A 54,380-nucleotide genomic window follows, 5' to 3' on the forward strand; every position below is an offset into this window, starting at 1 on the left:
ATGCTGATGAGCAAATTTCACGGATAGGCAATAGCAGATGAACAATTCGATGAAGGGCATGCGCGGGCTGGTCATGGGCGTGGCGAACGACCGCTCGATCGCCTGGGGCATCGCCCGGGCCATGCACGAGGCGGGCGCCGAGCTGGCGTTCTCCTACCAGGGCGAGGCCTTTGGCAAGCGGGTGCAGCCGCTGGCGGCGTCGCTGGGCTCGGACATGCTGCTCGACATCGACGTGACCGACGAGGCCTCGCTCGATGCGGCGTTCGGAAAGCTGGGCGAGACCTGGCCGACCATCGACTTCCTCGTTCATGCCATCGCCTATTCGGACAAGTCCGAACTGACCGGCCGGTTCCTCAACACCAGCCGGCACAATTTCAAGCATTCGATGGACATCTCCTGTTATTCCTTCATCGAGGTTGCCCGCCGGGCGCATCCGCTGATGAAGGAGAAGGGCGGCACGATGCTGACGCTCACCTACCAGGGCTCGAACCGCGTGGCGCCGAATTACAACGTGATGGGCGTCGCCAAGGCGGCGCTGGAGGCGACCACGCGGTACCTCGCCAACGACCTCGGGCCGGAAGGCATCCGGGTCAACGCCATCTCGCCCGGGCCGATGAAGACACTGGCGGGCGCGGCCATCGGCGGCGCGCGGCGCACCTTCCGGCATACCGAGGAGAACGCCCCGCTCAGGGCCAATGCCACGCTCGAGGCGATCGGCGGCACGGCGGTCTACCTCGCCTCGCCCGCGGGCGCCTGCACCACGGGCGAGATCATCCGCGTCGATGGCGGTTATCACGTGCTGGGCATGCCGCAGGCCGAGAACCTCTGAAACCGGGGCCGCGCCGGCCCGATTCCGCCACGCCTTTGCCCTGCTTTGGCCAAACCGGCCTGCTAGGCGGCGATCATGGATTACATTCGGAAAGCCCAGGACCGGCATCGTGAGGAACCCGCCGTCAAGCGCTCTGACTGGGCGCGGCGCTGGGCGCGGACGGTGCTGGCCCTTCTGATCTTCACCTCCCTCTACGGGATTTGGCAGGATCGCGCCCTGGCCCCGCCGGTGCATGACGGCATGCACAGGATGGCAGGCCATATCATGTACGCGGTGGAGCATTCCGACGACCTGCGCGGCTTCGTGAAACAGACCTTCAGCAGCCCCTCGGGTAGCAGTGTCCAGCAGGAGTTCGATCCGATCACCCGCTGGCTGCTGAAATGGACAAGCTGACCGGGCACGCCTGACATCTGCCGACAGCGGCCTTGACGCCCTCCGGGCGCGACCCCACGTCATACGGGCGATGCCGACACAGAAGCGATCCCACCCCAACGTCCCGGGAATCGACCAGAGCGACCGCCTGGTTCCGGTCAACCTGCGCCAGAGCGGCCAGACGCCCGTTCAGATGCTCATCTCGACACGGGTCCGCAAATCCCCCTTCTGGCACCTGTCGATCGAGGCGGGCGCGTGGCGCGCCACCGTCTACAACCGCATGTATCACCCGCGCGGCTATATCCGCCCCGAGGATGGCGGCGCGATGGCCGAATACCGGGCGCTGGTGCATGGCGTGACCCTCTGGAACGTGGCGGTCGAGCGCCAGATCCGGGTAAAGGGCAAGCAGGCGGAGGATTTCGTCAACTACGTCATCACCCGCGATGCCAGCCGCATCAAGGTGATGCGGGGAAAGTACTGCATCCTGTGCAACGAGAAGGGCGGCATCCTGAACGATCCGGTCGTGCTGCGGCCCGCGCGTGACGAGTTCTGGTTCTCGCTGTCCGACAGCGACCTGATGCTGTGGCTTCAGGGGGTGAACACGCCCAGGGCCTGGGATGTGGAGATCGACGAGATCGACGTGGCGCCCCTGCAGGTACAGGGCCCGCTGTCCGAGGACATGATGGCCGAGCTGATCGGCGAGGACCTCCGCAAGATTCCTTATTACGGTCTGATGGAGGCAGAGATCGCCGGCGCGCCGGTGCTGATCAGCCAGACCGGCTTTTCCGGCGAGAAGGGCTACGAGGTCTATGTCTACAATGCCCACGAGGCGGCCGAGCAGGTCTGGTACGCCCTGCGCGGCGTGGGGGCGCGCTATGGCCTGCGGGTGATCGCCCCGGGCCACCACCGCCGCATCGCCGCCGGCATCCTGAGCTGGGGGCAGGACATGGATCACGAGACCTCGCCCTTCCAGGTCAACCTGGCCTACCAGGTGCCGAAGAAGAAAAAGGCCGACTATATCGGCAAGGCCGCGCTGGAAAAACAGCGCGAGCAGATCGAGGCGGGCAGCTATCCGTTCAGCCTCAAGCTGGTCGGCATGAAGATGGGCGGCCGCCCGATCATCGATTACGCGCCGGATTTCTGGCTGATCCAGAACGGCAAGGGCACGCGCTGCGGCTATGTCACCTCGCCCTGGTGGTCGCCGGAGCTGGAGACGAATATCGCGCTGGGCTACGTGCCGTGGGCCCTGTCGAAGGTCGGCACCGAACTGAAGGTGGAGCTGCCCGAAACCTATGCCGAGCAATCCGGCGAGCCGGTGGATGCGGTTGTGTCGGAGGTGCCGTTCGTCGCCTCCGAGCACCCCAGCGCGCGGGAGCGGAAAAAGGGCAAGGGCGAGTAGGAGCGTTTTCTTGAAAGAGACCTCAGCGAAACGCACGCCTCTCTCGCAGGTGGATGTCCGAGGTGGTTCTGAAGCGGCTACCGCTTTGGCCTGTGCTCTGCCGGGGTTTTCGGTCGCTCCGGCCTGTGAGGATGCATGAGGATAACCGTCTTCGCTCAGCCGTAGAGGCTTCGGAACCGCGCGCCTTTCCACAGGTTCCAGCCGACGGCGGCCAGCCCGGTCAGGATGCGCATCTTCGCAAGCCCCAGGAACCGGGTCCGGCGCAGGCCCCAGTGCCGTTTCCAGTGCCCGAAGATCGCCTCGACCCGGGCACGGGTGACCCCGATCTCGACGTTGCGGGCCTTGTCCTGCGGGCCGAGCCGCTTGTGCTTCGCGCCGCGCTGCTGCACCCGGTCGGCCATGCCCGTCCGCGCCACCAGCGCCCGGCTGCGCGGGCTGGAATAGGCCCCGTCGGCATAGAGCGCCGCCTCGTCGCCCACCACCAGATCCTCGAGGCTGTCCACCTCCGCCCGGTTGCCGGGGCTCACCGCCACCCGCCGCACGAACCCGTCCTCGTCGGCATTGACGAAGGCCTGCCAGCCCCAGACCGCCCGCCGGCGGCCCTTCACCGTCAGCTTCACCGCCGAGCCCGCCTCCGGGTCGCGGCGGTCGTAGCCGCTCTGCGCCGCCTCCACCACGGTCGCGTCGATGATCGCGATCCGCCCCTCGGCGAGCACCACACGGGCCTCCTCCAGCATCGCCACGACCTCGGCCAGAACCGCCTCCAGCCGGTCGCCCAGACGCGCCCGGAACCGCCCCAGCGTCGAGGCCTCGGGCACGCCCTGGTCCAGCTCCAGCCGGCAGAACTTGCGGAACAGGAGGTCCCGCGCCAGCTGCGCGGAAAGCTTCACGTCGCTCAGGTCGTACCACAGCCCCAGCAGCAGCGCCCGAAAGAGCGTCTGCGCCGGATAGCCCGGCCGCCCCGTCTGCCGCCGCTCCTCGCCCCGCGGCAACAGCGCCTCGATCCGGGACCAGTCGATCACCTCCTCCACCGCGTCCAGCGCCCCAAGCGCGGGATGCTCGAACAGCTCATGGGAGGCGAAAAGGGCGGGCTGGGTGGTGAAGCTCTGTCTCATGGCCAATCATACCACTTCGACCGAAACAGAAGAATCCTCAAAGTTTCGCTGAGGTCTCTGAAAAGAAAACGGGCCGAAATCTTTTAAAGATTTCGGTAGGTTGCGCCTAGAACCACTGTCCCGGCTCCATCAGGCCGAGGTCGAGCAACTGGCGCGAATGCCACTCGAACGGGGCCGAGTTGTGCCAGCGGAAATCGTGGATGTCGAAGGTCGAGCCCGGGTTCGTCTTCAGCGCCTTGGCCGTGCGGAAGGACACCACCGCCGCCGTCAGGTTGTTGTGCCAAGGGCAGGCATAGGTGTTGTATTCCTCGTCGGAAAACGTGTGGTTCTCGCGCAGGGTCAGGCCCGGCTTGGCCCGGAACAGCGAGATTCGGTCGATCTTGCGCCGCTCGGGCGGGATATGCTCCTCGTAGCGCCAGCGGAGGCCGCCGTAGAAATCGAGCTGCCGCTCCTTCGGGTGGTTGTGGTTGTCGGGGTCGTTGCGGGCCAGCGCGTAATAGCCCGACTTGTCGAGATTGGCATCCTCCAGCGCGACCGCGTTCTCGTGCCGGTCGAGGTCGCCCGCGTAGATGTCGATCACGTAGGTCAGCATCGCCTCGCGCCGTTCCTCGCCGTGGAAGGTGGCCAGCTCGCCCACGGTGCGGGATTCGCAGAACGGGAAGAACAGGTATTCGGCGTTGAAGCAGTAATAGAGCCAGATGCCCGGCGCGGCGGCGATCACCCGGTTGACGACCTCGGTGAACCCCGCGGCCCGTTTGACGTCGTGATCGACGCGGATCACCTTTCGGGCGACATCCGCCGCCAGCGGGAAGGCCGGCGGCATCAGCACCACGACCTGCCTGAAGCCCAGGTCGAGATGATGGCGCAGCGTGCTGTCGACCTCGATCTCGTCCTCGATGAAGATCAGCGCCACCGGCCCTTTCGCCAGCAGCGCGGCACCGTTCGTCAGGAATGCGTTGAGGCTGGAATGGCGCATTTGTCTTCCCTGGCTGACCGGTCCCGAAATTCGGCCAATTCGCGACGCATTGCAAGTGACCCCGGCCTTGATGTAGGGAAACGCCCTGATCCCTTTCACAAGCTCCGGGGCGCGCGATACGATGGCCGAGGCGAAGAAACTCTACATCAAGACCTATGGATGTCAGATGAACGTCTATGACAGCGAGCGCATGGCCGAGGCCATGGGCGGCGCGGGCTATGTCGAGACGCAATCGCCTGACGATGCCGACATGATCCTGCTGAACACCTGTCACATCCGGGAAAAAGCGGCCGAGAAGGTCTATTCCGAGCTGGGCCGGTTCCGCGGGCTCAAGGAGGCGCGGCCCGACCTCAAGATCGGCGTGGCCGGCTGCGTGGCCCAGGCCGAGGGCGAGGAGATCATGCGCCGCCAGCCGATGGTCGACCTGGTGGTGGGGCCCCAGAGCTATCACCGCCTGCCCGAGCTCGAGGCCAAGGCGCGGGGCGGGGGCAAGGCGCTCGACACCGATTTCCCGGTCGAGGACAAGTTCGACGCGCTGAAGCGCCGGCCCAAGGCCAAGCGCGGCCCGACCGCCTTTTTGACCGTGCAGGAGGGCTGCGACAAGTTCTGCGCCTTCTGCGTCGTTCCTTACACCCGCGGTGCCGAGGTCAGCCGGCCTGCGGCCCGCGTGCTGGACGAGGCGCGCGACCTGGTCGAGCGCGGTGTGCGCGAGATCACCCTGCTGGGCCAGAACGTCAACGCCTATCACGGGCCGGGCCCGGATGGCGGCGACTGGTCCCTGGCGCGGCTGATCTGGGCGCTCAACGACATCGACGGGCTGGAGCGCATCCGGTTTACCACCTCGCACCCCAACGACATGAGCGACGACCTGATCGCGGCCCATGGCGAATGCGAGAAGCTGATGCCCTACCTGCACCTTCCCGTGCAATCGGGCAGCGACCGGATCCTGAAGCGGATGAACCGGAGCCACACCGCCGAGAGCTACCTGCGGTTGATCGAGCGGATCCGCGCGGCGCGGCCCGATATCCTGATGTCGGGCGATTTCATCGTCGGCTTCCCGGAGGAGACCGAGGCGGATTTCCAGGCCACGCTCGACCTGATCGAGGAAGTTCAGTACGGCTACGCTTTCTCGTTCAAGTACTCGGCCCGCCCCGGCACGCCGGCGGCGGAACGTCCCATGGTGGACGACGCCGAGGCCTCGGAGCGGCTGCAACGGCTGCAGGCGCTGATCACCCGCCAGCAGCGCGCGGTGCAGGATTCGATGGTGGGTCGCCGGGTCAAGGTGCTGTTCGAGAAACCGGGGCGCCTGCCGGGCCAGATGGTGGGCAAGTCGGACTATCTGCACGCCATCCACGTGGCCGAATCCGACGCGCAGCCGGGCGAGCTTTCGGAGGTCGAAATCATCGAAAGTGGGGCCAATTCGCTGGCCGGAAGGCCGGTTTGACAGGCCGTGCGCCGGGGCGGGGACGCCACTTAACCCGGTGATTCAAGACTGTCGGCTAAGGCCGCATTGTCAATGAATAAACCCTGAATCCGCGTTCCCGACCCCGGAACGGAACGGACTTGTTTCCCGTGTGGCAACAATGTGGCTTCATTTAGGCTTCACAACAAAGGGAAACTTGTTACACTCAAACAATAATTTCATTTCGCACGGATTCTCTGCTCATTTTTTCGTGCGATCTGGGGGGTTAACATAAGGACAGTGGCTGTGACCGAATATCTTTCGAAAACAGTTCGCGGCATCCTCGGCGGGCTTGCTGCCGCCGTCATTGGTTTGTCAGTGACGGCAAGTTTTGCCGAGGCCCAAAGCGGCCAGCGCGTGGTTGTCGGCGAACGGTACGTTCCTACGATCTGGGTCGATCCCGATGGCTGTGAACACTGGGTGATGGACGACGGCTGGGAAGGGTACATGTCCCCCCACGTGACGCGCCAGGGCATTCCCGTCTGCCGCCGCGGCAACGTGTGCGGGGTGATGAACTCGGATCAGCTTTTCGCGACCGACAGCGCCCACATCAACGCCGCAGGGCGTCAGCGGCTGGCCAGCTTCTTCCAGCAGACCCAGGCGATTTCCTACATCATCGTCGGACACACCGACAGCCGGGCCTCGGACGAGTACAACCTCGACCTGTCCCTGCGCCGTGCCAACTCGGTGGCCCGGATCGCCGCCTCGACCGGCGCGCGGATCGCGGATGTGCGCGGCTATGGCGAGCGCATGCCGAAGGCGCCGAACTCGACGGCCGCCGGCATGCAGCAGAACCGCCGCGTCGAAATCATCTGCATCCGCTAGGGGGATACCATGAATATCGTGAAAATCTGCGCCGTTCTCGGTGCCGCCGTGCTGGTGACCGGCTGTGTCGGGTCCAAGCAGAACAAGACCGTCGACCGCGGCTTCGACAGCAAGCACCTGAGCCAGCTTCAGGCCGGCATCTGGGTCGACCCGAACGGGTGTGACCACTGGATCATCGACGACGGGATCGAGGGCTACCTCTCGCAGCGTCTCGACCAGTACGGCAAGCCCGTCTGCTCGGGCACCGCGCCGCCGAACGTGGCGACCGGCGCCTTCAAGCGGGGCTCGCCCGTGGCCGACCCGATCTGATCGGGGCCGCATATGCATCGAAAAGCCGCAGGCCAGGCGCCTGCGGCTTTTTTTGTGCCAGCTTGATGACAAAGCCACCCTTTATCTTGCAGTTGCGCCGCCATCTTGGCACCATATATTCCACACGCTGGTTCAGGAGATCTGTTTGGCTACAACCGCGCTGCCCCCGATGGACGACTCTTCCGCCCTGCATGAAGAGACCGTTGAATTTCCCGATAATTTCCTCCTCATCGACCTGTGCGGCGAGCATGACCGCAACCTGGCCGAGATCGAGCGCCAACTGGGTGTCCAGATCATGCGGCGCGGGAATCAGCTCTCGGTGGTGGGAGAGGAGCCGCTGGTCAAGGAAGGCGTGGGCGTGCTGACCGCGCTCTATGCCCGGCTCGAGGCGGGGCGCCCGGTGGAAACGGCGGATATCGACCGCGAGCTGCGCATGGGCGGCGGCCGGCCCGAGCCGCAGACGGAAAGCTGCGACGGCGACCAGCTCGAGATGTTCAAGGGCGGCCCGGTCGAGATCAAGACCCGCAAGAAGCTGGTCGAGCCGCGCACGGATGCGCAGAAGGCCTATGTCCTGTCGCTCTTCAACAACGAGATGGCCTTCGGCATCGGCCCGGCGGGCACCGGCAAGACCTACCTTGCCGTGGCCGTGGGCGTTTCCATGTTCATCGAGGGTCATGTCGACCGGATCATCCTCGCGCGCCCCGCGGTCGAGGCGGGCGAGAAGCTGGGCTACCTGCCCGGCGACATGAAGGAGAAGGTCGACCCCTACATGCAGCCGCTCTACGACGCGCTGAACGATTTCTTCCCCGCCAAGCAGGCCGCCAAGCTGATCGAGGAGAAGCGGATCGAGATCGCGCCGCTGGCCTTCATGCGGGGCCGGACGCTGGCCAATGCCTTCGTGGTGCTGGACGAGGCGCAGAACGCCACCTCGATGCAGATGAAGATGTTCCTGACCCGCCTGGGCGAGGGCAGCCGCATGGTCATCACCGGTGACCGCAGCCAGGTCGACCTGCCGCGCGGCGTGACCAGCGGGTTGCACGATGCCGAGCGGCTGTTGCGGGATATCCCCAACATCTCGTTCAACTACTTCACCTCGAAGGACGTGGTGCGCCACCCGCTGGTGGCGAAGATCATCGAGGCCTATGAGAAGGACGTGTGAGGCGGGGCGCCGTTTTCTTGGAAGAAAACGGGCCGGAAAATTCGAATTTTCCGGGCCCCCGTGGTAAGCGATGCAGATCGACATTCTCTACGAGGACGACCGCTGGGAGGCGGCGGGGCTCGGCCCCTTGGCCGAGCGCGCGGCGGAGGCCACGCTGCTGCATCTCGGGCTCTCGCCGGAAGAGTGGGAGGTCTCCCTCCTCGCCTGCGACGATGCCCGGATTGCCGTGCTGAACGCGGATTTCCGTGACAAGCCCACGCCCACCAACGTGCTCTCCTGGCCGTCGGAGGAGCGCGCCCCGGACGACCCCGGCGCCGTGCCCGACCTGCCAGAACCGGGTCTCGACCCCGAGCTGGGCGATATCGCCATCGCCTACGACACCTGCGCGCGCGAGGCAGAGGCCGCGGGCAAGCCGATGGCCGATCATGTCACCCACCTGATCGTTCACGCGCTGTTACATCTTCTGGGCTATGATCATGTGCGTGACCAAGATGCCACTTTGATGGAAGCAACCGAGGTGGCGATACTTGGCAAGCTGGGTCTGCCTGACCCATATTGAAACATCTGCGGGGCGCGTGTATGCACGCCCCACCTTTTTTTGGACCTAAGGACAATGGGCGACAGCACAGACGCATCTTCTAACGCGGCGCGTTGCGCGCAGGCGGACAGCCAGGAGAGCGAAGAAGAGCAGGGCGGTTTTTTCCGCCGCATATTCGATGCGTTCAGCACAGGCGAAGAGAATGGCGAGGGCGACGGGACAAGCGCGCCGCGCCCCGGCGCGCTGGGCCTCGGCAACCTGCGGACCCTGACGGTCGAGGATGTCTCGGTGCCCAAGGCCGATATCGTGGCGGTGCCGGTCGACATCTCCAAGGACGAGCTGGTGAAGGTCTTCCGCGACAGCGGCAAGACGCGGCTGCCGGTCTATGACGGCACGCTCGATTCGCCCGTGGGCCTCGCCCACCTCAAGGATTTCGCGCTGAGCTACGGGTTCAACGGCAAGGGCGGCAAGTTTTCGCTCAAGCCGCTGGTGCGGCCGCTGCTCTACGTGCCGCCCTCGATGCCGATCGGTGTCCTGCTTCAGAACATGCAGAGCGAACGGCGCCACATGGCGCTGGTGATCGACGAGTATGGCGGGGTCGACGGGCTGGTCACGATCGAGGACCTGATCGAACAGGTCGTGGGCGAGATCGAGGACGAGCACGACACCGGCGACGACACCTACTGGATGCAGGAGAAACCGGGCACCTACCTCGCCCAGGCCAAGACCCCCCTCGACGAGTTCGAGGAGGAGATCGGCCAGTCGCTGACCGAGGCCGAGGAGGTGGACGAGGAAGAGATCGACACGCTGGGCGGGCTGGTCTTCATGCTGCTGGGCCGGGTGCCGGTGCGCGGCGAGATGGTCGAACACCCGGGCGGCACGGTCTTCGAAGTGGTCGAGGCCGACCCGCGCCGCATCAAGCGGCTGCGCGTGCGTCTGCCCGGACACGCGGACGCCTAGGGCGGATGCGCGCCCCGGAAACCGTTCGGGCGCTGGGCGCGCGTGCCCAGGTGGCCCTGGCGGTGCTGGCCGGCGCACTGGGCGCGCTGGGGCAGGCGCCGCTCAACATCTGGCCCGCCACCTTTCTCTCCCTTGCGCTGGTCTACGGGCTGGGCCGGGCCGCACCGGGCTGGCGCCGGGCAGGGCTGCTGGGCTGGGCCGCGGGCACCGGTTACTACATGCTGGCGCTGTTCTGGATCGTCGAGCCCTTCTTCATCGACGCCCCGCGCCACGGCTGGATGGCGCCTTTCGCGCTTGTCTTCCTCGCCATCGGGCTGGGCAGCTTCTGGGCCGGCGCGCTGGCGGTGACCCGGGCGCTGGGCGGGCGCGCGGCGCCCTTCATCGCCGCCTTCATGCTGATCGAGGCCGCGCGCACCTACCTTCTGACCGGCTTTCCCTGGGCGCAGATCGGCCACGGGCTGATCGATACGGGGCTGCTCTACTGGGCGTCGTGGAGCGGGTCGCTCGGCCTGACCGCACTGGTGCTGGCGGGCGCGGCCGGGCTCTGGATGCTGATGGCCGGGCGCTGGCGGACAGGCGCGCCGCTGGCCGCGCTGCCGCTGGTGCTGTGGGCCGCGGCGATCCCGCTGACGCCAGAGGCCGGCGCGAATGCCGACGCTGCCACCATCCGCCTTGTCCAGCCCAACGCCCCGCAGGACGAGAAATGGGATCCGGAAAAGGCCGTGGGCTTCTTCCGCCGGCAGCTCGACTACACGGCCGCCGCCCCGCAGGAGAAGGCGCCCGACCTGATCGTCTGGCCCGAAACGGCGATCCCCTGGGTGCTCGAGCGCGCGGGTCCCGCGCTCGACGCGATCTCCGAAGCGGCGGGCGAGGCGCCCGTGGTCCTCGGCCTGCAACGCTTCGAAGGGCGGCGCTATTTCAACTCGCTCATCCGCCTTGACCAGGGCGGCGAGGTGACGGCGCTTTACGACAAGCACCACCTCGTGCCCTTCGGGGAATACATGCCCTTCGGGAATTTCCTTGCGAATTTCGGCATTTACGGCCTCGCCTCGAACGAGGGGAACGGCTATTCCGCCGGCCCCGGCCCGCAGGTGATCGAGCTGGGCAAGCTGGGCCTCGCCCTGCCGCTGATCTGCTACGAGGGCGTTTTCCCGCAGGACGTGGGCGCCTATGACAAGCGGCCCGACCTCCTCCTCCTGATCACCAACGACGCGTGGTTCGGCAATATCCTCGGGCCCTATCAGCACCTGGCCCAGGCCCGCCTGCGCAGTGCCGAACAGGGGCTGCCGATGATCCGCGTCGCCAATACCGGCGTCTCGGCGATGATCGACGCCAACGGGCAGGTGACCGCGCACCTGCCGCTGGGCGAGGCCGGGCTGATCGACACGGCCCTGCCGCCCGCGCTGCCGCCGACGCCGTACGCGCGCACCGGCGACGCCCCGATCGTGGGGTTTGCCGCTTTTCTGCTCCTTCTCTCCCTTCTTTATCACCGGCGCCGGGGCACCGGCGTTTAGGCGTTGACGCCCCGGCGGGGCCAGCCTAAGCAGTCTTGACCCGTCACAACGGCTTCCTGGCGTGATGGGAAAATCTTAATGGAGCGTTATTCATGTCCCGTCAGAACTATACCTTCACCTCCGAGTCGGTTTCGGAGGGGCACCCCGACAAGGTGTGCGACCGTATCTCCGATGCCGTGCTCGATGCCTTCCTGGCCGAGGATCCGCTGGCCCGCGTCGCCTGCGAGACCTTCGCCACCACCAACCAGGTCGTCATCGGCGGCGAGGTGGGCCTGACGGACCAGGACAAGCTGCGCGACTACATGGGCCGGATCGAGGAAATCGCCCGCGATTGCATCCGCGATATCGGCTATGAGCAGGACAAGTTCCACTGGCAGACCTGCAACGTGCTGAACCTGTTGCACGAACAGTCGGCGCATATCGCCCAGGGCGTCACCGGCGAGGGCAACCGCGACGAGGGCGCGGGCGACCAGGGGATCATGTTCGGCTTTGCCACCAACGAGACCGACGCGCTGATGCCGGCGCCGATCCAGTTCTCGCACGCGATCCTGCGGCGGCTGGCCGAGGTGCGCAAATCGGGCAAGGAACCGGCGCTTGGCCCGGATGCCAAGTCGCAGCTTTCGGTGCGCTACGAAGGCGGCAAACCGGTGGGCGTGACCCAGGTCGTGCTGTCGACGCAGCATCTCGACGAAAGCCTGAGCAGCGACGATATCCGCGAGATCGTGGAGCCGTATATCCGCGAGGTGCTGCCGCAGGACTGGCTGTCGGACGAGACGGTGTGGCACGTGAACCCCACGGGCAAGTTCGTGATCGGCGGGCCCGATGGCGACGCCGGCCTCACCGGGCGCAAGATCATCGTCGACACCTATGGCGGCGCCGCGCCGCACGGGGGCGGGGCGTTCTCGGGCAAGGATCCGACGAAGGTCGACCGCTCGGCCGCCTATGCCGCCCGCTACCTTGCCAAGAACGTGGTGGCCGCCGGCATGGCCGAGCGCTGCACGATCCAGCTGTCCTATGCCATCGGCGTGGCCGAGCCGCTGTCGATCTACGCCGAGACCCACGGCACCGGTGAGATCCCGGAGGAGGAGATCGAGAAGGCGATCCGCGCCTCGATGAGCCTGACCCCGCGCGGCATCCGCGAGCAGCTCGAGCTCAACAAGCCGATCTATCAGCGCACCGCGGCCTATGGCCATTTCGGCCGCGACCCCGAGGCCGATGGCGGCTTCAGCTGGGAACGGACCGACCTTGTCGAGACGCTGAAGAAAGCGGTCTGACCTTTCGGAACAGGATCGAGGGGGCGGCGCCGGGCGTCGCCCTTTTCTGTGGAGGATGCATGGTTGAAGCTGGAAAATATCAAGGCGTATTGGTCAGTCTGCGGAATTTTTGCCAATTCATGTTCGGTATGTGCAATTCCCGAAGGCTGACTCTCCACGTCAGCGAGGTTTGTCATGGCGGATAAATCCCATCCCTCCGGCGCGCCGTGGCGCAATTTCTACGGGCGGCTGAAAGGCAAGTCGCTGCGGAAATCGCAGAAGGTCTATATCGACGAGGACCTGGCCGCGCTGTCGCCCGGCAAAGTCGACTGGGACGTGAACCCCGAGCGGGAAGCGATTGACCTGCAAGGGCTTTTCGGCGACCGACCAGTCTGGCTGGAAATCGGCTTCGGCGGGGGCGAGCACATGGTCCACCAGGCCGCGCGGAACCCCGGAACCGGGCTGATCGGCTGCGAGCCGTATATCAACGGCGTGGCGATGCTGCTGGGCAAGATCCGCGACGAGGGCTGCGAGAACATCCGCATCCACCCCGGCGATGTGCGCGACCTGTTCGATGTTTTGCCAGCAAAATCAGTGGATCGCGCCTTTCTCCTCTACCCCGATCCGTGGCCCAAGAAGCGCCATCACCGCCGCCGCTTCGTGACGCCCGAGCATCTGGAGCCGCTGGCGCAGGTGCTCAAACCCGGCGCGATCTTCCGGGTGGCGACGGACATTCCCGATTACGTCCGCCAGACGCTGCAACAGGTGCCGAAACACGGGTTCGAGTGGCTGGCCGAGGGGCCGGCGGACTGGCGCGAGCCGTGGGATGACTGGCTGTCCACCCGCTACGAACAGAAGGCCCTGCGCGAGGGGCGCGTGCCGCATTACCTGACGTTCCGGCGGGAAGGTTAGGGTTTCCGATCAGCGACTTGCAGGCTGCTGTTCAACACCCGCCCCGGGTCAGGCCGGGGCGCGGAATCTCAGGCCGCCAGCTTCCCGCCCAGCCTGTCCAGCATGTCGAGGCATTGCTGCAACTGGTCGATCGAGACGAACTCGTCGGGCTTGTGCGCCTGGTCGATCGAGCCCGGCCCGCAGATCACCGATGACATGCCGAACGTCTGGAAGATCCCCGCCTCGGTGCCGAACGGCACCACGTCGACCGAGTTGGCGCCGGTCAGCTCCATCACGATGTCGCGGGCCTCGTTTTCGTCAACCGGTTCAAGCCCTTCCACCTCGCCGATCACCTCGGTGACGATATCGGCATCGGGGCAGACGGCCTTCATCGCCGGCAGCAGGTGGCCCAGGCAATACTCGCGCAGGTCGTCCTTGACGAAATCGGCATCCGACAGCTGCACGGGCCGCATTTCCCACTGCACCTCGGCATGGCCGGCGATGACGTTATGCGCCACGCCGCCCTGCAGGCTACCGGTGTTGATGGTGGTCCAGGGCGGGTCGAAGCGGCTTCCGGCGGGCGCGCGGGCGCGCAGGGCGTCCTTCAGCTCCAGCAGGCGGTTCACGTAGCGCACCGCGTATTCCACCGCGTTCACCCCCCGATCCGGCGCCGAGCCGTGGCCCGCCAGGCCCGAGAAGCGGGTGGTGTATTCATAGCATCCCTTGTGGCCTTCGATGATCCGCATCGAGGTGGGCTCTCCGATCACCGCAACACCGGGCCGCAACCCCTTGGCCTTCAAGCTTTTCACCAGCGACTGCGCCCCGAAACAGCCGACCTCCTCGTCATAGGTGAAGGCGAAATGCACCGGCCGGTCCTTCACCCGCTCGGCAAAGATCGGGGCCATGGCGGTGGCGGCGGCGATGAACCCCTTCATGTCACAGGTCCCGCGCCCGTAAAGCCGGCCCTCGTGCTCGATCATCTCGAAGGGATCGGAGACCCAGTCCTGCGGGTCGGCCGGTACCACGTCGGAATGGCCCGACAGCACGATACCGCCGTCAACTTCGGGGCCTATCGTCGCAAAAAGATTGGCTTTGTGCCCGATCTCGTCGTGGAAGATATCGACCCGGGCACCGGCCTCTTCCAGGCGGTAGGCCAGAAAGGCGATCATGTCGATATTGCTGAATTCGGAAACGGTGGGAAAGGCGATAAGGTCGCCCAGAAGCGCCACCGTGTCGGAAAGCTGTGTTGTCACGCGCACCCTCGCGGCTGTTGGAAAACCTGATCGACTGTGTTGAGGCGGGGCTGCCCCGTCAAGACAAATCTGGACAGAAATGTCCGACAGGGTACAGGGACCCCGGCGGGTGGTGGAAGATCGGTCGCCGGGCATGAAGATTGCCCGATCCCCGTTTCCGGCCGCCCATGTCGCATCGCTGGCCGCGCGATGTCGATCCGGGATACGCGGGGTGGCGCCGGGCGTGTTACCAAGGGTCGACTTCCCCGAAGTTTCAAACGAAATGACGCGCCGCGCCGCGCGCAAGGAGACGACATGGCAGAATTCGACTGGCACGCGGAGCGTGCCGATCTGCAGGGCCTCGCCCAGCTTGACCGCAGCCCCGAGGGCGAGGGGATCGACCTCAAGGCGGTGCGGCAATACCGGCAGGCACAGCTGCGCCGCGAGATGGAGAACCACGGCATCGACGCGGTGATCCTGAGCGATCCGGTGAACATCCGCTACGCCACCGGCACCCGCAACATGCAGGTGTTTTCCATGCGCAACGGCCCGTCGCGCTACCTTGTGCTGACCGCCGACCGTTCGATCCTGTTCGAGTTCACCGGCTGCCTGCACCTGGCCGACGGGTTCGAGACGGTCGACGAGGTGCGCCCCGCGAAAACCGCGAGCTTCGTCGCCGCCGGCCCGAAGATTGCCGAGCGCGAGGTGGCCTGGGCCAGGGAGATGGCCGGGCTGGTCGAGGAGCTGGCCGGCAAGCGCGCCACCGTCGGGCTGGAGCGGATGAACGCGGGCGCCGCCATCGCCCTGCGCGACGCGGGCCTCCATATCGTCGACGCGCAGGCCCCGGTCGAGATGGCCCGCGCCATCAAGTCGGCCGAGGAGATGAAATGCGTCAACGCCTCGCTGCGGGCCACCGAGCGGGGCGTGGCCAACCTGCGCGCCGCCATCCGCCCGGGCCTGACCGAGGCGGAGCTGTGGTCGGTGCTGCACCAGTCCGTGATCGCGCAGAACGGCGATTACGTCGAAACCCGGCTGCTCAATGCCGGGGCGCGGACGAACCCGTGGTTCCAGGAGACGAGCGACAAGGTGATCGGGGAAAACGAGCTGATCGCGCTCGATACGGACGTGGTGGGCTGTCACGGCTATTACTCCGACTTCTCGCGCACCTTCCATGCCGGGCCGGGCAAGCCCACGCCCGAGCAGCGCGAGCTCTACCGCGTGGCGCATGAGCAGGTGTCGCACAACCTCGGCATCCTGCGACCGGGCCTGTCGTTCCGCGACTATGCCGAGGGTGCCTGGGACATTCCGGAGAAGTACCACGCTAACCGTTATTACCTGTCGGCGCATGGCTGCGGCATGACGGGGGAGTATCCGTATCTCTACCATCGCGGGGATTTTCCGGATGCGGGCTATGACGGCGAGATCAGGCCGGGCATGACGCTCTGTGTCGAGAGTTACATCGGCGAAGACGGCGGCAAGGAGGGCGTGAAGCTGGAGCAGCAGGTGCTGGTGACGGAGAGCGGGGTGGAGCTGTTGTCGCGGTTTCCGTTCGAGGAGGAATTGCTGGGGTAGGGGCCGCGTATCGCCGTGCCGGGGGGCGGCCCGGCGATGCGCGGCGTCGCGCCTTTGGTGCGACTTGATTCCGCGCGTGAACTCTAGAGAGGTCGTTCAGACTAAAAAATGCGCGGAGGGCCTGTAAGCCGGATTCTGTCCCGGGTTGCCCCGGGGATGACCATTCATCTGGGCCTGCTGTCGCCAACAGGCTCGTGCTGCCAACCCGGACCGCGGGGCCAAGGCCGGCCCGTGATGCGGTCCCTATTCGGCATTGCTCCCGGTGGGGCTTGCCGTGCCGGTCCGGTTGCCCGTCCCGCGGTGGGCTCTTACCCCACCGTTTCACCCTTACCCCGTGTGATCCGCGAACGGATTGCAGGGCGGTCTGTTTTCTGTGGCGCTTTCCCTCGGGTTGCCCCGGCCGGGCGTTACCCGGCACCGTCGCCTTGTGGAGTCCGGACTTTCCTCGCCACCTTGCGGTGGTGCGGCCATCCGGCCCTCCGCGCATCTGTGGCAGTTAGGCGCTTGACGCCTCCCGGTCAACGGGAAAGCGGCGGGCCAGGTCCGCGGCGAGCGCGGCATCGGTGGCATCCACCGGCCCGCTCGCCCAGGGGCGAAAGCGCAGGCGGAAGGCGGCGAGGGTCTCCTCCGGCGTGGCGTCGGGCGGATACCCGAAGCGGCGCGCGGCCCCGAGGAAATCGCCCCCGTCAGCAGGCTCCGGCCACACCGACAGCCCCGACAACGCCAGCCGCCGCCAGTCGAAGCGCGGGCCGGGGTCGGATTTGCGCGCGGGCGCCATGTCGGAATGGGCAATCACCCGGTGCGCCTCGATCGACCAGCGCGCCATGATCCCCCGCATCAGCTCTTCCAGCACGGTCATCTGCGGCTCGGGGAAGGGGGCATTGCCGGTATTGACCAGCTCGATCCCGATGGAGCGGGAATTGACATCCGTCACCCCGGCCCAATGCCCCGCGCCCGCGTGCCATGCCCGCTGCGCCTCTGGCACAAGCTGCCAGAGCGCACCCGTCTCGGAAACCAGGTAATGCGCCGAAACCTCGGCGCCGGGATCGCACAGCCGTTCATGCGCCGCGGCGCAGCTTTCCATGCCGGTATAGTGCAGCACGATCATGTCCGGCCGGGCGCCGCCCCGCCGGTCGCCGCAATTGGGCGAGGGGGTCGGGATGGCCGACGGGTGGTCCGGCGTCACGTCAGCCGTTCACCGCGATACGGAACGGTTCCGGGTTCCAGCCGCAGGCATAGCCGTCGCCATCGGGGTCGAGCCCCATCTTGTCGCGGTTCGGGCCGCCGCTGGCGAGGAAATCGATCTGCGCCCGGTCGGCCGAGGAATACTTGGCACAGTTCCGTTCGTACCGCGCCTGCTTGTTGAGGCCGATGCGGTTATAGACCTTGGTGCCCACCGGGTGCCGCGTGGCCAGCGCGTATTCCACGATGTTCGGCCCGGTATTGCCCGAGCGCGCGGGCAGGGCGGTGGGCTGGATCACCTGGTACTGCTCGCGGTTGCGGGCGATCAGCGCGGCATCGCTCTCGATCGAGCGGGCATCGCCCACGGCGTTGAAATCGTTCTCGGACGAGATGCCCGAGGCGGATTCCACGGTTTCCGGGGGCGGGTTGTTGGGATTGGCGCGCAGCGGTTCCTCGGCGGTGCCGGTCGTGCCGGTTGTCCCGGACGTGCCGGTACGCGTCGCGGCCAGCGCGGCCTGCGTCTCGCGGGCGAGATCGGCACTGTCCTCGGACGTGCCGGTGGCGATGCGGCCGGACGTGGCGGTGCTCTCGTCCGACACGGCCCCGGCGGGCGGGATGGCGCTGGCGCCGGTCAGGACAACCTCGCGCGCCTGCCTGTTGGCCTCATACTCGCTGTAGTCGTCGAACCCGACGCCGGCGGCACTGTCAGGTATGCTGGGCGAACAGGCGGAAACGGCCGCAAGGGCCGCGACGAGGATCGTGAAACGCATCTGCTTAAGTCCTGCCATCTATCGTTTTCGACAGTTTACCACCATTTGGCCGGTTTTGCCACATATCCCGCCGCCTGCTCGAGCGCGTAGGCCGTGTTGAGCAGATCGCCCTCTTCCCACGGCCGCCCGATCAGCTGCAGGCCCAGCGGCAGCCCCTGCCGGTCTAGCCCCGCAGGCACGGCGATGCCGGGCAGCCCGGCCAGGTTCACGGTGACGGTGAAGACGTCGTTGAGGTACATGCTGACGGGGTCGGCCTCGGCCATCTCGCCCAGCCCGAAGGCGGCCGAGGGGGTGGCCGGCGTCAGGATCGCGTCGATCCCCTCGGCGAAGACATCCTCGAAATCCTTCTTGATCAGCGTCCGCACCTTGCGGGCCTTGTTGTAGTACGCATCGTAGAACCCCGCCGACAGCACGTAGGTGCCCACCATCACCCGGCGCTGCACCTCGTGGCCGAAGCCTTCGGCGCGGGTCTTCTCGTACATCTCGGTGATGCCGTCGCCCTGGTCCAGCTTGGCGCGGTGGCCGTAGCGCACCCCGTCATACCGCGCGAGGTTCGACGACGCCTCCGCCGGCGCGATCACGTAATAGGCGGGCAGGGCGTACTTAGTATGCGGCAGGGAAATATCGCGGATCTCGGCGCCCGCATCCTTCAGCATCGCGGTGCCGTCGGCCCAGAGCTTCTCGATCTCCTCGGGCATCCCCTCCATCCGGTATTCCTTGGGAATCCCGATGACCTTGCCCTTGATGTCGCCCGTCAGCATCGCCTCGAAATCCGGCACGGCCAGGTCGGCCGAGGTCGAATCCTTCGGGTCATGCCCGCACATCGCCCCCAGCATGATCGCGGCATCCCGCACCGACTTGGTCATCGGCCCCGCCTGGTCGAGCGAGGAGGCAAACGCCACGATCCCCCAGCGCGAGCAGCGCCCGTAGGTGGGCTTGATCCCGGTGATGCCGGTAAAGGCCGCGGGCTGGCGGATCGACCCGCCGGTATCGGTGCCCGTAGCGGCCAAACACAGGTCGGCGGAGACGGCAGAAGCCGAGCCCCCCGAAGACCCGCCCGGCGTCAGCGCCGTCTCGTCATTGCCGCGCCGCCAGGGGTTCACCGCGTTGCCATAGACGGACGTCTCGTTCGACGAGCCCATGGCGAACTCGTCCATGTTGAGCTTGCCCAGCATCACCGCACCCGCATCGAACAGGTTCTGCGTGACGGTCGATTCGTATTCCGGCTTGAACCCTTTCAGGATACCGCTCGCCGCCTGGCTCGGCACACCCTTGGTGCAGAACAGATCCTTGATCCCCAACGGAATCCCGCACATCGGCGCATCGTCGCCCTTCTGCAGCCGGGCATCGGCGAGTTTCGCCTGCTCCCGCGCGATCTCCGGCGTGTTGTGCACGAAGGCATTGAGCGCGCCCGCGCCCTCGATCGCGGTCAGGCACGCCTCGGTCAGTTCGCTCGACGTCACTTCGCCCGCGCGCAGCTTGTCGCACGCCTCGGCGATGGTGAGGGTATTCAGATCGGTCATGCTTACTCCACCACCTTGGGAACCGCGAAAAAGCCTTCGCGCGCATCCGGCGCGTTCGACAGCACCTTCTTGGGCTGGTGCCCGTCGGTCACCTTGTCCTCGCGCCGCTTCAGGCGCATGGGCGTCACGCTGGTCATCGGCTCGACACCCTCGACATCCACCTCGTTCAGCTGCTCGATGAAGCCGAGGATGGTGTTGAATTCACCTGCCAGCGCCGGCAGGTCGTCCTCGTCCACGCGGATGCGGGCGAGCTTGGCCACGCGGGCGGCGGTTTCCAGATCGATCGACATTTCGGGCCTCTTCGCGGTGCTCGGGTCTGACGCCAGCGTTTATCGCCCGCGCGGGCGGCGCGCAAGCATGTGACGGCGGTAGACCTCGATCATCCAGCCCAGCAGCAGACCATTGAGCAGATGCCAGGCGAAATGGGTGCCGACGGGCCAGCTTTCGCAGAGCGGCATGTCGAGGCTGCGCAAGGTGATCGACAGGAAGAGCAGCCCCGCGCCGAGGGCGAGGCCGCGCGCGGTTTCGGGCGCCCGGCGGGCGAGAACCACCGCGTATCCGGCGATCAGCACCACCACGGGCAGATACCCGGCCGAGGCCGACAGCACCGGCACCTGCGCGAAAAGCGGCACCAGCACCGCGGCAAAGGGGAAGAACAGCCCGACCGACACCAGCGCCCACAGTTTCGAAAGCCCGAGGTAATCGCGGCTCGAGGCGTAGAGATAGACCAGGATGAAGGCCAGGATCGGCGTGGTATCCGCCAGCGCGGCCCAGCCCTGCGCATGGGTGTGGAACAGGTAGCTGCCGATCCCGATCACCGCCAGCAGCACCACCATCGCGTTGGCCAGCGGCAGCTGCGCCCCGCGCAGCCGCCACGCCATCACCGCGGCCGCGACAAGGAAGGCGAGGTTCGTCACCGCGTTCACCGGCTCGGCCCAGTAGGCGGGCCCGAGCCGTTCGCAATATCCGTCGATTGACGCAAACCAGTCCATCGGGCTTTCCTCGCGCGCAGGAGTCACTACGTTACCCGGCAAAGATAGGGAGAACATCATGCAAATCACATTCCTCGGACACGCGTCTTTCAAGATCGCCATCGGCGGGCAGGTCCTGCTGATCGACCCGTGGCTGACCGGCAACCCGATGCTGACCGAGGATCAGCATGACGCGGCGGTCGAGGGCGCGACTCATATCCTGCTGACCCACGCGCATTTCGACCACGTGGCCGACACGGTCGGCCTGTCGCGCAAGCTCGATATTCCCGTGGTCGGGCAATACGACCTGATGGGCCACTGGGAGGAGAAAGAGAAGATTGCCACGGTGGGCTTCAACAAGGGCGGCACGGTCGACCTTGGCGGGGTGAAGGTCACGATGGTGCACGCGGTCCATTCCTCGAGCTTCGGCAGCGACAAGGGCCCCAACGTGCCCGGCACCGAATGCGGCTTCATGATCGAGGGCGAGGGGCACACGATCTACGTCTCGGGCGACACCGACGTGATGGCCGACATGAAGGTCTTCCACGACCTGCACGAACCCGATATCGGCATCCTCTGCGCCGGCGGGCATTTCACCATGGACATGAAGCGCGCGGCCTACGCGGCCAAGACCTTCTTCAAGTTCAAGACGGTCATCCCCTGCCACTACAAGACCTTCCCCTTCCTCGAACAATCGGCCGAGGCGCTCACCAAGGCGCTGCCGGGCGTGAAGGTGATCGAACCCGAGGTGATGACGCCGTTCGACCTCTAGGGGAATTTCGGGGCTCTGCCCCGGACCCCGGAGTACTCAAGGAAAGATGAAGCGACACCCGCCCTTTCATCTTTCCAAAAATACTCAAATACGAACGGCTCAGCGCCGCGCGGCGAAGAAGGTTCTGAGCAACGCCTCGGCCTCGTCCGCCGCGATCCCGTCATAGACCTCCGGTACGTGGTGGCACTGCGGATGGGTAAAGATGCGCGGCCCCTGCGCCACGCCGCCCGATTTCGGGTCGGCCGCGCCATAGTAGAGCCGGGCGATCCGGGCGAAGGAGATCGCCGCCGCGCACATCGGGCAGGGTTCCAGCGTGACGTAAAGGCTGTAGCCGGGCAGGCGCTCGCTTCCGGCAAGCTGGCAGGCGGAGCGCAGCACCAGTATCTCGGCATGGGCCGTCGGGTCGTTCCTCTCGCGCGTCCGGTTGCCCGCCTGCGCCACGATCATCCCCGACGCATCGGCAATGACGGCGCCCACCGGCACCTCGCCCCGGTCGCCCGCCGCGCGCGCCTCGGCCAGCGCGGTCTCCATATGGCTCGTGAAGGTCATCCCCCTTCCATGCCCCGCGCATGACGCTTTCGCAAGCGCGGCTTTTGCGGTAAGCGCCATCCCATGAACAGCAAGACCACAGACGGCGAGCGCATCGCCAAGGTGATCGCCCGGGCGGGCGTGGCCAGCCGGCGCGAGGCCGAGCGGATGATCGAGGCCGGTCGCGTGACGGTGAACGGCAAGGTGATCGACCGCGCCGCCCTGAACGTGACCGACAAGGACAAGGTGACGGTCGACGGCAAGCCGCTCGACGCGCCCGAGCCGCCGCGGCTCTGGCTCTACCACAAGCCCACCGGCCTCGTGACCACCACGAAGGACGAGCAGGGCCGCGCCACCATCTTCGACGACCTGCCCGAGGACATGCCGCGCGTCCTCAGCGTGGGCCGGCTCGACATCAATTCCGAGGGGCTGCTGCTGCTGACCAACGATGGCGGGGTGAAGCGCAAGCTGGAACTGCCCTCGACCGGCTGGATGCGCCGCTACCGCGTGCGGGTGAAGGGCCGGCCCAGGGACGAGACCTTCGAGCCGCTCCGCAAGGGGCTGGAGCTTGACGGCGAGCGGTTCCAGCCGATGACGGTCACGCTCGACCGCCAGCAGGGCGCCAACGCCTGGGCGACCGTCTCGATCCGCGAGGGCAAGAACCGCGAGGTCCGCCGCGCGATGGAGGCCGTGGGCCTCTCCGTCAACCGCCTGATCCGCGTCTCCTACGGCCCTTTCCAGCTCGGCCAGCTCAAGCCCGGCGAGGTGGAGGAAATCCGCCCCCGCGTGATGCGCGAGCAGTTGGGGATGAAGGACGAGACGCCCGGCAAGAGTGGCAAGCCCGACGCCAAACCCGTTCCCCAGCGAACCCGCCGCCCGAAACGCCGGTAACTCAGCCCCCCGCCACCGGCTGCGTCCACCCCTTGCGATAGGCGCTCGGGCTCTTCCCGTACCGCTTCCGGAACCGCTGCGACAGCTGCGACGAACTGGTAAACCCCGTCGCCGCCGCCACGTCCGCCACCGTCATGTTCGTCTCGTTCAACAGCGCATGCGCCCGCGTCACCCGCAAATCGAGGTAGAACTGCGCCGGGCTCGCCCGGATATACCGCTGGAACAGCCGCTCCAGCTGCCGCTTCGACAGCCCGATATGCTCCACCACGTCCGCCATCTCCACCGGATCCTCGAGATGCGCCCGCATGAACTCCACCGCCGCGATCAGCCGCGGGTTCCGGCTCCCGATGGCCGAGGCATAGGCCGTCCGCTGCGGCACCGCGCGGTTCTCCGACCGGCTGTGCAGGCACATGTCGGCGGTGATCGTCGCCAGCTCGCTGCCGAAATCCGCCTCGATGATCGCCAGCATCATGTCCGTCGCCGCGCTTCCCCCGCCACAGGTCAGCAGGCCGTCATCGTTCTCGTAAAGGTTCTCGGTCGGCTCGAGATCGAGGAAGGTCTCCACGAAAGCCGGCTGGTTCTCCCAATGCAGGGTAAACCGCCGCCCCTCCAGCAACCCGGCCCGCGCCAGCGCAAACGCCCCGGTACAGATGCCGCCCACCCGCGCGCCGAAGGCCCTCTGCCGGCTGACCCAGCCCACCGCCCGGCGCGAGGTGCTCTCGTTGGGCTCGATCCCGCCGCAGACAAAGGCCGCCCCGCCGCGCGGCACGTCGCGCAGGGGGGTGTCGGGCGTGATCGTGACGCCACAGGAACAGGTGACCGTGGCATCGTCCTCGGTCATCACGTACCAGCGGTACAGCTCCTTGCCCGTCACCTGGTTGGCCACCCGCAACGGCTCCAGCGCCGAGGTGAAGGCCAGAAGCGTCAGCTTCGGCAACAGCAGGAAATGATAGTCGCGGGGCGGCCCGTCATAGGCGATCTTGAGGCTGGCGGCGCCCCGGGGCACGAAAGAGCGGTCTTGCATGCGCATGGCTTAGCACCGCGCGGACGGAATGTGCAAAATTCCTTGCGCCGGCGGGGCGGCTTGGGCATGGCTGGGCGAAACAGGCTGTTGGCGGAGGGCACGTATGGGCACGATCAACCTGGCGGAAAAACTGGCGCGGTTCACCACTCACTGGGATCCGCATGTGGTGGCAGATTACAACGACAACGACGTGATGGTGGTGAAATTCCAGGGCGAGTTTCCCTTTCACAAGCACGACACGACCGATGATTTCTTCCTCGTGCTCGAGGGCGAGATGGTGATGGAGTTCGAGGACCGCCCGAACCAGACCCTCCGCGCCGGGGAAATGATCGTGGTGCCGCAGGGCGTGGTCCACCGCCCGCGCGCCGAGCAGGAGGTCAGCGTGCTGCTGATCGAGCCGAAGGGCGAGCCCAATTCCGGCGATGCCGACCGGGAACCGGCGCCGAAGCCGCGGATCTGACATGCGGGCGCTGCTGCAACGGGTGGCCCACGCCTCGGTCACGGTCGAGGGCGAGGTGATCGGGCAGACGGGGCCGGGGCTGCTGATCCTTGTCTGCGCCATGCAGGGCGACGGCGAGGCGCAGGCCGACCAGCTGGCCGCCAAGATCGCGAAACTCCGCATCTTCCCCGACGCGGCCGGCAAGATGAACCTCTCGGTGCGCGACATGGGCGGCGCCGCGCTGGTCGTCAGCCAGTTCACCCTGGCCGCCGACACCAGCCGCGGCAACCGCCCCGGCTTTTCCGCCGCCGCGCCGCCGGAGGAGGGGGAGCGCCTCTACGAGTATTTCTCGGGCCGATTGCAAGCACAGGGCGTGCCGGTCGAGACCGGGCAATTCGGCGCCGACATGAAGGTCGAGCTGATCAATGACGGGCCGGTGACGATCTGGATGGAAGCCTGAGCGCCCCGCGCGCATCGGCGCGGTTTCCCTTTCGCCGATCCACGCTAGGATAGGATCATGCCATACGAGTGGAGCGCATCGACAGATCCCGGCGGCACCGTGCGCCGCCTGCACCTCTGGCCGCACCGGTCCTTGCCGCGCCGGGGGTTTGCCGCCTTCATCCTCGCGACCTTCACGCTGATCACCATCCCGCTTTACCCGCTCCTTGGCACGATCGTGCTTTGGGGCCTTCTGCCCTTCCTTCTGCTGGCCGTGGCGGGGGTCTGGTGGGGGCTCGAGCAGTCCTATCGCGACGCCCGGCTGAACGAGGATTTGACGATCGACGCCGAACAGATCCGCCTGACCCGCACCGATCCGCGCGGCGCGACACAGGAATGGGAATGCGAAAGCTACTGGGCGCGCGCCACGATGCACGAGACGGGCGGGCCGGTGCCGCATTACGTGACGCTCAGCGGCAAGGGCCGCGAGGTCGAGATCGGGGCGTTCCTGTCCGAGGACGAGCGCAAGGCGCTCTACGGCGAGCTCTCCGATGCGCTGCGGCGGGCGGCACAGCCGCAGGGTGGGTAAATCCCGCGCAACCCACCGAATTCTTTAAAAGAATTCGGCCCGATATCTTTTCAAGATATCGCCCCAAACCGCAACGTCCGTAAAAAACACCGACAAAATACCGACGTTATACCGACGCGATACCGACGTCGCGTTTGACGCCGAAATCGTTAACGCGGCACGACGCCCGGCCCGGTCAGGCCAGGCGTTCCTTAACCTTCGGGCCCACCGTGCCGAAATCCATCTGGCCGGTGTATTTCTCTTTCAGCCGGCCCATGATCTTGCCCATGTCCCGGATCGACGTGGCGCCGGTGTCCTTGATCGCCTTGTCGATGGCGGCATCCACCTCGGCCTCTTCGAGCGGGCGGGGCAGGAACTCGGCGATGATCTCGATCTCGCGCTGCTCGCGCTCGGCCAGGTCGAGCCGGCCGCCCTCCTCGTAGGCGCGGACGCTTTCCTGCCGCTGCTTGGTCATCTTGCCCATGATGGCAAGGATATCCGCATCGGTCAGATCGGTGTCGCCATCCGCGCCGCGGCGGGCGATGTCCTGGTCCTTGATGGCCGCGTTGATCAGGCGCAGCGTCGCGAGGCGCGCGGCATCCTTCTCTTTCATGGCCTGTTTCAGCGCAGTGTTGACCTGCTCTCTCAATCCCATCGACGTTTTCATCCCCATGGCCGCTGGCAAGACCGTCAACCTATCGGAAAGCGCAAGGGGTGGCAACCGCGCCCGACGCCACGGCATGCGGCGGGTGGACGCGGATGGCAGCGGTGCAACAGCGCGGTTGTGCCCTTGACCCCCGGGGGCCGCGACCATAGTTTCCGGCCAATTTGCACCCCCCGGAGATTCTTTCGCCATGGCCCACTCGCCCCAAAAGCGCCCGACCGCCTGCCTTGTCCTGGCCGACGGGTCCGTTTTCTATGGCAAGGGGTTCGGCGCGACCGGGCAGGTCACGGCCGAGCTGTGCTTCAACACCGCCATGACCGGCTACCAGGAGATCATGACCGACCCGTCCTATGCCGGGCAGATCGTCACCTTCACCTTCCCCCACGTGGGCAACGTCGGCGTCAACCCCGAGGATGACGAGACCGCAGATCCGGTGGCCGAGGGCATGGTGGTGAAATGGGACCCGACCGAGCCCAGCAACTGGCGCTCGGCCGAGAACCTGTCGGACTGGCTGGCGCGGCGCGGCCGGGTGGCGATCGGCGGTGTGGATACCCGCCGCCTGACCCGGGCGATCCGCCAGCAGGGCGCGCCGCACGTGGCGCTGGCCCACGATCCGGAGGGGAATTTCGATGTCTCGGCCCTTCTCAGCCACGCGCGCGGCTTTGCCGGGCTCGAGGGGATGGACCTCGCCAAGCGGGTGAGCTGTGCGCAATCCTACCGCTGGGACGAGATGCGCTGGGCCTGGCCCGAGGGCTATACCCGCCAGAAGGAGGCCCGGCACAAGGTCGTGGCGGTGGATTACGGCGCCAAGCGCAACATCCTGCGCTGCCTGGCCAGTGCGGGCTGCGAAGTGACGGTGATGCCGGCGACGTCCACCGCCGAGGACGTGCTGGCGCAGAACCCCGACGGCGTGTTCCTGTCGAACGGCCCCGGCGACCCGGCGGCGACGGGGGAATACGCCGTGCCGATGATCCAGGGCGTGATGGACAAGGGCCTGCCGATCTTCGGCATCTGCCTCGGCCACCAGATGCTGGCGCTGGCAGTGGGGGCGAAGACGGTCAAGATGAACCACGGCCACCACGGCGCCAACCACCCGGTGCAGGAGCTCGAGACCGGCAAGGTCGAGATCACCTCGATGAACCACGGCTTCGCGGTCGACAGCCAGACCCTGCCCAAGGGCGTGACCGAGACGCACGTGTCGCTCTTCGACGGCTCGAACTGCGGCATCCGGCTGGATGGCCGCCCGGTCTTTTCGGTCCAGCACCACCCCGAGGCCAGCCCGGGGCCGCAGGACAGCTTCTACCTGTTCGAGCGCTTCGCGGCCTCGATGGACCGTTAACCTTTCCGCCGTTTCGGCGTTAACCCTTTGTTCACGCTTCCTTAACCATGTCCGGTCATCCTCGCGTCCGTTCGAGACCGCGAGGAGCGGCACATGGGCATTTCGGAACTAAGACACCTCGGCCCCACTCACCGACCCGCCGGCACCGCCATGTCGGCGCTGGAGCGGGTCTTGCTGGCACGGGGCATCGTGAAGCGCGACGATCTCGAGCGGGCGGGCTGGGTTCGTTCGCGGTCGGATGCCACGCTCGACCGCATTCTCACCGCCGAAGGGCTGGCGAGCGAGGCGGATTTGCTGGAAGCCAACGCGCGGGCGTTCCAGTCTCGCAGCCTGACCGCGCGGGACCTGGCGCAGCTGACGCAGTTTCACGTCGACACGCCCGTCGAGCTGTTGCTGCGGCACGCGGTGCTGCCGGTGGTGGACCGTGACGGGAAGGCGGCGATCGTCTGCAGCGACCGACGCAGCAGCGAGGAGATACGACCGCATCTGCCGGTGGCCCTGAACCCGGCGCGGGTATTGCTGGCGCCGCGGCCGATGATCCAGGACCGGATCGCGGAACTGCACCGCCCCGCGCTGTCCCAGGCGATGGTGACCCGGGTGCCGGAGGAGGAAAGCTGTCGCACATGGGGGCAACGGCGGGAATTCCGGCTGGTGGCCGTGGCGGTGCTGCTGGTGGCGCTGGCGCTTTTGACGGTGCTGTTTCCGCGGCTCGTCTTCGGGATCTTGGCGGGCTGGGCGGTGGTCACGCTGATCGTGTCGGCGCTGTTCAAGATGGCGGCCTTCGTCACCGGCCTGGTGGTCGGCCCGCCGGAGCCGCCGGCGCCGCAGCCGTTGCGGAAGCTGCCGCTGCCGCGGGTGTCGGTGCTGGTGCCGCTCTTCCGCGAAACCGAGATCGTGCACGAACTGGTGGCGCGCCTGACTCGGCTGACCTATCCGAAGAGCCTGCTCGACGTGGTCCTCGTGCTGGAAGAGGAGGATGGCGCCACGCGCGACGCGCTGGCGGGGATCGACCTGCCGCCGTGGATCCGGCCGGTGGTGGTGCCCGACGGGGCGCCGCGAACGAAGCCGCGGGCGATGAATTATGCGCTGGATTTCTGCGACGGCGACATCATCGGAATCTACGACGCCGAGGATGCGCCGGCGCCCGACCAGATCATGCAGGTGGTGCGAAAATTCGGCGCCTCGCCGCCGGAGATGGCCTGCGTGCAGGGCTATCTCGACTATTACAACCCGCGCCAGAACTGGCTGGCGCGGTGTTTCACCATCGAGTACGCCACGTGGTTCCGGCTGATGCTGCCCGGCATGGCGCGGATGGGGCTGGCGATCCCGCTTGGGGGCACCACGGTGTTCTGTCGCCGCGAGGCGCTGGAGCGGGTGGGGGCGTGGGATTCGCATAACGTGACCGAGGATGCCGACCTTGGCTTCCGGCTGGCGCGGCATGGCTACCGGACGGAGATGCTGGCCACCGTGACCGGCGAGGAGGCGAATTGCCTGCCGTGGCCGTGGATCAAGCAGCGGTCGCGCTGGCTGAAAGGCTACATGACCACCTACCTTGTCCACATGCGGCGACCGCGCGAGTTGCTTCGGCAATTGGGAACCTGGCGGTTTCTGGGCTTCCAGGCGCATTTCGTCTCGGCGCTGTCGCAGGTCATGCTGGCGCCGCTCCTGTGGTCGTTCTGGCTGGTTCTGCTGGGGCTTCCGCATCCGCTCGATCCGGTGCTGCCGCATTGGTCGATGGTGGTGCTGGGGTCGCTCTTCCTGACGATCGAGGTGATCAACCTGACGATCCATGCCACGGCCGTGGCACGGGCAAGGCACAAGCACCTGATTCTCTGGACGCCGACGATGCATCTCTACGGCCCGCTCGGCGCGGTGGCGGCGTACAAGGCGCTCTATGAACTGGTGCTGAAACCGTTCTTCTGGGACAAGACCACGCATGGCCTGTCGAAAGGGGGCGAACAGGTCCGGCGGGCGTTGCCTCAGGGGTCAGACGGTGCTTTCGACTTCCCCTGAATCGAGTTTCAGCCGCGTGACGAAGGCCTTGGAAATATGGGCGCGCAGCGCCTCTCCGGCGGTGTCGGCATCGCGCGCCTCGATGGCCGAGACGATGGCGTCATGCTCGCGCAGGGCATCCTCGTCACGGCCCCGCGCCGCCAGCGACGTGGTCGCCATCAGCGCCATCGACCGGTGCACGAGGTCGAGCTGCTGGACGAGGAAGCGGTTGTGCGAGGCGAGGTGAATCTGCTTGTGAAACCGCCGGTTGGCACGGGCCAGCGCCTGCGGGTCGCCCAGAAGCTTGCGGTCGTCATCGACCATGTCACGCAGCACGCGGACCTCTTCCTCGGTTGCGTGGCGGGCGGCGAGGCTGGCGGCGAGCCCCTCGAGCTCGGCCCGGACCACGTAAAGCTCGGCCAGCTGGTTGTGATCGAGCGAGGCCACGATCAGGCTGCGGCCGTCGCGGGCCAGCAATGACTGGGTTTCAAGCCGCTGCAGCGCCTCGCGGATGGGCGTGCGGGAGACGCCGAACCGATCGGCCAGATCACTTTCGACCAGGCGGTCGCCGGGCTTGAAGATGCCCATGTCGATGGCTTCGAGAATGAGCGTGTAGGCGTCCTTTATCGGCGATTTCATCGGCTCTGGTGTCCCTGGGGTGCGTTGTCATTATCGTTATCCGCCGGACCTTACGCGCGGGGCTGCAGGGCAATCAAGCCTTGGCGTTGCAGCGGGCGGCGCGCGGGCCTATCCTGCCGCCATGCCGAAACAGCATTTCACCCATGTCGAAACCTGGGTTTTCGACCTCGACAACACGCTTTACCCGCCCCGCGCGCGGCTTTTCGACCAGATCGAGGTGCGGATGACGCAGTTCGTGATGGACGCGCTGAAGGTGGGCCGGGCCGAGGCCGACCGGCTGCGCAAGCAATACTGGGCCGAGCATGGCACCACGCTGGCCGGGCTGATGCGGGTGCACGGGGTCGATCCGGGGCCCTACCTGACCCATGTGCATGACATCTCGCTCGACCATCTCGAGGCGGATGCCGACCTGAATTCCCATATCCGGAGCCTGCCGGGGCGCAAGATCGTCTATACCAACGGCACCGCGCCATATGCGCAGAAAGTCGTGGAAAAGCGGGGGCTTGGCGGGGCGTTCGACGCGATCTACGGGGTCGAGCATGCCGGTTTCCACCCCAAGCCCGACCGGGCGGCGTTCGACGCGGTCTTCGCGCTGGACGGGGTGCGCACCGAGCGGGCGGCGATGTTCGAGGACGACCCCCGCAACCTGACCGAGCCGCACGCCATGGGCATGCGCACCGTCCACGTGGCCGAGGCGCCGCACGTGGCCGACCATATCCACCACCACACCGACGACCTGACCGGCTTCCTCGCGCGGCTGATCTGAAGGCCGACCTGCGTCGAAACGCGCATTTCGCACGGACGCAAAGAGCTTATCTGTGCCCCGGGACGAACGCGAATATGGAGAGTGAAATGGCGTATCTCGAAACGGCGGACGCGGTGGAAATTCAAGGCCATGCGCAGGAGGACGAAGGGCGGACGGTTGCCTTTGTCCTGCTGGGCCTGCTGCTTGTGCTGGCGGCCTGGGCCGCGGCGGTGGTAACGTGGGGCCTGCCGGGGCTTTACATTCCGGCGGTGGCCATGGTGCCTGTCTGCATGTTGACCATCGTGCGGATCACGCTGGGCTAGCAGGGCAGGGCGAAAGGACGCAAACGGCATGGACGCGGATATCCTGATCTCGGGCGGTGGCGTGGCCGGGCTTGCGGCGGCGGCGATCTTTGGCCGGGCCGGGTTCCGGGTGATCTGTTTCGATCCCGCCCCGCCGGTGACGGAGCGGGACGCGGAAGGGTCGGATTTGCGAACCACGGCGTTCCTGCAGCCGGCGCAGGCGTTGCTCGAGGGGGCCGGGCTGTGGGAGCGGTTGGCGCAGCAGGCCGAGCCGTTGCAGGTGATGCGCATCGTCGATGCCGGGGGCGAGGTGGCCGAGCCGCGGATCATCAAGGAATTCGATGCCGGGGATATCTCGGAGAAGCCCTTCGGGTGGAACCTGCCCAACTGGCTGCTCCGGCGGGAGATGGTGGCGCACCTGGAAGGGCTGAAAAACGTTGAGTTCCGGCCCGGGACCGGGGTGATATCGCTGTTCACGCGGGAGGCCGAGGCGCGGGTGGGCCTGTCGGACGGGTCGCGGGTGCGCTGCAGGCTGGTGATTGCCGCGGACGGGCGGAACTCGCCGGTGCGCGAGGCGGCGGGGGTATCGGTGAAGACCACGCGCTATGGGCAGAAGGCGCTGGCGTTCGCGGTGACGCATCCCATTCCGCATGAGCATGTGTCGACCGAGATACACCGGTCGGGCGGGCCGTTCACGCTGGTGCCCTTGCCGGATTACGAGGGGCGGCCCTCCTCGGCCATCGTCTGGATGGAGGAGGGGCCAGAGGCGGTGCGGCTGAAAGACCTGCCGGAGGCGGAGTTCGAGGCGGCGATGAACGAGCGGTCCTGCCTGATGTTCGGGCCGCTGAAACTGGCCTCGCGGCGGACGATCTGGCCGATCATCAGCCAGGTGGCGGAACGGATGTCGGCCGAACGGGTGGCGCTGGTGGCGGAGGCCGCACATGTGGTGCCGCCGATCGGGGCGCAGGGTTTGAACATGAGCCTGGGCGATATGCGGGTTCTGCTGGAACTGGCGCAGGCGGCGCCGGAGCGGCTGGGCGACCGGGCGATGCTGGACGAGTATCACCGGCGGCGGCATCCGGAGGTGCGGCTGCGGGTGACGGGGATCGACATGCTGAACCGGGCGTCGATGGTGCATGCGCAGCCCTTGCGGGATGCGCGGGCGATGGGGCTCAACGCGATCTATTCGCTGGCGCCGGTACGCAAGACGCTGATGCAGCTCGGGCTGGGGGCGCGGGGCTGAGCCTGCGGGGCGGCATAGGGCTGCTGAAGGGGCATTGGCAGTTGTTGGTGCTGGTGGTGCTGATCGCCGTGCTGTGGCGGACGCCGGTGGTCATCCCGTTGAAAGTCCTCGTTGTTTTCCTGCACGAGTTGTCGCACGCGGTGGCAACCGTGCTGACCGGCGGGTCGGTGGTGGGGATGACGCTGGACCCGATGCAGGGCGGCTCGGTCACGTCGCGCGGGGGATGGCGGTTCGTGATCCTGAGCGCGGGCTATCTCGGGTCTTTGCTGATCGGGGTGGCGCTGTTCCTCGCGGCGGTGAAAACGCGGTGGGACAGGGTGATCCTGGGGGGGCTGGGCGTGGTGCTGCTGGTGGTGACGCTGCTGTACTTGCGGAGCCTCTTTGCCATCGGGTTCGGGGTTGTCACCGGCGTGCTGATGATCGGGGCGGCGAAGTACCTGCGGCGGGACGTCAACGACCTTGTTTTGCGGGTGATCGGCCTTGCCAGCATGATCTACGTGCCGCTCGATATCTTCAGCGATACCATTGCGCGGGCGCACCTGCGGTCGGATGCGCGTATGATGGCGGAGGAGTTTGCCGGCCCCACCCTGTTCTGGGGCGGGGCGTGGCTTTTGCTGAGCCTCTGGGTGATCTGGCTGTGCCTGCGCCGGGGGCTGGGGCGGAGCAGCAATATCAAGTGGCGGTAGCCTAGAGCACCTTGTCGATCACGGCTTGAAGGCGGGCTTTGGCGGCGTCGGTATCGTAGAGCTTGTCGAGGCCGAAGAGGCCGAGGCGGAAGGTCATGAAACCCTCGGGTTCGTCGCAGGCGAGGGGGACGCCGGCGGCGATCTGCATGCCCTGCTGGCTGAACTTCTTGCCGTTCTGGATGTCGGGGTCGCTGGTGTAGCTGACCACTACGCCCGGCGCGCCGTAGCCCTCGGCGGCGACGGAGGTCACGCCCTTTTCGGCCAGCATGGCGCGGACGCCCTTGCCGAGATCCCATTGCGCCTGGCGGAGTTTCTCGAAGCCGTAGTCCCTGGTTTCGAGCATGGTGTCGCGGAAGGCGCGCAGGGCGTCGGTGGGCATGGTGGCGTGGTAGGCATGGCCGCCACCTTCATAGGCCTGCATGATCTGGTGCCATTTCTTGAGGTCGATGGCGAAGCTGTTGGAGGTGGTTTTTTCCAGCCGTTCCAGGGCCTTGTCGGACAGCATCACCAGCCCGGCGGAGGGGGAGGCGGACCAGCCCTTTTGCGGGGCGGAGATCAGGACGTCGACGCCGGTTTTCTCCATGTCGACCCAGGCGCAGCCGGAGGCGATGCAGTCGAGCACCATCAGCGCGCCGACGTCATGGGCGGCCTCGGCCAGCTGGGTGATGTAGTCGTCGGGCAGGATGATGCCGGCGGAGGTTTCGACGTGAGGGGCGAAGACGGCATCCGGCTTGGCCTCGCGGATCTTGGCGGTGACCTCCTCGATCGGCGCCGGGGCGAAGGGGGATTGGGCACCGTTGCCGGTTTGGCGGGCCATGCAAACGGTTGTTTCCGCGGTGAATTTGCCCATGTCGAAGATCTGCGACCAGCGGTAGGAGAACCAGCCGTTGCGGACGATGAGTGCGTGGGCGTTGGTGCCGAACTGGCGGGCGACGGCCTCCATCGCGTAGGTGCCGCCGCCGGGGATGATGGCGGTGGAGCGGGCGTTGTAGACCTCCTTCAGCATGCCGGAGATGTCGCGCATGACCTGCTGGAAGGACTGGCTCATGTGGTTGAGCGAACGGTCGGTGAAGACGACGGAATATTCGAGCAGGCCGTCGGGGTCTACATTGTCGAGAAGGGCGGTCATGGTCAGGCTCCTGTCGGGCAAGAGGGGTTTGGATCAGGGCTTAGCAGAGGTGGCGGGCGATCACATCGGAAAAAGGCGGCAGGGGCGGGGTGGTTTTCGACAGCGGGGCGGGGTGGGGCGAAATCTTGAAAAGATTTCGGGGCGATTTCTTTTCAAGAAATCGTTCCGTGGCAGATAGTTAGCCGATGGGGCCGGGGCGGCGTTCCTCGGAGAGCATGACGTTGGCTTCGACATCGCCGACGCCCGGCAGCATCATGATCCGGCGGCGCAGGACGCGTTCGAAATCGGAGATGTCGCGGGCCACGACGCGCAGGCGGTAATCGTAGAGGCCGAGGATGTGCTCGACCGTCTGCACCTCGGGGATGGCCGAGACGGCGCGTTCGAAATCGTCGATGCTGACCCGGCCCTTGGTGGCGAGTTTCACACCAAGGAAGACGGTGACGCCGAAGCCCAGCTGGTCATGGTCGAGATCGAGGCGCTGGCCCTTGATGACGCCGCTGTCATAGAGCCGGCGGATGCGGCGCCAGGTGGCGGGCTGCGACAGGCCCAGCTTGCGGCCGAGGGTGCTGGCCGGCTGGGTGGCGTCCTGGACCAGTTCGCGCAGGAGGCGGCGGTCGATGGTGTCGAGCTCGATCATAGGGGCAGGATCTCGTCCGTCTTGATGCGGGCCACGTGCATCAGCCCCTCGATATCGGCGATATGGGGCAGGGAGAGGATCGCGGTGCGGTAGAGCTCCTGGTAATGGGCCATGTCGCGGGCGATGACGGACAGGCGCAGGTCGACACGGCCGAGGAAGGTCTGGATTTCCACGACCTCGGGCACCTCGCGCGCCGCGGCGAGGAATTCGTCAAACGCGCGCGGCTCGGACTTTTCGAGCGTGACGCGCAGGGAGACCTCGACCTCGTACCCCAGCGCGCGCCAGTCGATCACTGCGCGGTTGGCGCGGATGATGCCTGCCCCCTTCATCCGGTCGAGCCGGCGGGCGCAGGTGGCCGGCGTGACGCCCGCGGCCTCGGCCAGGTCGGCGACGGGCTGGGCCGCGTCGTGCTGGTAATGGCGCAGGATGCGCCGGTCGATGTCGTCGAGCATGAAAATTCACGTATCCGGGTTAACGGAGAATGAATACCACGCGGTTTTTCAAAAAGCACGGGTAAATGATGTGATTTTCCACGCCGACAGGCAGAGAGTGCGGCGAGAGTGTTAAAGGAGACTGAACCATGCGTGTCTATTACGATCGCGATTGCGACATCAACCTGATCAAGGACAAGAAGGTGGCCATCCTGGGCTATGGCAGCCAGGGCCATGCCCACGCGCTGAACCTGCGCGACAGCGGCGCCAAGAACGTGGTCGTCGCGCTGCGCGAAGGCTCGGCCTCGGCCAAGAAGGCCGAAGGCGAGGGGCTGAAGGTGATGGAGATCGCCGAGGCCGCCGCGTGGTGCGACCTGATGATGTTCACCATGCCCGACGAGCTGCAGGCGGACACGTGGAACAAGTACGTCAAGGACAACATCAAGCCGGGCGCGGCGATTGCCTTCGCCCACGGCCTGAACGTGCATTTCGGACTGATCGAGGCGCCGGACAGCGTCGACGTGATCATGATGGCGCCGAAGGGCCCGGGCCACACGGTGCGCGGCGAATACGTCAAGGGTGGCGGCGTGCCCTGCCTCGTGGCCGTTCACAACGACGCGTCGGGCAAGGCGCTGGAAATCGGCCTCAGCTATTGCTCGGCCATCGGCGGCGGGCGCTCGGGCATCATCGAGACCGATTTCAAGGAAGAGTGCGAGACCGACCTCTTCGGCGAGCAGGCGGTGCTTTGCGGCGGCCTGGTCGAGCTGATCCGGATGGGCTTCGAGACGCTGGTCGAGGCGGGCTACGCGCCCGAGATGGCCTATTTCGAGTGCCTGCACGAGGTGAAGCTGATCGTCGACCTGATCTACGAGGGCGGCATCGCCAACATGAACTACTCGATCTCGAACACGGCCGAGTATGGCGAGTATGTCAGTGGCCCGCGCATCCTGCCCTATGACGAGACGAAGGCGCGGATGAAGGCGGTTCTGGAGGATATCCAGCAGGGCCGGTTCGTGCGCGACTGGATGGCGGAATGTTCGGTCGGCCAGCCGTCGTTCAAGGCGACCCGTCGGAACAACGACGCCCACCAGATCGAGGCCGTTGGCGAGACGCTGCGCGGCATGATGCCGTGGATCTCCGCCGGCAAGATGGTGGACAAGGCGAAGAACTGAGGGCTATCCCTTTCACGAGCAGAGGGGGCGCCCCGCCGGGCGCCCCTTTTTCATTTTCGGGACAGGTGAGGCAATGCAGGATATCAGGCCGGTCAACTGGCTTCGGATCGTCGTTCTGGCGGCAATCTGGGGCGCGTCGTTCATGTCGGTGTCGGTGGCGCTGGAGGGGGTCGGGCCGCTGACGGTGGTGGCCGTGCGGCTGGGGCTGGGGGCGGCGTTCCTGGTGGTGCTGTCCTTTGCGCTGGGGCACGGGTTGCCGCCGGTGAGGGGGCGGCCGGCGGGGCGGATCTGGGCCTTCGTGCTGGCGATGGCGGTGTTTTCCAATGCGCTGCCGTTCCTGTTGCTGAGCTGGGGGCAGCAGGTGGTGGCCTCGGGCTTTGCGGGCGTGTGCATGGCGGTGGTGCCGCTGTTGGTGTTGCCCCTGGCGCATGTCTTCGTGCCCGGCGAGGTGATGAGCCTGCGGCGGCTGGTGGGGTTCTGTATCGGGACGGCGGGGGTGATCGTGCTGATCGGGCCGGAGGCGTTTGCCTCGACCGGCGAGAGTTTCGAGGCGCTGGCCAAGATGGCCTGCGTGGGGGCCGCGTGCTGTTACGCGATCGGCGGGATCTTCACGCGGCTCTGCCCGGCGGTGGACCTGCTGGCGCTGGCGGCGGCGGTTCTGCTGGTGGCGGCGGTGCTGTTCGCGCCGGTGGCGTTCTATGTCGAGGGGTGGCCGGGGGATGTGCCGGGGCTGAGCCTGGCCGCGCTGTTGTACCTCGGGTTGTTGCCGACGGGGGTGGCGCAGATCCTGCTGGTGATGGTGATCCGGGATGCGGGGCCGGTGTTCCTTGGTCTCGTGAACTACCAGGTGCCGGTGTGGTCGGTGATCTTCGGCGTGGTGCTGCTGGCCGAGCCGCTGCCGCCGAGCCTTCTGCTGGCAATGGCGTTGATCCTGGCCGGTGTAGCGCTGAGCCAGTTGGGGGCGCTGAGCCGGTTGTTCCGGCGCTAGGGGAGGCGGCCCAGGGTGGCGGCCTGCCAGAGGCGGAGGGCCTCGGCCGTTTCGCGCACGTCGTGGATGCGGAGGAGCTGGACGCCCTGCGCCACGCCCGCCAGCGCCACGGCGACGGAGCCGGGGGCGCGGTGGCGGGCGGTATCCGAGCCGCCGATGGTGCCGATGAACCGCTTGCGCGAGGCGCCGAGGAGGACGGCGCAGCCCAACCCGTGGAAGAGGGCGAGGTTCTGCAGGAGCGCGAGGTTGTGCTCGAGCGTCTTGCCGAAGCCGATGCCGGGGTCGACGATGATGCGCGCGCGCGGGATGCCTAGGGTTTCGAGCGCGGTCACGCGGGCGGCGAGGTGGTCGTAGACGTCGAGGGCCACGTTGTCGTAGCGGGGGTCCTTCTGCATGATGTCGGGCGTGCCCTGGGCGTGCATGACGCAGACGGGCAGGCCGTTCTCGGCGCAGTAGGGGGCGAGGGCCGGGTCGAAGGTGAAGCCCGCCACGTCGTTGACGAGGTCGGCGCCGTGGTCACGGGCGGCGCGGGCGACGGGGGCCTTGCGGGTGTCGATAGAGATGGGCGTGGCCATCTCGGCACGAATGGCGCCGATCACCGGGGCGGTGCGGCGGATTTCCTCTTCGATATCGACTTCCTCGGCGCCGGGGCGGGTGGATTCGCCGCCGATGTCGAGGATGTCGGCGCCCTGGTCGGCCATGGTCCGGGCATGGGCGAGGGCGGCGTCGGGGGAGAAGTGCTCGCCCCCGTCGGAAAAGCTGTCGGGGGTGACGTTGAGGATGCCCATGAGGCGCGGCGTGTCGAACCTGAGGCCGGCGATGGGGGCGCGGGGCTTGGTGAGGTTTTCAAGGGCCTCGGCAGGGATGTCGGCCGCGGGGATGAGGCGGGAGGGGGCGTCGCGGTGCATGGCCTCGACCGTGTCGAACCACGCCCAACCGCAGGCCAGGGGGAAGGCGCCGGCGGGGCGGGCGCGGTCGGTGCTGGGGATGGGGCGGTAGTAGGTCATGGGCGGCTACGGGTCGGGTCGGAGGCCCCGGCTCGGGGGCCGGGGCGGGGAGGATTTACAGCCCCGACTGGGCGATGTCCTGGACCAGCACGGGGACGGGCGGGTCGGCAGGGGGTGTTTCGCCGATGAGCAGCAGGTCTGAGGCGTCGATATGGCCGGCGAACCACGAGGCGAGCGCGACCGGGTCGTCGGGGCCGGTGGTGGGGCCGTCGACGGCGTCGAGGACGATCTTCGAGGGGGCCCAGACGCTGATCTGGCCGTTCTTCATGGCCCAGTCGAGCTCGGTCCGGCTGCCCACGACGACGCAGCGGTCATCACGCCCCGCGAGGACCCAGGCGTTCTGTTCCAGCGCCAGCAGGTCGACGCGGCGCTGGGTCATGCGGTGGCCGGTCTGCGGGGCGGGCGTGTCGGCATGGCCGACGCAGAGGATCACCGGCTCGGCCCGGGCCTGCAACTGGTCGAGCCAGCGGGCGAGGTTGGGCGAACGGATGGCGGCGTTGGTGAGGTAGACCACGTGGGGGTGCGGGGCGGTGTCGTGGTGGGGGGTGACCGGCTTTGTCTTGAGGTCCGAGACGGAGCGGACGATCTCGACGCCCAGGGCGCCCGGACCGCGGTCGAGCTTCTCGATGCGGACGAAGGTGCGGACCGCCTGGGGCTCCCACAGGATGCGTTCGGCGATGCGTTCGGCCAGTGTTTCAAGGAGGTTGAGCCGTTCCTCGGCCAAGGCGGCATGGATCGCCTCGGTCACCTTGTCGTAGCTGAGGATGCGGTCGACATCGTCGTCGATCGGGTCGGTCAGCGGGCGCACCTCGACCACGACGTTGAAGGCGACGCGCTGGGTGGTGCCGCGCTCGGACTGGAAGGCGCCGATCTCGACCTCGACCACGTGATCGCGGACGGAAATGCGGTCGAGCGGGCCGTCGGGGGCGGTGGCGTCGGCGCGGGCCGAGGGGTGGGCGAAGGCGAGGCGGATCTCGTTGGACATGGGGTGTCCTCTGGCAGGGTGGTTGGGGCGGGAGATAGCATGGGGGGCGGCGGATGGGGAGGGGCGAATGCGACGGGGCGAAGGGCGGAGGCGGCAGGGGCCGGCGATTCGACGGTTAACGGCGTTGTTTTGAAGGGAAGGGGACGTCGGTATCACGTCGGTATTTCGTCGGTATCGCGTCGGTTTCGGGGTCTGTGAAGCGGTTGGTTGATGTGGCGTTCCGCGCGCAACAGGCGAGATGTTGTGTGGCGCGCAACGGGGGAGAAGTGGTGTGAAGTGCACGGAGAAGGCTGGTGCCGGGCGGCGGCCGACCGCGGGTGGGCGCGCCAACGGAAGTGATGGTTGATTTATGGTGCGGACTACATCTGACGGTCGTTCGACATGGCCCTGTCGCAGAAGCGCCCGCCCGGGGGGCGGTCGGGCGCTGCCCGGCGGCGAGCCTTTGGCTCGCCTTGATTCCGGGCGGGAGTCTGCCGCACCACGGCCCGTCGCTGCGCGGCTTCGCACCGGGGGTGGCCGCGCGGCGTACGGCGCGAGATGCTGCGGACGGAGGCGAAGAATCCACACCTCGCCACACCCGCCGATCACGCTATGCTATGCTGGAGACGGTCCAAGGGACATCCACGTCTGACAACGCCACGCAACAAACCGGGAGGTTTCACATGACGACCAGACGCAATTTCCTCATCGGCAGCGCCGCTGCCGGAACGGTCACGGTACTGCCGTCGCTCGCGCTTGCGGCCGAGGACGGGACGAGCCTGAATTTCATGGATGGCAAGCTGACGATCCACCCGATCTCGCACGCCTCCTTCGTGATGGAGACGCCGGCGGGGGTGATCTATGTCGACCCGGTGGGCGACGCCGCGCCCTACGAGGCGTTGCCGGACCCGGAGCTGATCCTTGTCACGCACCGGCACGGGGACCATTTCAGCGCCGACCTTCTGGGGGTACTGCCCAAGGCGCCGATCCTGACCAACGAGGACGTCACCGCGATGATGCCCGAGGACATGCAGGCCCGCGCCCACGTGATCGCCGCGGGCGACAGCACCGAGATGATCGGTGTGGGGATCGAGGCGGTGCCGTCCTACAACATCACCGAGGGCCGGTTGGATTTCCACCCGAAGGAGCGGGGCGATATCGGCTTCGTCCTGACACTGGACGGGTCGCGCGTGTATATCTCGGGCGACACCGAGGGCACGGACGAGTTGCGGGCGCTGGAGGATATCGACCTGGCGCTGGTGTGCATGAACCTGCCCTTCACCATGACCGCGGAGCAGGCGGCGGATGCGGTGGCCGCGTTCGCGCCGGCGATGGTCATGCCCTACCATTACCGCGGCAAGGACGGCGGCACGCAGGACCCGGAGGCCTTTGCCAAGATGCTCGAGGAGGCCGGGGCCGAGACCGAGGTCACGATCTATGACTGGTATGACGGCGAGCTGGGGTGACCGCCCGGGGGTGGGGTGACCCCACCCTGCGGCTGGCCCGGGAAAGAGAAACGCACGCGCCCGACGGGAGCGTGCGTTCCAGCAATGCCAGGCAATGTCGGGCCGGCTACTTGCCGCCGAGCTTGAAGGAGACCCGCAGCAGCGCCGTGAAGGTATCGGGCGAGACGGGGTAGGGCACGTCATAGTTCATGACCGTCGAGTCGAACTCGGCCCAGCGGGCCTCGGCGCCGATATGGATGCGGTCGGTCACGGCGTATTCGAGGCCGAGGCCGTAGGTCCAGCCGTCGAGCCCCCGTGAGTCGGGAAAGATCGTGCCGGCGCCGATATTCTGGGTGAAGCCGGAGTATTCCATGTGCGCGTAGCCGGCCGTGCCGTAGACCAGCACCCGGTCGAAGGCCATCCCGGCGCGGGCGCGCACCGTGGCCATCGAATCCATCCCGGCGTTACAGTTGAAAGCCGGGTTGAAGCACGGCACCGTGCTCGACATGTCCGAGAAGGCCCAGTCCGCCTCGACACCGATCAGGAAACGGTTGCTGAACTGGTAATCATAGCCGGCGAAGATGCCGTAGACGGCATCGTCCGAGTTCGGCTGTATCAGGTTGGCCGCGCTCGAGTTCGGTTCCAGCTCGCCATATCCGACCATGGCGCCGGCATGGAAGCCTGTCCAGTCATGGGTCGACTGGGCCTCGGCCGCGTGGCCGGCGAAGATCCCTGCTGCCAGGGCAATTGCGGTATTCCTTATTCTATTAAACATTGATCTATCCACCCGTTGTCCGGTTACGGAGTCCCCACTCCGATGGCTACTATGCCGTATTATGTTCAATTTTCCACAAAAATCAGACCGCGCCGGTATCGGGCCGGGACGCTGTAGCAAAAAGGCCCCGGCGCGATGCCGGGGCCTTTGTCGTCTGCCGAGCGGGTCGGGCGCCTAGTGGGCGTGGCCCTTGTCCCATTCCTCCTGCTTGGGGAGGATTTCGAACGTGTGCTCGGGCGGGGGCGAGGCCACCGTCCATTCCAGCGTGTCGGCGTATTCGTTCCAGTAGTTGTTCTGGGTCACCTTGGCGCCCCGGAACAGCGAGTAGAACACGATGCCGAAGAAGAAGATGAACGAGGCGAACGAGATGAACGCGCCGAGCGAGGACCACCAGTTCCAGACCGCGAAGGCCTCGGGGTAGTCGATGTAGCGGCGCGGCATGCCCTGACGGCCCAGGAAGTGCTGCGGGAAGAAGGTCAGGTTCGCACCGAGGAACATCGCCCAGAAGTGCAGCTTGCCCGCCCATTCCGGGTATTGGCGCCCGGACATCTTGCCGAAGTAGAAGTAGACCCCGGCGAAGATGGCGAAGACGGCGCCCAGCGACATCACGTAGTGGAAGTGCGCGACCACGTAGTAGGTGTCGTGGTAGGCGCGGTCGATGCCGGCCTGCGACAGCACGATGCCGGTCACGCCGCCCACGGTGAAGAGGAACAGGAAGCCGAACGCCCAGAGCATCGGCGTCTTGAACTCGATCGAGCCGCCCCACATCGTGGCGATCCACGAGAAGACCTTCACGCCCGTCGGCACGGCGATCACCATCGTGGCCAGCATGAAGTAGGACTGCTGGGTCAGCGACATGCCCACGGTGTACATGTGGTGCGCCCACACGACGAAGCCCAGAAGGCCGATGGCGATCAGCGCCCAGACCATCGGCAGGTAGCCGAAGATCGGCTTGCGCGAGAAGGTCGCGATCACGTGGGAGATGATGCCGAAGCCGGGCAGGATGATGATGTACACCTCCGGGTGGCCGAAGAACCACAGGATGTGCTGATACAGGATCGGGTCACCGCCACCGGCCGGATCGAAGAAGGTCGTGCCGAAGTTCCGGTCGGTCAGCAGCATGGTGATGGCGCCCGCCAGGACCGGCAGCGACAGCAGGATCAGCCATGCGGTGACGAAGATCGACCACGAGAAGAGCGGCACCTTGAAGAGCGTCATGCCCGGGGCGCGCATGTTCAGGAAGGTGGTGATCATGTTGATCGCCCCGAGGATCGACGAGGCGCCGGAGACGTGGACCGCGAAGATCGCGAGGTCCATCGACATGCCGGCCTCGGTCGAGGAGAGCGGTGGGTAGAGCACCCAGCCCACGCCCGAGCCCAACTGGCCGTTGCCGCCCGGCGAGAGCAGCGAGGCCACGCCCAGCGAGGTGCCGGCCACGTAGAGCCAGAAGCTGAGGTTGTTCATGCGCGGGAACGCCATGTCCGGCGCGCCGATCTGCAGCGGCATGAAGAAGTTGCCGAAGCCGCCGAAGAGGGCGGGGATCACCACGAAGAACATCATCAGGACGCCGTGATAGGTGATCATGACGTTCCAGAGATGGCCGTTCGGGGTACATTCGCCCGCCGCCGCCGCGATGAAACGCGCGCCTTCGAGGCACATGTACTGAACGCCCGGCTCCATCAGTTCCATCCGCATGTAGACGGTGAACATGACCGAGATCAGCCCGACGATGGCCGAGGTGATCAGGTAGAGGATACCGATATCCTTGTGGTTGGTGGACATGAACCAGCGGGTGAAGAACCCGCGGTTGTCTTCATGGCCGTCGCCGTGAATGGCCGCATCTGCCATTGGCTGCCTCCTGCTGCATCTTACTGTGGCGCGTCACCGGTCGAGTCACGCACCGGCAATTGTTGCAGGTTTTAGAATGCATCCGTCACAGGGGCAATGCATGAGTTTGACATGGATCAATGAATATTGTCGCACCCCCGCCCCGGCGGTTCCGTGTGATCACGCGGAATTGTGTGCGGGACACGAAGCGGTGAGGCAACACACGCGATAGGCGATTTCCATTTGTTTTCAGTGAGGAACGGCACAGGTCCACGGGCAGCGACCGGAACAAACCCGGTCGGGCGACGTTGTCGCTTCAGACCATATAGCGAGAGGAGTTACTATGAGACATTGGAACACGGTTACCAGGGCCGGCGCAGCCGCCACGATCGCGCTGCTGGTCGGTCTTCCCGCCAACGCCATGACCTGCGAGGAATTCACCGCGATGAGCGAAGACGGCCAGCGCGGCTGGGTCATGGGCATTGATGCCGGTCGCATGGAAGCGCGCGAGATGGCGCGCAGCGACATGGGCGCAGATGCGTCCGCCGAGGGTGTGTCGGTCAAGCAGGACGACAGCGCCGATGGCGGTCGTGAAGAGGCCCGCGAAGAGGCCACCGGTGCGCCGGATGTCTATGTTCAGGTCGTCGAGGCCTGCTCGGGTTCGCCCGCGATGGACGTCACCGAGGCGTACCCGATGATGGAGCCCGAAGAGAAGGGCGGCTGACGCCCCGGGTTCCGTTGCTTTTCAAGGTTGCCGGCCCTTTCGCACGACAGTGCGGAAGGGTCGGTTTTTTCGTGGGCCGGGGTTGCCGGGGTCAGCCGCTGCCCCGGTTCGCGCGGGCGTCGAGCAGGATCAGCCCGATGCCGCCCGCCGCGATGATCCCGCCGCCGAGCCAGACCGGCCAGTCGGGCACCGTCCCCCACACCGCCCAGCCGATCACCGAGGCCCAGATCAGCGCCGTGTAGTCGAAGGGCGCCACCGCCGCCGCCTGACCGATGCGGAAGGCGTGGGTGATGAGCGCGATGCCGAGCGTGCCGGTCACGGCCATCGCCGCGAGCAGGGCGAGGGCGGCCGGGCCGGGCGTGACCCAGCCGGCAACGAGGGAGACGGCGCAGAACAGGCCCGAGAACAGGGTCATCCAGAAGGTCATCGTCCAGAACCCGTCGCGCGGGTCGATCAGCCGGGCCGAGAGCATCACCAGCGCGTTGACCAGCGCCGCCGCCAACGCAAGGAACGCGGCGGGCTGCATGGTTTCGGCACCCGGGCGGATGGCGATGAGCGCGCCCAGGAAGCCGAGCCCGATCGCGCCGGCCCGGAGCGCGCCGACGCGCTGGCCCAGGAGCGGCGCCGACAGCAGCGCCACGAAGATCGGCGCGGTGAAGATCAGCGCCGTCGCCTCGGCGAGCGGCAGGTCGGCGAGGCTGCGGATGAAGAACCAGGTGGCCGCCACGGCGAGGGCGGCGCGGAAGGCATGGATGCGCGCGCAGGTCGAGCGCAGGCCGCCCGGCCCGCCGCGCCACAGGATCACCGCCGCGATCATCGGCAGGGCCAGCGCACTGCGCAGGAAGAGGATCTGGAAGGGATCGAAGGTGGCCACCAGCGCCTTGGCGATGGCGTCGTTGATCACCAGCAGCAGCACGCCCGCGCAGATCACGAGGATGGCGCGGCGGGTATCCTGCGGCAGGGCGGGCTGGGTCATCGTGCGGGCAAACCCGGGTTGGCTCGTGAGGCATGGTAGCCGGGCGGGGGAGGGGCCGCCAGCCGAAACGGCGCCGCGGTGGATCGACACTGGCCCGGAACAAAGCCGCGCTTTAGCGCGGCGCCGGGCAGCGGTCGTCATTGTTGCGCCATTGGTCCGAGCGACAATGGCGACACCGCCCCCCGGGCGGGCGCTTCTGCAACGTGGCCATGCAGAGCGATCGTCGGAGGTGCGCCGCACCATAAATCAACCAACTCAACCGTTGGTGCGCCGACCCGCGGTCGGGCGCTGCCCGGCGGGGCAAACGTCCGGCAGGGAAGCGGCGCAGGCCGGGCGCAGACCGGACTCAGGCCGGGGCGAGCGCCGGGAAGATGGCGGGGAAGGTCTTTTTCAGCGCCGTGTCGACATCGCCCATCTCGACCGGCAGGCCGAGATCGACCAGCGAGGTGACCCCGTGCTCGGCGATGCCGCAGGGGACGATGCCCGAGAAATGCTCGAGATCCGGCTCGACGTTGATCGAGATGCCGTGGAAGCTGACCCACCGGTGCATCTTGATGCCGATGGCCGCGATCTTGTCCTCTGGTTTTTCGCCGGTGGCGGTGAGCGGCCGGTCGTCGCGCGTGACCCAGACGCCGACGCGGCCGGGGCGGATTTCACCCTTCACGTTGAACTGGTCGAGCGTGGCGATGACCCAGGTTTCGAGCTGTTCGACGAAGCGGCGCAGGTCGCGGCCGCGGCGGCCGACATCGAGCATGACGTAGACCACCCGCTGGCCCGGTCCGTGATAGGTGTATTGCCCCCCCCGGCGGGTCTGGTGCACCGGGAAACGGTCGGGCGCGCGCAGGTCGGCGGGGTTGGCCGAGGGGCCGGCGGTGTAGAGCGGGGGATGCTCGACCAGCCAGACTGCCTCGTCCGCGCGGCCCTCGGCGATGGCGGCGGCGCGCGCCTCCATCTCGCGGCAGGCGTCGTCATATCCGGTCAGGCCGGGGGAGGTGATCCAGTTCACCATGGCGTGGTCAGCCCCTTTGCTGTGCCCGGCGATTCGCCGGCGGGCGCTTTGACGAATGGAGTATCGCATTGAGGCGAAAGTGCAAATTCGCCCGGAAAAAACCGTGACGGATTCCAGAAACCGCATGGTAGCATGGCCGGCATCAAGGAATTTTCGAACCTGGAGGGATAATTGCAATGACTTTCAAAAGGATCACGGGTGCGGCGGTGATGACCGCGATGCTGATGGTGCCGGTCGGGCGCGCCCATGCCGGCGATGAATTCGTGGGCGGGCTTGTCGGCGGGCTGATCGGCGGGGCGATCGGCAGCGGCATCGCCACCCAGCAACGCCAGAAGGCGCAGACGCGCTCGACGCGCACGCGCACCGTCTATGTCCAGCCGCGCGCCAGCTCGGCGCAGCGGCAGGAGGCGCGGGAAATCCAGACCTCGCTGAACTATTTCGGCTTCAACGCCGGGGCGGCGGACGGGGTCCTTGGCGGGCAGTCGCGGGCGGCGATCTCGCGCTACCAGGGCTACATGGGCTATCCGGCGACGGGGCAGCTGACCGAATACGAGAAATCCATGCTGCTGGGCTCTTACCACCGGGCGCTGGCCGGCGGGGCGGAGGTCAATCAGATCATCGCCAAGTCGAACGAGGGGGCGCGCGCGGTGCTGATCGCGCAGCGTGACGGCACGACCGGCACGCGCACGACCGGCTATGCCGGCCTGCCGATGGCCGTGTCGGAGGCGGTGGACGAGGTGGCCGACAGCTCCGACCCGTCGGCCGAGCAGTTGCTGCAGCGCTCGGGCTTCATCCAGCTGGCCGACCTCAACGGCGACGGCAGCACGGATTACATCATCGACACGGCATTGGCCGGCAGCAGCTTCTGGTGCAACGCCTCGCAGTGCAAGACCATGGTCTTTGCCTCGACCGCGGACGGGTACCGGCGCAACGACCTGCTGATGCATTCGCCCAGGCCCGACAGTTTCGACTGTATCGGCGGCACCTGCCAGGTGAAGGCGGCGCCCGCGGCGCAGCCCGAGGCGAACACGATGATGGCCAGCGCCGAGGCGCCGGAAACCGGTGCCACCGCCGGGCTGAGCCTGCCGGTATTCAACACCGCGCCGAAGCAGAAATCGCTGTCGAGCCATTGCAGCAAGGTCAACCTGCTGACCAGCGCCAATGGCGGGTTCACCACCGTGGCCGATGTCAGCAACCCGGATTTCGCGCTGAGCGAGCAGCTTTGCCTGACGCGGACCTATGCCGTGGCACGGGGCGAGGACATGATGGCCTCGGTCCAGGGGGCGAGCCAGGCGGCGATCGAGCAGCAATGCGATGCCTTCGGGGCGAGCATGGCGGCCTATGTCGGCGCGCTGAATTCCAAGCCGCCCAAGGCGGTGCTGGGCGAGGTGAGCGGGCTGGTGCTGAACAGCGGCATGACGCCCGAGCAGCTTCGGACCACGGCGCAGATCTGCATGGCGAGCGGCTATCAGTCGGACAAGATGCCGGCGGCGCTGGGCGGGGCCCTGCTGCTGACCGCGCTGGGCGAGCGGCCCTATGCCGAGCTGGTGGGCCACCACCTGCATGGCGGGTTCGGCACGGATGACGATGCCGACATGGCGCTGGCGTGGTACGAGGTGGCGATCTCGGCGCTGGATGGCGGGGCGGCCCCGGTCTTTGCCCCGAGCCAGGCCGACCGGGTCGAGGTGCTGCGCAAGGCGGCGCTGGGTCTGGCGGGCGGCGACGTGGCGATGCCGGTGCCGGCGTCGGACACGGGCGCGTCGATGCCGGTGTTCAAGCTGTCCGAATAGGACCCACAGCCGGGAGGGCGCTCCTGTGTTACCCGGCTGTAGCCTGTGCGCCGCGGGGCTTCATGCTAGCGGTTCCGCGGAGGGCACGAGCGATGCGCGGCACGGGGGAAACCCCGTGCCGCGCCTTCGTTTCGGGGAGGCGTGAAAAAGGCGGAATTTTCCCCTTCACAAGGGGGCGGCAATTGCGTATACGCCGCGCACCTACCTTATCACGTGCGGTCGTGGCGGAATTGGTAGACGCGCAGCGTTGAGGTCGCTGTGGGGTAACACCCGTGGAAGTTCGAGTCTTCTCGACCGCACCAGATACTCCCTGACATCGAGGATGCTTGACGCGCTTTCGGCGCGGGTGCGGCGTTTTCTTGAAGAGACCTCAGCGAAACTTTGAGGATTCTTCTGTTTCCGTCGAAGTGGTATGATTGGCCATGAGACAGAGCTTCACCACCCAGCCCGCCCTATTCGCTTCCCATGAGCTGTTCGAGCATCCCGCGCTTGGGGCGCTGGACGCCGTGGAGGAGGTGATCGACTGGTCCCGGATCGAGGCGCTGTTGCCGCGGGGCGAGGAGCGGCGGCAGACGGGGCGGCCGGGCTATCCGGCACAGACGCTCTTTCGGGCGCTGTTGCTGGGGCTGTGGTACGACCTGAGCGACGTGAAGCTTTCCGCGCAGCTGGCGCGAGACCTCCTGTTCCGCAAGTTCTGCCGGCTGGAGCTGGACCAGGGGGTGCCCGAGGCCTCGACGCTGGGGCGGTTCCGGGCGCGTCTGGGCGACCGGCTGGAGGCGGTTCTGGCCGAGGTCGTGGCGATGCTGGAGGAGGCCCGCGTGGTGCTGGCGGAGGGGCGGATCGCGATCGTGGATGCGACCGTGGTGGAGGCGGCGCAGAGCGGCTACGACCGCCGCGACCCGGAGGCGGGCTCTGCGGTGAAGCTGACGGTGAAGGGCCGTCGGCGGGCGGTCTGGGGCTGGCAGGCCTTCGTCAATGCCGACGAGGACGGGTTCGTGCGGCGGGTGGCGGTGAGCCCCGGCAACCGGGCGGAGGTGGACAGCCTCGAGGATCTGGTGGTGGGCGACGAGGCGGCGCTCTACGCTGACGGCGCCTATTCCAGCCCGCGCAGCCGGGCGCTGGTGGCGCGGACGGGCATGGCCGACCGGGTGCAGCAGCGCGGCGCGAACCACAAGCGGCTGGGCCCGCAGGACAAGGCCCGCAACGTCGAGATCGGGGTCACCCGTGCCCGGGTCGAGGCGATCTTCGGGCACTGGAAGCGGCACTGGGGCCTGCGCCGGACCCGGTTCCTGGGGCTTGCGAAGATGCGCATCCTGACCGGGCTGGCCGCCGTCGGCTGGAACCTGTGGAAAGGCGCGCGGTTCCGAAGCCTCTACGGCTGAGCGAAGACGGTTATCCTCCCGCATCCTCACAGGCCGGGGCGACCGAAAACCCCGGCAGAGCTCAGGCCAAAGCGGTAGCCGCTTCAGAACCACCTCGCACATCCACCTGCGAGAGAGGCGTGCGTTTCGCTGAGGTCTCTGAAAAGAAAACGGGCCGGAAAACTGGAATTTTCCGGGACGGAATTTTGCAAAATTCCGGTTGGATCACGCGTCAGGGGCTCGTGTGGCCCGAGGCGAAGAGTATGCGTTTTCCGCGTGGAAAACGAGGATAGAGAATGCGCATTCTCTATCCCGGAATTTGCGTAAATTCCGGGTTCCCGTGCGGTGAAGTTCCGGGCAAGGCACGGAAGTGTCTTCTGCCGACATGTTTTTCCTGCGGGCAAGCGGCGTGGCTTTCTGTCCTGTTCGGTGAAAGCCGGCGCCTTTCGAGCCCATACCCCATCATCCAGAACCGATCAGGGGGCTGGGGAGTATCGCTGGCGCGACCTAACGGGCAGGCTGGTAGACCGCGCCAGCGACGGCAGGGAGAAACCCGCCACCGGGCGTCTTGGGGATGAAACGCCGGCGCGCACATCTGGATGATTTGCGCGATACCGCACAACCTTTGAATGCGTGCCACGCGCCGGTCGTTGCCAAAATGATACACCGAAGGCATGTGCCGGGGATGGAGGCCCTGCGGCTCGAAGAGCCCTGGCAGGCATGGCCTCCATGCGGAAAACGCTGAAAGATTCCGGGAGGCTCCTTGGGGGATTGCCTCAAAGCCATGCCGGCTTCGCCGCACCCCCGCGCGGGCCTATCCAACGGTTGAGCCCGCTCGTGTCCCGGCATAGAACGCCATCCTGCCGGAAATCCCCGCGAGGGATGGAATCGGCCGACACGCGGAAGCCTCGAAAATTCGGTCCGCCGGGCAAAAAATCGAAAATTATTCTACGTGGCCGAGTGAAGGGGGCGCTACACCAGCGCACCGCCTCGCCCGCAGAACAGGACGGGGCCGCCTCGGTGGTGACGGCCCCTGACCGGTTTCGCGGCTTTGCCCGCGCTACCCGTAGACCAGCCTTGGCAGCCAGGTGATGATCTGCGGGAAGAGCATGCAGGCCGCCAGTCCCACCACCTGCAGGAACAGGAAGGGCAGGGCCGAGCGGAAGATGTCGCCCATCGGGATTTCCGGCGGCGCCACCCCGCGCAGGTAGAACAGCGCATAGCCGAAGGGCGGCGACAGGAAGCTCATCTGCATGTTGACGAGGTAGAGCACCCCGAACCACAGCACCAGGTCGCTGTCCGAGCCGAGGCCGAAGGCCTGGGCCCCCAGCGCCTTGATGATCGGCACGAAGATCGGCACCGCCAGAAGCAGGATGCCGACCCAGTCGAGGAACATGCCCAGCAGGATCAGGATCACCTGCATCAGGATCAGGATGCCCCAAGGGCCGAGGCCGAGGCCGGTCATGGTGTCCTCGACGAATTGCTGGCCGCCCTCGAGCACGTAGAGCCCGACGAAGATGGTGGCGCCGAACATGATCCAGATGACCATGGCCGAGGCCTTGAGCGTGGTGAGGCAGGCCTCGCGCACGGTGGCCCAGTCGAGCTTGCGGTGGATGGCCGCGACGATGAAGGCGCCGAAGGTGCCGATGCCGGCCGCTTCCACCGGCGTGGCGACGCCGGTGAAGATGACGCCCAGGACGACGGCGATGAGCGTGAGCGGCGCCGCCATGTTGCCCAGCAGGCGCATCTTCTCGGCGGTGCTGACCCGTTCCTCGACCGGGATGGGCGGGCCCTTCTGCGGGTTCACGTAGCACATCACCGTGACGTAGAGGATGTAGAACCCCGACAGCATCAGCCCCGGCAGCACCGCGCCGATGAAGAGCTCGCCCACCGATTGCTCGGCCACCACCGCGTAGATAATGGCGAGAATCGAGGGCGGGATCAGGATGCCCAGCGTGCCGCCCGCCATGATCGAGCCCATGGCGATCTTGGGGTCGTAATGGCGCTTGAGCATGGCCGGCAGCGCGATGATGCCCATGGTCACCACCGCCGCGCCGATCACGCCCACCATGGCGGCCAGGATCGTCGAGGCGATGATCGTGGCCGAGGCAAGCCCGCCCTTCACGCCGCCCAGAAGCTTGTAGATGACGTCGAACATCTCGTTGATGATGCCCGCCCTTTCCAGCATCGCGGCTAAGAAAATGAAGAGCGGGATGGCCGAGAGCTGGTAGTTGGTCATCAGCGGGAAGATGCGTGACGGCACGATGTTGAGCGTGCGTTCGTCTCCCAGGATGAACAGGAAGACGCAGGCCAGCCCGCCGGTCACGAAGGCCAGCGGCAGGCCGGCCATCAGCAGCACGATGAGGCTGCCGAACATCAGCAGCGTCAGCCATGCAATGTCAATCTCGATACCCATGGCTTACCCCGCCTGCATGCTGTGACGAACGGTTGCGACATCGCGGGCGAGCTTGGCGATCCCCTGCAGGATCAGCAGCACCGCGCCCACGACGATGGCCCATTTGAAGGGCCAGTAGGCGATCGTCCATTCCGAGAACGAGACCTCGTTCACCACGGTCGCGTCCATCGCGAAGATCCAGCCGGTGACCAGCAGGGTGCCCGCGAAGATGAAGAAGAAGATCGAGGTGAAGAGGTCGACCACCGCTTTGCGCAACGGCGACCACTCGGCGTAGAACACGTCGACCTTCACATGCGCGTCGGTCAGCGCCGCGTAGGCGCCGGCGATGAGGTACTGCATCCCGAACATCAGGAACATGCCCTCGTGCACCCAGATGGTGGGCGAGTTGAAGACGTAGCGGGCGACCACCTCGAAGTAATAGGCGAAGACCGCGATCACCGCCCAGTAGGAGACGAACTCGCCGCAGAAATAGGAGAGCCGGTCGATCGCCCCGGTCCAGCCGGTGCCGATATGGTCGTGATCCTTCTTCTCTTCCTGCTGCTCGATCTGCTGAAGCGCCGCGGCGGCCGGGTCGACGCGCGTGGGCTCGGCATCGGCGCGGGCCTGGGCCTTGCGGACCATGCCGGGGATCAGCAGGGCGTCGATGGCGATGAGCGCGCAGAGCAGCATGAGCGCGTAGAAGGCGAAATCGGACCATTGCTTGCGGGCCGCGCGGGCGTTGTCGAGCGCCGGGCCGGCGGCGTCGAGCTCGGCCTGGGCCTTCTCGAGGCGCTCGGCGTCGGTGACCTTGGACTCCTGCGCCTTTTCCAGCTCCTTCTCGGCGCGGATCTGGGCGAAGGAGCCTTCCTCGGCCTCCTCGAGATCGGCCTGCAGCTTGGCGATGCGGTCGTCGGCGCCGGTGACCTTCGGCTCCAACCGGTCGACGATGCGCTGGGCGCTGGCGACCTCGTTGGCGGTCTGGCTGACCACCTCGCGCGCCTCGCGCCCCTGGGCGTTAAAGACGAGGATGGCGAAGAAGATCGGCAGGAACACCAGCCCCCACATGTTGCGGAGGTAGAGCCGGTGCAGGCCGAGCAGCCCGCCGGTGAAAAGGATCATGTAGGCGATCGGCACGGAGTAGCCCCGTGTCCGGGTTCGGCGGGCCATCACCATGGCGACCAGGGGGAAGACGATAAGGCCCCCCCAGTACAGCCAGTGCGGCAGGATGAAATCTATGCTGGGCATTGTCTATCCGCTTGTAAGCGCAGGCCGGGCCCCCGCGCCGTGGCGGGGGCCCGATGTTTCAGTCCGTCACCGACAGCCGGTCAGAGATCGAGTTCCTGGCCTTCGACCATCTCGGGGGTGACGTAGCCGAGCGAGCCCGACATCATGTAGTCGAGCTGGATCTTGAAGACGCGGGCCGCGTTCTTGTCGCGGTTGGCGTACTTGTACCAGATCGGCACGGCGACCTCGGTCATGATCTCGACATCGGTCTGGCTGAGACGGGTGACCTCGGTGCCGTCTTCCTCGAATTTCGCCCAGGCTTCCTGGTCGGCCTTCTGGATGGCGGCGTGGTGCGCGTCGGAATAGGCGTGCACCTCCATCTCGACGAATTGCTTCATCTCGTCGGACAGCGCGTTCCAGCTGTCCATGCCCACCGTCAGGTCCATCAGGTCGACGGGCTGGTAGACCGACATGAAGCCCGGCGGGCCCATGGAGATGTAATCGGTCACCTGGCTGAAGCCGAGGGCGTAGTTCACCGCCGGGCCCACGTAATCGGCCACGTCTATGGTGCCCTTCTCCAGCGCCGGGAAGATTTCCGAGCCGGGCAGGAGCGTGGTCTTGGCGCCGAGCGCCGAGAAGAGTTCGGCGACCATGCCGCCGGGGGCGCGCATCTTGCGGCCCGAGAAGTCGTCGACCGAGCGGATCGGCACCTTGGAGTGGATGATGTTGGGCCCGTGGTGGATGGGGCCGACGAAATGCATATTCTGCTCGGCATAGAGCTCTCGGGCAATCTCGAGCCCGCCGAGGCCGTAGTAGAACACGTCGAATTCGTGCGGGTTGCGCAGGCCCATCGGGTAGCTGGTCAGGAACATGGCTGCCGGGATGATCCCTTGCGCGTAGATGGTGAAGGGGTTCACCGCGTCCAGCACGCCGTTCTTGACCGCGTCGTAAAGCTGGAAGTCGCCGACGACGTCATTGGCGCCGAAGGGTTCGAAGGCCAGCTCGCCGCCGCTCTTTTCCTGGATCGAGGCGGCCCAGTCCTTGAAGATCTGCAGGCCGATGCCGCCGGGCCACGAGGTCTGGATCTTCCAGGTGGTGGTCTGGCCCTGCGCCGTGGCGATGGCCGGGGCCGAAAGCCCCGCCGCGCCCGCTGTCGCGAGCCCGGTCAGCGCGGCGCGGCGTGAAATCGTCTTGTCGTATGTCATTCTTTCCTCCCAGTTGTCTGGCATGCCGCGCAAGGCGCCCTCCCGGATGCCGGCCGCAGCAGTGCCGCGAGGCCCAAACTAAAGCCTCACTGAAATTGGTAAAGGTTTTTTTCCAATTTGGCGGGTGGCGCGTGGCGGGCAAGGGCTCTGGCGGTGGTCGGGTGGTCTGTTAGCGTGCACTCGAATGGAATCGGAAAGG

Annotated in this window: 55 protein-coding genes, 1 tRNA gene, 1 other RNA gene and 1 riboswitch (1 of these 58 only partly in view); of the genes, 32 read left to right on the plus strand and 25 right to left on the minus strand. The window is 66.6% G+C overall.

Annotation, left to right across the window (positions count from 1 at the left end; genetic code table 11):
- From fabB to ACO07J_RS04710, 4 genes are all read left to right on the plus strand, one after another.
- A protein-coding gene (gene fabB, locus ACO07J_RS04695; protein ID WP_422026757.1) for a beta-ketoacyl-ACP synthase I crosses the window boundary here: on the plus strand, positions 1-27 show its final stretch. It extends 1,203 nt beyond the left edge of the window; only the last 27 of its 1,230 coding nucleotides appear in the window; the start codon falls outside the window, past its left edge; its stop codon occupies positions 25-27.
- A gap of 10 nt (positions 28-37) precedes the next feature.
- A complete protein-coding gene (locus tag ACO07J_RS04700) occupies positions 38-829 on the plus strand; it encodes an enoyl-ACP reductase FabI (protein WP_422026759.1) in 792 nt (263 codons plus the stop codon).
- Between the two features lie 75 nt (positions 830-904).
- A complete protein-coding gene (locus tag ACO07J_RS04705; protein WP_422026761.1) occupies positions 905-1,222 on the plus strand; it encodes a hypothetical protein in 318 nt (105 codons plus the stop codon).
- A gap of 70 nt (positions 1,223-1,292) precedes the next feature.
- Complete coding sequence (locus ACO07J_RS04710; RefSeq protein WP_422026763.1) at positions 1,293-2,600, plus strand: aminomethyltransferase family protein; 1,308 nt, start codon at positions 1,293-1,295, stop codon at positions 2,598-2,600.
- A gap of 155 nt (positions 2,601-2,755) precedes the next feature.
- Here ACO07J_RS04710 and ACO07J_RS04715 read toward each other — a convergent pair whose 3' ends face one another.
- Together ACO07J_RS04715 and ACO07J_RS04720 are read right to left on the minus strand one after the other, a co-directional pair.
- On the minus strand, positions 2,756-3,715 hold the full coding sequence (locus ACO07J_RS04715; protein WP_422026765.1) for an IS5 family transposase: 960 nt from the start codon (positions 3,713-3,715) through the stop codon (positions 2,756-2,758).
- 106 nt (positions 3,716-3,821) lie between these two features.
- Complete coding sequence (locus ACO07J_RS04720) at positions 3,822-4,691, minus strand: hypothetical protein (RefSeq protein WP_422026767.1); 870 nt, start codon at positions 4,689-4,691, stop codon at positions 3,822-3,824.
- A gap of 121 nt (positions 4,692-4,812) precedes the next feature.
- On the opposite strand from ACO07J_RS04720, the gene miaB reads away from it, so the two are divergent.
- The 9 genes from miaB to trmB all read left to right on the plus strand — a co-directional run bounded on the left by miaB (position 4,813) and on the right by trmB (position 13,623).
- Complete coding sequence (gene miaB / locus ACO07J_RS04725; RefSeq protein ID WP_422026769.1) at positions 4,813-6,135, plus strand: tRNA (N6-isopentenyl adenosine(37)-C2)-methylthiotransferase MiaB; 1,323 nt, start codon at positions 4,813-4,815, stop codon at positions 6,133-6,135.
- A gap of 297 nt (positions 6,136-6,432) precedes the next feature.
- Positions 6,433-6,978 (plus strand): OmpA family protein, encoded by a 546-nt coding sequence (locus ACO07J_RS04730; RefSeq protein ID WP_422029699.1) that lies wholly within the window; start codon positions 6,433-6,435, stop codon positions 6,976-6,978.
- A gap of 9 nt (positions 6,979-6,987) precedes the next feature.
- Positions 6,988-7,287 carry a hypothetical protein gene (locus ACO07J_RS04735; protein ID WP_422026771.1) on the plus strand — a complete coding sequence of 100 codons (300 nt, stop codon included), beginning with the start codon at positions 6,988-6,990 and terminating at the stop codon, positions 7,285-7,287.
- Between the two features lie 145 nt (positions 7,288-7,432).
- The gene (locus ACO07J_RS04740) at positions 7,433-8,446 is read left to right on the plus strand and encodes a PhoH family protein (RefSeq protein WP_422026773.1); all 1,014 of its coding nucleotides are present in this window, start codon (positions 7,433-7,435) and stop codon (positions 8,444-8,446) included.
- Positions 8,447-8,516: 70 nt separating this feature from the next.
- Entirely contained in the window at positions 8,517-9,005 is a 489-nt protein-coding gene (gene ybeY / locus ACO07J_RS04745) for an rRNA maturation RNase YbeY (RefSeq protein WP_422026775.1), read from the plus strand.
- A gap of 54 nt (positions 9,006-9,059) precedes the next feature.
- Positions 9,060-9,944 carry a hemolysin family protein gene (locus tag ACO07J_RS04750; protein WP_422026777.1) on the plus strand — a complete coding sequence of 295 codons (885 nt, stop codon included), beginning with the start codon at positions 9,060-9,062 and terminating at the stop codon, positions 9,942-9,944.
- A 5-nt stretch (positions 9,945-9,949) separates the two neighbouring features.
- Positions 9,950-11,458, plus strand: a complete 1,509-nt coding sequence (lnt, locus tag ACO07J_RS04755; protein WP_422026779.1) for an apolipoprotein N-acyltransferase — start codon at positions 9,950-9,952, stop codon at positions 11,456-11,458.
- A gap of 37 nt (positions 11,459-11,495) precedes the next feature.
- A riboswitch (SAM-SAH riboswitch) is annotated at positions 11,496-11,544 on the plus strand.
- Positions 11,545-11,550: 6 nt separating this feature from the next.
- Positions 11,551-12,732 carry a methionine adenosyltransferase gene (metK, locus tag ACO07J_RS04760; RefSeq protein WP_422026781.1) on the plus strand — a complete coding sequence of 394 codons (1,182 nt, stop codon included), beginning with the start codon at positions 11,551-11,553 and terminating at the stop codon, positions 12,730-12,732.
- Between the two features lie 174 nt (positions 12,733-12,906).
- Entirely contained in the window at positions 12,907-13,623 is a 717-nt protein-coding gene (trmB, locus tag ACO07J_RS04765) for a tRNA (guanine(46)-N(7))-methyltransferase TrmB (RefSeq protein WP_422026783.1), read from the plus strand.
- A gap of 68 nt (positions 13,624-13,691) precedes the next feature.
- Here trmB and argE read toward each other — a convergent pair whose 3' ends face one another.
- Positions 13,692-14,855: an acetylornithine deacetylase gene (gene argE, locus ACO07J_RS04770; protein WP_422026785.1), complete on the minus strand. Its 1,164-nt coding sequence runs from the start codon at positions 14,853-14,855 to the stop codon at positions 13,692-13,694.
- Between the two features lie 294 nt (positions 14,856-15,149).
- Between argE and ACO07J_RS04775 the strand changes: the two genes are divergently transcribed.
- Positions 15,150-16,406, plus strand: a complete 1,257-nt coding sequence (locus tag ACO07J_RS04775) for a M24 family metallopeptidase (RefSeq protein WP_422026787.1) — start codon at positions 15,150-15,152, stop codon at positions 16,404-16,406.
- Positions 16,407-16,514: 108 nt separating this feature from the next.
- Here the strand turns inward: ACO07J_RS04775 and rnpB are convergent.
- From rnpB to ACO07J_RS04805, 6 genes are all read right to left on the minus strand, one after another.
- Positions 16,515-16,889, minus strand: an RNA gene (rnpB, locus tag ACO07J_RS04780) — RNase P RNA component class A.
- A gap of 13 nt (positions 16,890-16,902) precedes the next feature.
- Entirely contained in the window at positions 16,903-17,592 is a 690-nt protein-coding gene (locus ACO07J_RS04785; RefSeq protein ID WP_422026789.1) for an N-acetylmuramoyl-L-alanine amidase, read from the minus strand.
- Between the two features lies 1 nt (position 17,593).
- Entirely contained in the window at positions 17,594-18,358 is a 765-nt protein-coding gene (locus tag ACO07J_RS04790; protein ID WP_422026791.1) for a hypothetical protein, read from the minus strand.
- A gap of 35 nt (positions 18,359-18,393) precedes the next feature.
- Positions 18,394-19,881 carry an Asp-tRNA(Asn)/Glu-tRNA(Gln) amidotransferase subunit GatA gene (gatA, locus tag ACO07J_RS04795; RefSeq protein WP_422026793.1) on the minus strand — a complete coding sequence of 496 codons (1,488 nt, stop codon included), beginning with the start codon at positions 19,879-19,881 and terminating at the stop codon, positions 18,394-18,396.
- A gap of 2 nt (positions 19,882-19,883) precedes the next feature.
- On the minus strand, positions 19,884-20,171 hold the full coding sequence (gatC, locus tag ACO07J_RS04800; RefSeq protein WP_422026795.1) for an Asp-tRNA(Asn)/Glu-tRNA(Gln) amidotransferase subunit GatC: 288 nt from the start codon (positions 20,169-20,171) through the stop codon (positions 19,884-19,886).
- A 39-nt stretch (positions 20,172-20,210) separates the two neighbouring features.
- Positions 20,211-20,873 (minus strand): ceramidase domain-containing protein, encoded by a 663-nt coding sequence (locus ACO07J_RS04805; protein ID WP_422026797.1) that lies wholly within the window; start codon positions 20,871-20,873, stop codon positions 20,211-20,213.
- 58 nt (positions 20,874-20,931) lie between these two features.
- Between ACO07J_RS04805 and ACO07J_RS04810 the strand changes: the two genes are divergently transcribed.
- Complete coding sequence (locus tag ACO07J_RS04810) at positions 20,932-21,624, plus strand: metal-dependent hydrolase (protein WP_422026799.1); 693 nt, start codon at positions 20,932-20,934, stop codon at positions 21,622-21,624.
- 99 nt (positions 21,625-21,723) lie between these two features.
- Here the strand turns inward: ACO07J_RS04810 and ACO07J_RS04815 are convergent, their stop codons facing one another.
- Positions 21,724-22,173 (minus strand): nucleoside deaminase, encoded by a 450-nt coding sequence (locus tag ACO07J_RS04815; RefSeq protein WP_422026801.1) that lies wholly within the window; start codon positions 22,171-22,173, stop codon positions 21,724-21,726.
- Positions 22,174-22,236: 63 nt separating this feature from the next.
- On the opposite strand from ACO07J_RS04815, the gene ACO07J_RS04820 reads away from it, so the two are divergent.
- On the plus strand, positions 22,237-23,043 hold the full coding sequence (locus ACO07J_RS04820; protein ID WP_422026803.1) for a pseudouridine synthase: 807 nt from the start codon (positions 22,237-22,239) through the stop codon (positions 23,041-23,043).
- Between the two features lies 1 nt (position 23,044).
- Here ACO07J_RS04820 and ACO07J_RS04825 read toward each other — a convergent pair whose 3' ends face one another.
- Complete coding sequence (locus ACO07J_RS04825) at positions 23,045-24,067, minus strand: GlxA family transcriptional regulator (protein ID WP_422026805.1); 1,023 nt, start codon at positions 24,065-24,067, stop codon at positions 23,045-23,047.
- Between the two features lie 103 nt (positions 24,068-24,170).
- On the opposite strand from ACO07J_RS04825, the gene ACO07J_RS04830 reads away from it, so the two are divergent.
- Genes ACO07J_RS04830 through ACO07J_RS04840 form a run of 3 tightly spaced genes read left to right on the plus strand, consistent with a single transcriptional unit; the run spans position 24,171 to position 25,533 of the window.
- Positions 24,171-24,527 carry a cupin domain-containing protein gene (locus ACO07J_RS04830; RefSeq protein WP_300894347.1) on the plus strand — a complete coding sequence of 119 codons (357 nt, stop codon included), beginning with the start codon at positions 24,171-24,173 and terminating at the stop codon, positions 24,525-24,527.
- Position 24,528: 1 nt separating this feature from the next.
- Complete coding sequence (gene dtd, locus ACO07J_RS04835; protein WP_422026807.1) at positions 24,529-24,966, plus strand: D-aminoacyl-tRNA deacylase; 438 nt, start codon at positions 24,529-24,531, stop codon at positions 24,964-24,966.
- Positions 24,967-25,023: 57 nt separating this feature from the next.
- The gene (locus ACO07J_RS04840) at positions 25,024-25,533 is read left to right on the plus strand and encodes a DUF2244 domain-containing protein (protein WP_422026809.1); all 510 of its coding nucleotides are present in this window, start codon (positions 25,024-25,026) and stop codon (positions 25,531-25,533) included.
- A 175-nt stretch (positions 25,534-25,708) separates the two neighbouring features.
- Here ACO07J_RS04840 and ACO07J_RS04845 read toward each other — a convergent pair whose 3' ends face one another.
- On the minus strand, positions 25,709-26,167 hold the full coding sequence (locus tag ACO07J_RS04845; protein ID WP_422026811.1) for a GatB/YqeY domain-containing protein: 459 nt from the start codon (positions 26,165-26,167) through the stop codon (positions 25,709-25,711).
- A gap of 199 nt (positions 26,168-26,366) precedes the next feature.
- Between ACO07J_RS04845 and carA the strand changes: the two genes are divergently transcribed.
- A complete protein-coding gene (gene carA, locus ACO07J_RS04850; protein WP_422026813.1) occupies positions 26,367-27,515 on the plus strand; it encodes a glutamine-hydrolyzing carbamoyl-phosphate synthase small subunit in 1,149 nt (382 codons plus the stop codon).
- Between the two features lie 93 nt (positions 27,516-27,608).
- Positions 27,609-29,528, plus strand: a complete 1,920-nt coding sequence (locus ACO07J_RS04855) for a glycosyltransferase (RefSeq protein WP_422026815.1) — start codon at positions 27,609-27,611, stop codon at positions 29,526-29,528.
- On the opposite strand, the gene ACO07J_RS04860 is transcribed toward ACO07J_RS04855, so the two are convergent.
- Entirely contained in the window at positions 29,502-30,146 is a 645-nt protein-coding gene (locus ACO07J_RS04860) for a GntR family transcriptional regulator (protein ID WP_422026817.1), read from the minus strand. The two genes, ACO07J_RS04855 and ACO07J_RS04860, sit on opposite strands and share 27 nt — an antisense overlap.
- Before the next feature lie 121 nt (positions 30,147-30,267).
- Between ACO07J_RS04860 and ACO07J_RS04865 the strand changes: the two genes are divergently transcribed.
- The 4 genes from ACO07J_RS04865 to ACO07J_RS04880 all read left to right on the plus strand — a co-directional run bounded on the left by ACO07J_RS04865 (position 30,268) and on the right by ACO07J_RS04880 (position 33,122).
- The gene (locus tag ACO07J_RS04865) at positions 30,268-30,912 is read left to right on the plus strand and encodes a pyrimidine 5'-nucleotidase (protein ID WP_422026819.1); all 645 of its coding nucleotides are present in this window, start codon (positions 30,268-30,270) and stop codon (positions 30,910-30,912) included.
- A gap of 86 nt (positions 30,913-30,998) precedes the next feature.
- Positions 30,999-31,214, plus strand: coding sequence for a hypothetical protein (locus ACO07J_RS04870; RefSeq protein ID WP_422026821.1), 216 nt, complete (start codon positions 30,999-31,001; stop codon positions 31,212-31,214).
- Positions 31,215-31,242: 28 nt separating this feature from the next.
- Positions 31,243-32,436: a UbiH/UbiF family hydroxylase gene (locus ACO07J_RS04875; protein WP_422026823.1), complete on the plus strand. Its 1,194-nt coding sequence runs from the start codon at positions 31,243-31,245 to the stop codon at positions 32,434-32,436.
- 47 nt (positions 32,437-32,483) lie between these two features.
- Positions 32,484-33,122, plus strand: coding sequence for a M50 family metallopeptidase (locus ACO07J_RS04880; protein ID WP_422029701.1), 639 nt, complete (start codon positions 32,484-32,486; stop codon positions 33,120-33,122).
- A 1-nt stretch (position 33,123) separates the two neighbouring features.
- Here ACO07J_RS04880 and ACO07J_RS04885 read toward each other — a convergent pair whose 3' ends face one another.
- The 3 genes from ACO07J_RS04885 to ACO07J_RS04895 form a co-directional block, all read right to left on the minus strand.
- On the minus strand, positions 33,124-34,251 hold the full coding sequence (locus ACO07J_RS04885; RefSeq protein ID WP_422026825.1) for an aminotransferase class V-fold PLP-dependent enzyme: 1,128 nt from the start codon (positions 34,249-34,251) through the stop codon (positions 33,124-33,126).
- Positions 34,252-34,429: 178 nt separating this feature from the next.
- On the minus strand, positions 34,430-34,888 hold the full coding sequence (locus tag ACO07J_RS04890; RefSeq protein WP_350125535.1) for an Lrp/AsnC family transcriptional regulator: 459 nt from the start codon (positions 34,886-34,888) through the stop codon (positions 34,430-34,432).
- Positions 34,885-35,340: an Lrp/AsnC family transcriptional regulator gene (locus ACO07J_RS04895; RefSeq protein WP_422026827.1), complete on the minus strand. Its 456-nt coding sequence runs from the start codon at positions 35,338-35,340 to the stop codon at positions 34,885-34,887. Before ACO07J_RS04895 ends, ACO07J_RS04890 begins: the two co-directional genes overlap by 4 nt.
- A gap of 128 nt (positions 35,341-35,468) precedes the next feature.
- Here ACO07J_RS04895 and ilvC point away from each other — a divergent pair, with 128 nt between their 5' ends.
- Complete coding sequence (gene ilvC, locus ACO07J_RS04900) at positions 35,469-36,491, plus strand: ketol-acid reductoisomerase (RefSeq protein WP_422026829.1); 1,023 nt, start codon at positions 35,469-35,471, stop codon at positions 36,489-36,491.
- A 73-nt stretch (positions 36,492-36,564) separates the two neighbouring features.
- On the plus strand, positions 36,565-37,479 hold the full coding sequence (locus tag ACO07J_RS04905) for a DMT family transporter (protein ID WP_422026831.1): 915 nt from the start codon (positions 36,565-36,567) through the stop codon (positions 37,477-37,479).
- Here the strand turns inward: ACO07J_RS04905 and folP are convergent.
- A complete protein-coding gene (folP, locus tag ACO07J_RS04910) occupies positions 37,476-38,486 on the minus strand; it encodes a dihydropteroate synthase (RefSeq protein WP_422026833.1) in 1,011 nt (336 codons plus the stop codon). The two genes, ACO07J_RS04905 and folP, sit on opposite strands and share 4 nt — an antisense overlap.
- Before the next feature lie 55 nt (positions 38,487-38,541).
- The gene (locus ACO07J_RS04915) at positions 38,542-39,471 is read right to left on the minus strand and encodes a dihydroneopterin aldolase (protein ID WP_422026835.1); all 930 of its coding nucleotides are present in this window, start codon (positions 39,469-39,471) and stop codon (positions 38,542-38,544) included.
- Positions 39,472-40,133: 662 nt separating this feature from the next.
- On the opposite strand from ACO07J_RS04915, the gene ACO07J_RS04920 reads away from it, so the two are divergent.
- Entirely contained in the window at positions 40,134-40,916 is a 783-nt protein-coding gene (locus ACO07J_RS04920; protein WP_422026837.1) for an MBL fold metallo-hydrolase, read from the plus strand.
- 106 nt (positions 40,917-41,022) lie between these two features.
- Here the strand turns inward: ACO07J_RS04920 and ACO07J_RS04925 are convergent, their stop codons facing one another.
- Complete coding sequence (locus ACO07J_RS04925; protein ID WP_422026839.1) at positions 41,023-41,670, minus strand: outer membrane protein; 648 nt, start codon at positions 41,668-41,670, stop codon at positions 41,023-41,025.
- Positions 41,671-41,844: 174 nt separating this feature from the next.
- Positions 41,845-43,518: a cytochrome c oxidase subunit I gene (locus ACO07J_RS04930; protein WP_422026841.1), complete on the minus strand. Its 1,674-nt coding sequence runs from the start codon at positions 43,516-43,518 to the stop codon at positions 41,845-41,847.
- Positions 43,519-43,840: 322 nt separating this feature from the next.
- Between ACO07J_RS04930 and ACO07J_RS04935 the strand changes: the two genes are divergently transcribed.
- Positions 43,841-44,221: a hypothetical protein gene (locus ACO07J_RS04935; RefSeq protein ID WP_422026843.1), complete on the plus strand. Its 381-nt coding sequence runs from the start codon at positions 43,841-43,843 to the stop codon at positions 44,219-44,221.
- A gap of 91 nt (positions 44,222-44,312) precedes the next feature.
- Here ACO07J_RS04935 and ACO07J_RS04940 read toward each other — a convergent pair whose 3' ends face one another.
- Both ACO07J_RS04940 and lipB read right to left on the minus strand, forming a co-directional pair.
- A complete protein-coding gene (locus ACO07J_RS04940; RefSeq protein WP_422026845.1) occupies positions 44,313-45,197 on the minus strand; it encodes a DMT family transporter in 885 nt (294 codons plus the stop codon).
- Between the two features lie 346 nt (positions 45,198-45,543).
- Positions 45,544-46,332: a lipoyl(octanoyl) transferase LipB gene (gene lipB / locus ACO07J_RS04945; protein ID WP_422026847.1), complete on the minus strand. Its 789-nt coding sequence runs from the start codon at positions 46,330-46,332 to the stop codon at positions 45,544-45,546.
- Positions 46,333-46,382: 50 nt separating this feature from the next.
- Here lipB and ACO07J_RS04950 point away from each other — a divergent pair, with 50 nt between their 5' ends.
- From ACO07J_RS04950 to ACO07J_RS04960, 3 genes are all read left to right on the plus strand, one after another.
- On the plus strand, positions 46,383-47,996 hold the full coding sequence (locus tag ACO07J_RS04950; protein ID WP_422026849.1) for a peptidoglycan-binding domain-containing protein: 1,614 nt from the start codon (positions 46,383-46,385) through the stop codon (positions 47,994-47,996).
- A 215-nt stretch (positions 47,997-48,211) separates the two neighbouring features.
- A tRNA-Leu gene (locus ACO07J_RS04955) sits at positions 48,212-48,298 on the plus strand.
- 120 nt (positions 48,299-48,418) lie between these two features.
- Positions 48,419-49,378, plus strand: coding sequence for an IS5 family transposase (locus ACO07J_RS04960; RefSeq protein ID WP_422026851.1), 960 nt, complete (start codon positions 48,419-48,421; stop codon positions 49,376-49,378).
- Positions 49,379-50,417: 1,039 nt separating this feature from the next.
- Here ACO07J_RS04960 and ACO07J_RS04965 read toward each other — a convergent pair.
- The 3 genes from ACO07J_RS04965 to dctP all read right to left on the minus strand — a co-directional run bounded on the left by ACO07J_RS04965 (position 50,418) and on the right by dctP (position 54,181).
- Positions 50,418-51,773 carry a TRAP transporter large permease gene (locus tag ACO07J_RS04965; RefSeq protein WP_422026853.1) on the minus strand — a complete coding sequence of 452 codons (1,356 nt, stop codon included), beginning with the start codon at positions 51,771-51,773 and terminating at the stop codon, positions 50,418-50,420.
- A 3-nt stretch (positions 51,774-51,776) separates the two neighbouring features.
- Positions 51,777-52,997 carry a TRAP transporter small permease subunit gene (locus ACO07J_RS04970; RefSeq protein WP_422026855.1) on the minus strand — a complete coding sequence of 407 codons (1,221 nt, stop codon included), beginning with the start codon at positions 52,995-52,997 and terminating at the stop codon, positions 51,777-51,779.
- Between the two features lie 80 nt (positions 52,998-53,077).
- Positions 53,078-54,181, minus strand: coding sequence for a TRAP transporter substrate-binding protein DctP (dctP, locus tag ACO07J_RS04975; RefSeq protein WP_422026857.1), 1,104 nt, complete (start codon positions 54,179-54,181; stop codon positions 53,078-53,080).
- Positions 54,182-54,380 lie beyond the last annotated feature (199 nt).

Origin of the sequence: Roseovarius sp., assembly GCF_965228755.1 — a bacterium.
GTDB lineage: Bacteria > Pseudomonadota > Alphaproteobacteria > Rhodobacterales > Rhodobacteraceae > Roseovarius.

Bases quoted from the DNA above. Each gene is read 5' to 3' on its own strand.
- ACO07J_RS04700 (WP_422026759.1), top strand. From the start codon at position 38: ATGAACAATTCGATGAAGGGCATGCGCGGGCTGGTCATGGGCGTGGCG.
- ACO07J_RS04705 (WP_422026761.1), top strand. From the start codon at position 905: ATGGATTACATTCGGAAAGCCCAGGACCGGCATCGTGAGGAACCCGCC.
- ACO07J_RS04710 (WP_422026763.1), top strand. From the start codon at position 1,293: ATGCCGACACAGAAGCGATCCCACCCCAACGTCCCGGGAATCGACCAG.
- ACO07J_RS04715 (WP_422026765.1), bottom strand. From the start codon at position 3,715: ATGAGACAGAGCTTCACCACCCAGCCCGCCCTTTTCGCCTCCCATGAG.
- ACO07J_RS04720 (WP_422026767.1), bottom strand. From the start codon at position 4,691: ATGCGCCATTCCAGCCTCAACGCATTCCTGACGAACGGTGCCGCGCTG.
- miaB (WP_422026769.1), top strand. From the start codon at position 4,813: ATGGCCGAGGCGAAGAAACTCTACATCAAGACCTATGGATGTCAGATG.
- ACO07J_RS04735 (WP_422026771.1), top strand. From the start codon at position 6,988: ATGAATATCGTGAAAATCTGCGCCGTTCTCGGTGCCGCCGTGCTGGTG.
- ybeY (WP_422026775.1), top strand. From the start codon at position 8,517: ATGCAGATCGACATTCTCTACGAGGACGACCGCTGGGAGGCGGCGGGG.
- ACO07J_RS04750 (WP_422026777.1), top strand. From the start codon at position 9,060: ATGGGCGACAGCACAGACGCATCTTCTAACGCGGCGCGTTGCGCGCAG.
- lnt (WP_422026779.1), top strand. From the start codon at position 9,950: ATGCGCGCCCCGGAAACCGTTCGGGCGCTGGGCGCGCGTGCCCAGGTG.
- metK (WP_422026781.1), top strand. From the start codon at position 11,551: ATGTCCCGTCAGAACTATACCTTCACCTCCGAGTCGGTTTCGGAGGGG.
- trmB (WP_422026783.1), top strand. From the start codon at position 12,907: ATGGCGGATAAATCCCATCCCTCCGGCGCGCCGTGGCGCAATTTCTAC.
- ACO07J_RS04775 (WP_422026787.1), top strand. From the start codon at position 15,150: ATGGCAGAATTCGACTGGCACGCGGAGCGTGCCGATCTGCAGGGCCTC.
- ACO07J_RS04790 (WP_422026791.1), bottom strand. From the start codon at position 18,358: ATGCGTTTCACGATCCTCGTCGCGGCCCTTGCGGCCGTTTCCGCCTGT.
- gatA (WP_422026793.1), bottom strand. From the start codon at position 19,881: ATGACCGATCTGAATACCCTCACCATCGCCGAGGCGTGCGACAAGCTG.
- gatC (WP_422026795.1), bottom strand. From the start codon at position 20,171: ATGTCGATCGATCTGGAAACCGCCGCCCGCGTGGCCAAGCTCGCCCGC.
- ACO07J_RS04805 (WP_422026797.1), bottom strand. From the start codon at position 20,873: ATGGACTGGTTTGCGTCAATCGACGGATATTGCGAACGGCTCGGGCCC.
- ACO07J_RS04810 (WP_422026799.1), top strand. From the start codon at position 20,932: ATGCAAATCACATTCCTCGGACACGCGTCTTTCAAGATCGCCATCGGC.
- ACO07J_RS04815 (WP_422026801.1), bottom strand. From the start codon at position 22,173: ATGACCTTCACGAGCCATATGGAGACCGCGCTGGCCGAGGCGCGCGCG.
- ACO07J_RS04820 (WP_422026803.1), top strand. From the start codon at position 22,237: ATGAACAGCAAGACCACAGACGGCGAGCGCATCGCCAAGGTGATCGCC.
- ACO07J_RS04825 (WP_422026805.1), bottom strand. From the start codon at position 24,067: ATGCAAGACCGCTCTTTCGTGCCCCGGGGCGCCGCCAGCCTCAAGATC.
- ACO07J_RS04830 (WP_300894347.1), top strand. From the start codon at position 24,171: ATGGGCACGATCAACCTGGCGGAAAAACTGGCGCGGTTCACCACTCAC.
- dtd (WP_422026807.1), top strand. From the start codon at position 24,529: ATGCGGGCGCTGCTGCAACGGGTGGCCCACGCCTCGGTCACGGTCGAG.
- ACO07J_RS04840 (WP_422026809.1), top strand. From the start codon at position 25,024: ATGCCATACGAGTGGAGCGCATCGACAGATCCCGGCGGCACCGTGCGC.
- ACO07J_RS04845 (WP_422026811.1), bottom strand. From the start codon at position 26,167: ATGGGATTGAGAGAGCAGGTCAACACTGCGCTGAAACAGGCCATGAAA.
- carA (WP_422026813.1), top strand. From the start codon at position 26,367: ATGGCCCACTCGCCCCAAAAGCGCCCGACCGCCTGCCTTGTCCTGGCC.
- ACO07J_RS04855 (WP_422026815.1), top strand. From the start codon at position 27,609: ATGGGCATTTCGGAACTAAGACACCTCGGCCCCACTCACCGACCCGCC.
- ACO07J_RS04860 (WP_422026817.1), bottom strand. From the start codon at position 30,146: ATGAAATCGCCGATAAAGGACGCCTACACGCTCATTCTCGAAGCCATC.
- ACO07J_RS04865 (WP_422026819.1), top strand. From the start codon at position 30,268: ATGCCGAAACAGCATTTCACCCATGTCGAAACCTGGGTTTTCGACCTC.
- ACO07J_RS04870 (WP_422026821.1), top strand. From the start codon at position 30,999: ATGGCGTATCTCGAAACGGCGGACGCGGTGGAAATTCAAGGCCATGCG.
- ACO07J_RS04875 (WP_422026823.1), top strand. From the start codon at position 31,243: ATGGACGCGGATATCCTGATCTCGGGCGGTGGCGTGGCCGGGCTTGCG.
- ACO07J_RS04885 (WP_422026825.1), bottom strand. From the start codon at position 34,251: ATGACCGCCCTTCTCGACAATGTAGACCCCGACGGCCTGCTCGAATAT.
- ACO07J_RS04890 (WP_350125535.1), bottom strand. From the start codon at position 34,888: ATGATCGAGCTCGACACCATCGACCGCCGCCTCCTGCGCGAACTGGTC.
- ACO07J_RS04895 (WP_422026827.1), bottom strand. From the start codon at position 35,340: ATGCTCGACGACATCGACCGGCGCATCCTGCGCCATTACCAGCACGAC.
- ilvC (WP_422026829.1), top strand. From the start codon at position 35,469: ATGCGTGTCTATTACGATCGCGATTGCGACATCAACCTGATCAAGGAC.
- ACO07J_RS04905 (WP_422026831.1), top strand. From the start codon at position 36,565: ATGCAGGATATCAGGCCGGTCAACTGGCTTCGGATCGTCGTTCTGGCG.
- folP (WP_422026833.1), bottom strand. From the start codon at position 38,486: ATGACCTACTACCGCCCCATCCCCAGCACCGACCGCGCCCGCCCCGCC.
- ACO07J_RS04915 (WP_422026835.1), bottom strand. From the start codon at position 39,471: ATGTCCAACGAGATCCGCCTCGCCTTCGCCCACCCCTCGGCCCGCGCC.
- ACO07J_RS04920 (WP_422026837.1), top strand. From the start codon at position 40,134: ATGACGACCAGACGCAATTTCCTCATCGGCAGCGCCGCTGCCGGAACG.
- ACO07J_RS04925 (WP_422026839.1), bottom strand. From the start codon at position 41,670: ATGTTTAATAGAATAAGGAATACCGCAATTGCCCTGGCAGCAGGGATC.
- ACO07J_RS04930 (WP_422026841.1), bottom strand. From the start codon at position 43,518: ATGGCAGATGCGGCCATTCACGGCGACGGCCATGAAGACAACCGCGGG.
- ACO07J_RS04935 (WP_422026843.1), top strand. From the start codon at position 43,841: ATGAGACATTGGAACACGGTTACCAGGGCCGGCGCAGCCGCCACGATC.
- ACO07J_RS04940 (WP_422026845.1), bottom strand. From the start codon at position 45,197: ATGACCCAGCCCGCCCTGCCGCAGGATACCCGCCGCGCCATCCTCGTG.
- lipB (WP_422026847.1), bottom strand. From the start codon at position 46,332: ATGCGGTTTCTGGAATCCGTCACGGTTTTTTCCGGGCGAATTTGCACT.
- ACO07J_RS04950 (WP_422026849.1), top strand. From the start codon at position 46,383: ATGACTTTCAAAAGGATCACGGGTGCGGCGGTGATGACCGCGATGCTG.
- ACO07J_RS04960 (WP_422026851.1), top strand. From the start codon at position 48,419: ATGAGACAGAGCTTCACCACCCAGCCCGCCCTATTCGCTTCCCATGAG.
- ACO07J_RS04965 (WP_422026853.1), bottom strand. From the start codon at position 51,773: ATGGGTATCGAGATTGACATTGCATGGCTGACGCTGCTGATGTTCGGC.
- ACO07J_RS04970 (WP_422026855.1), bottom strand. From the start codon at position 52,997: ATGCCCAGCATAGATTTCATCCTGCCGCACTGGCTGTACTGGGGGGGC.
- dctP (WP_422026857.1), bottom strand. From the start codon at position 54,181: ATGACATACGACAAGACGATTTCACGCCGCGCCGCGCTGACCGGGCTC.